At 59.6% G+C, this 56,694-nt stretch carries 53 protein-coding genes (2 of these 53 cut by a window edge); 40 read left to right on the plus strand and 13 right to left on the minus strand.

Annotation, left to right across the window (positions count from 1 at the left end):
* The 18 genes from sdhC to sstT all read left to right on the plus strand — a co-directional run.
* On the plus strand, positions 1-41 hold the 3' portion of the coding sequence (gene sdhC, locus V6943_RS17565) for a succinate dehydrogenase, cytochrome b556 subunit (RefSeq protein WP_131651550.1). It extends 334 nt beyond the left edge of the window; only the last 41 of its 375 coding nucleotides appear in the window; the start codon falls outside the window, past its left edge; it ends in the stop codon at positions 39-41.
* Positions 35-403: a succinate dehydrogenase, hydrophobic membrane anchor protein gene (sdhD, locus tag V6943_RS17570; RefSeq protein ID WP_181104146.1), complete on the plus strand. Its 369-nt coding sequence runs from the start codon at positions 35-37 to the stop codon at positions 401-403. The genes sdhC and sdhD overlap by 7 nt, the downstream gene beginning before the upstream one ends.
* A gap of 3 nt (positions 404-406) precedes the next feature.
* Positions 407-2,179, plus strand: coding sequence for a succinate dehydrogenase flavoprotein subunit (gene sdhA, locus V6943_RS17575; RefSeq protein ID WP_131651548.1), 1,773 nt, complete (start codon positions 407-409; stop codon positions 2,177-2,179).
* Between the two features lie 10 nt (positions 2,180-2,189).
* Positions 2,190-2,894, plus strand: a complete 705-nt coding sequence (locus V6943_RS17580) for a succinate dehydrogenase iron-sulfur subunit (RefSeq protein WP_131651547.1) — start codon at positions 2,190-2,192, stop codon at positions 2,892-2,894.
* A 291-nt stretch (positions 2,895-3,185) separates the two neighbouring features.
* The gene (locus V6943_RS17585) at positions 3,186-6,017 is read left to right on the plus strand and encodes a 2-oxoglutarate dehydrogenase E1 component (RefSeq protein ID WP_340554882.1); all 2,832 of its coding nucleotides are present in this window, start codon (positions 3,186-3,188) and stop codon (positions 6,015-6,017) included.
* Between the two features lie 69 nt (positions 6,018-6,086).
* Complete coding sequence (odhB, locus tag V6943_RS17590; RefSeq protein WP_340554883.1) at positions 6,087-7,313, plus strand: 2-oxoglutarate dehydrogenase complex dihydrolipoyllysine-residue succinyltransferase; 1,227 nt, start codon at positions 6,087-6,089, stop codon at positions 7,311-7,313.
* Positions 7,314-7,408: 95 nt separating this feature from the next.
* Positions 7,409-8,845 (plus strand): dihydrolipoyl dehydrogenase, encoded by a 1,437-nt coding sequence (lpdA, locus tag V6943_RS17595; RefSeq protein WP_340554884.1) that lies wholly within the window; start codon positions 7,409-7,411, stop codon positions 8,843-8,845.
* A 176-nt stretch (positions 8,846-9,021) separates the two neighbouring features.
* A complete protein-coding gene (sucC, locus tag V6943_RS17600) occupies positions 9,022-10,188 on the plus strand; it encodes an ADP-forming succinate--CoA ligase subunit beta (protein WP_131651543.1) in 1,167 nt (388 codons plus the stop codon).
* Positions 10,188-11,075: a succinate--CoA ligase subunit alpha gene (gene sucD, locus V6943_RS17605; RefSeq protein WP_131651542.1), complete on the plus strand. Its 888-nt coding sequence runs from the start codon at positions 10,188-10,190 to the stop codon at positions 11,073-11,075. The genes sucC and sucD overlap by 1 nt, the downstream gene beginning before the upstream one ends.
* 473 nt (positions 11,076-11,548) lie before the next feature.
* The gene (brnQ, locus tag V6943_RS17610; RefSeq protein WP_340554885.1) at positions 11,549-12,862 is read left to right on the plus strand and encodes a branched-chain amino acid transport system II carrier protein; all 1,314 of its coding nucleotides are present in this window, start codon (positions 11,549-11,551) and stop codon (positions 12,860-12,862) included.
* A gap of 83 nt (positions 12,863-12,945) precedes the next feature.
* The gene (locus V6943_RS17615) at positions 12,946-13,671 is read left to right on the plus strand and encodes a DUF599 domain-containing protein (RefSeq protein ID WP_340554886.1); all 726 of its coding nucleotides are present in this window, start codon (positions 12,946-12,948) and stop codon (positions 13,669-13,671) included.
* Between the two features lie 55 nt (positions 13,672-13,726).
* Complete coding sequence (locus tag V6943_RS17620) at positions 13,727-14,185, plus strand: PaaI family thioesterase (RefSeq protein WP_256048700.1); 459 nt, start codon at positions 13,727-13,729, stop codon at positions 14,183-14,185.
* On the plus strand, positions 14,182-14,628 hold the full coding sequence (locus tag V6943_RS17625; protein WP_131651538.1) for a PaaI family thioesterase: 447 nt from the start codon (positions 14,182-14,184) through the stop codon (positions 14,626-14,628). The genes V6943_RS17620 and V6943_RS17625 overlap by 4 nt, the downstream gene beginning before the upstream one ends.
* Before the next feature lie 42 nt (positions 14,629-14,670).
* Positions 14,671-15,921: an MFS transporter gene (locus V6943_RS17630; RefSeq protein WP_340554887.1), complete on the plus strand. Its 1,251-nt coding sequence runs from the start codon at positions 14,671-14,673 to the stop codon at positions 15,919-15,921.
* 153 nt (positions 15,922-16,074) lie between these two features.
* Positions 16,075-17,982 carry a molecular chaperone HtpG gene (gene htpG, locus V6943_RS17635; protein ID WP_340554888.1) on the plus strand — a complete coding sequence of 636 codons (1,908 nt, stop codon included), beginning with the start codon at positions 16,075-16,077 and terminating at the stop codon, positions 17,980-17,982.
* A 232-nt stretch (positions 17,983-18,214) separates the two neighbouring features.
* Positions 18,215-19,207 (plus strand): amidohydrolase family protein, encoded by a 993-nt coding sequence (locus V6943_RS17640; protein ID WP_340555021.1) that lies wholly within the window; start codon positions 18,215-18,217, stop codon positions 19,205-19,207.
* Positions 19,208-19,387: 180 nt separating this feature from the next.
* The gene (locus tag V6943_RS17645) at positions 19,388-21,013 is read left to right on the plus strand and encodes a methyl-accepting chemotaxis protein (RefSeq protein WP_340554889.1); all 1,626 of its coding nucleotides are present in this window, start codon (positions 19,388-19,390) and stop codon (positions 21,011-21,013) included.
* Positions 21,014-21,205: 192 nt separating this feature from the next.
* Positions 21,206-22,450 carry a serine/threonine transporter SstT gene (gene sstT / locus V6943_RS17650; protein WP_340554890.1) on the plus strand — a complete coding sequence of 415 codons (1,245 nt, stop codon included), beginning with the start codon at positions 21,206-21,208 and terminating at the stop codon, positions 22,448-22,450.
* 104 nt (positions 22,451-22,554) lie between these two features.
* Here the strand turns inward: sstT and fabB are convergent, their stop codons facing one another.
* Positions 22,555-23,772 (minus strand): beta-ketoacyl-ACP synthase I, encoded by a 1,218-nt coding sequence (gene fabB / locus V6943_RS17655; RefSeq protein ID WP_340554891.1) that lies wholly within the window; start codon positions 23,770-23,772, stop codon positions 22,555-22,557.
* Between the two features lie 11 nt (positions 23,773-23,783).
* The gene (fabA, locus tag V6943_RS17660) at positions 23,784-24,299 is read right to left on the minus strand and encodes a 3-hydroxyacyl-[acyl-carrier-protein] dehydratase FabA (RefSeq protein ID WP_045161538.1); all 516 of its coding nucleotides are present in this window, start codon (positions 24,297-24,299) and stop codon (positions 23,784-23,786) included.
* A gap of 413 nt (positions 24,300-24,712) precedes the next feature.
* On the opposite strand from fabA, the gene V6943_RS17665 reads away from it, so the two are divergent.
* The 8 genes from V6943_RS17665 (at position 24,713) to V6943_RS17700 (ending at position 31,051) form a co-directional block, all read left to right on the plus strand.
* Positions 24,713-25,735 carry an NAD(P)H-dependent glycerol-3-phosphate dehydrogenase gene (locus tag V6943_RS17665; protein WP_181104121.1) on the plus strand — a complete coding sequence of 341 codons (1,023 nt, stop codon included), beginning with the start codon at positions 24,713-24,715 and terminating at the stop codon, positions 25,733-25,735.
* 20 nt (positions 25,736-25,755) lie between these two features.
* Positions 25,756-26,094, plus strand: coding sequence for a DUF4389 domain-containing protein (locus V6943_RS17670; protein WP_340554892.1), 339 nt, complete (start codon positions 25,756-25,758; stop codon positions 26,092-26,094).
* Positions 26,091-26,549 carry a phosphohistidine phosphatase SixA gene (gene sixA / locus V6943_RS17675; protein WP_340554893.1) on the plus strand — a complete coding sequence of 153 codons (459 nt, stop codon included), beginning with the start codon at positions 26,091-26,093 and terminating at the stop codon, positions 26,547-26,549. The genes V6943_RS17670 and sixA overlap by 4 nt, the downstream gene beginning before the upstream one ends.
* Positions 26,550-26,614: 65 nt before the next feature.
* A complete protein-coding gene (locus V6943_RS17680) occupies positions 26,615-27,070 on the plus strand; it encodes a hotdog fold thioesterase (RefSeq protein ID WP_340554894.1) in 456 nt (151 codons plus the stop codon).
* Between the two features lie 104 nt (positions 27,071-27,174).
* On the plus strand, positions 27,175-27,981 hold the full coding sequence (locus tag V6943_RS17685; protein WP_131651528.1) for an alpha/beta fold hydrolase: 807 nt from the start codon (positions 27,175-27,177) through the stop codon (positions 27,979-27,981).
* Positions 27,978-28,835, plus strand: a complete 858-nt coding sequence (locus V6943_RS17690) for an alpha/beta hydrolase (protein ID WP_131651527.1) — start codon at positions 27,978-27,980, stop codon at positions 28,833-28,835. The genes V6943_RS17685 and V6943_RS17690 overlap by 4 nt, the downstream gene beginning before the upstream one ends.
* A 245-nt stretch (positions 28,836-29,080) precedes the next feature.
* A complete protein-coding gene (locus V6943_RS17695; protein ID WP_340554895.1) occupies positions 29,081-29,884 on the plus strand; it encodes a DUF4892 domain-containing protein in 804 nt (267 codons plus the stop codon).
* A 75-nt stretch (positions 29,885-29,959) separates the two neighbouring features.
* Positions 29,960-31,051, plus strand: a complete 1,092-nt coding sequence (locus V6943_RS17700) for an AI-2E family transporter (RefSeq protein WP_340554896.1) — start codon at positions 29,960-29,962, stop codon at positions 31,049-31,051.
* Positions 31,052-31,069: 18 nt separating this feature from the next.
* Here V6943_RS17700 and V6943_RS17705 read toward each other — a convergent pair whose 3' ends face one another.
* Positions 31,070-32,056 (minus strand): patatin-like phospholipase family protein, encoded by a 987-nt coding sequence (locus V6943_RS17705; RefSeq protein WP_340554897.1) that lies wholly within the window; start codon positions 32,054-32,056, stop codon positions 31,070-31,072.
* Between the two features lie 165 nt (positions 32,057-32,221).
* Here V6943_RS17705 and selD point away from each other — a divergent pair, with 165 nt between their 5' ends.
* From selD to V6943_RS17740, 7 genes are all read left to right on the plus strand, one after another.
* Positions 32,222-33,256 carry a selenide, water dikinase SelD gene (gene selD, locus V6943_RS17710; RefSeq protein WP_181104115.1) on the plus strand — a complete coding sequence of 345 codons (1,035 nt, stop codon included), beginning with the start codon at positions 32,222-32,224 and terminating at the stop codon, positions 33,254-33,256.
* A complete protein-coding gene (gene mnmH, locus V6943_RS17715; protein ID WP_340554898.1) occupies positions 33,256-34,350 on the plus strand; it encodes a tRNA 2-selenouridine(34) synthase MnmH in 1,095 nt (364 codons plus the stop codon). Before selD ends, mnmH begins: the two co-directional genes overlap by 1 nt.
* Before the next feature lie 21 nt (positions 34,351-34,371).
* On the plus strand, positions 34,372-34,650 hold the full coding sequence (locus V6943_RS17720; RefSeq protein WP_131651521.1) for a hypothetical protein: 279 nt from the start codon (positions 34,372-34,374) through the stop codon (positions 34,648-34,650).
* A gap of 234 nt (positions 34,651-34,884) precedes the next feature.
* On the plus strand, positions 34,885-35,802 hold the full coding sequence (locus tag V6943_RS17725; RefSeq protein WP_340554899.1) for an AAA family ATPase: 918 nt from the start codon (positions 34,885-34,887) through the stop codon (positions 35,800-35,802).
* Between the two features lie 33 nt (positions 35,803-35,835).
* On the plus strand, positions 35,836-36,798 hold the full coding sequence (locus V6943_RS17730) for a DUF58 domain-containing protein (protein ID WP_340554900.1): 963 nt from the start codon (positions 35,836-35,838) through the stop codon (positions 36,796-36,798).
* Complete coding sequence (locus V6943_RS17735; RefSeq protein WP_340554901.1) at positions 36,795-38,813, plus strand: transglutaminase TgpA family protein; 2,019 nt, start codon at positions 36,795-36,797, stop codon at positions 38,811-38,813. Before V6943_RS17730 ends, V6943_RS17735 begins: the two co-directional genes overlap by 4 nt.
* Positions 38,814-38,912: 99 nt before the next feature.
* Complete coding sequence (locus V6943_RS17740; protein ID WP_197445128.1) at positions 38,913-39,710, plus strand: acyl-CoA thioesterase; 798 nt, start codon at positions 38,913-38,915, stop codon at positions 39,708-39,710.
* Between the two features lie 115 nt (positions 39,711-39,825).
* On the opposite strand, the gene V6943_RS17745 is transcribed toward V6943_RS17740, so the two are convergent.
* Positions 39,826-41,298 (minus strand): methyl-accepting chemotaxis protein, encoded by a 1,473-nt coding sequence (locus tag V6943_RS17745; protein WP_197445127.1) that lies wholly within the window; start codon positions 41,296-41,298, stop codon positions 39,826-39,828.
* A gap of 82 nt (positions 41,299-41,380) precedes the next feature.
* Positions 41,381-42,202 carry a TatD family hydrolase gene (locus V6943_RS17750; protein ID WP_340554902.1) on the minus strand — a complete coding sequence of 274 codons (822 nt, stop codon included), beginning with the start codon at positions 42,200-42,202 and terminating at the stop codon, positions 41,381-41,383.
* 178 nt (positions 42,203-42,380) lie between these two features.
* On the opposite strand from V6943_RS17750, the gene V6943_RS17755 reads away from it, so the two are divergent.
* Positions 42,381-43,784: an MltF family protein gene (locus V6943_RS17755; RefSeq protein ID WP_340554903.1), complete on the plus strand. Its 1,404-nt coding sequence runs from the start codon at positions 42,381-42,383 to the stop codon at positions 43,782-43,784.
* Positions 43,785-43,815: 31 nt separating this feature from the next.
* Here V6943_RS17755 and V6943_RS17760 read toward each other — a convergent pair whose 3' ends face one another.
* From V6943_RS17760 to V6943_RS17780, 5 genes are all read right to left on the minus strand, one after another.
* Positions 43,816-44,829, minus strand: coding sequence for a lipase secretion chaperone (locus V6943_RS17760; RefSeq protein ID WP_340554904.1), 1,014 nt, complete (start codon positions 44,827-44,829; stop codon positions 43,816-43,818).
* A 47-nt stretch (positions 44,830-44,876) separates the two neighbouring features.
* Positions 44,877-45,815 carry a triacylglycerol lipase gene (locus V6943_RS17765; protein ID WP_181104094.1) on the minus strand — a complete coding sequence of 313 codons (939 nt, stop codon included), beginning with the start codon at positions 45,813-45,815 and terminating at the stop codon, positions 44,877-44,879.
* A 302-nt stretch (positions 45,816-46,117) separates the two neighbouring features.
* Positions 46,118-46,615: a transcription elongation factor GreB gene (gene greB, locus V6943_RS17770; protein ID WP_181104092.1), complete on the minus strand. Its 498-nt coding sequence runs from the start codon at positions 46,613-46,615 to the stop codon at positions 46,118-46,120.
* 58 nt (positions 46,616-46,673) lie between these two features.
* Positions 46,674-49,175 (minus strand): ABC transporter permease, encoded by a 2,502-nt coding sequence (locus V6943_RS17775; RefSeq protein WP_340554905.1) that lies wholly within the window; start codon positions 49,173-49,175, stop codon positions 46,674-46,676.
* Positions 49,172-49,858, minus strand: a complete 687-nt coding sequence (locus tag V6943_RS17780; protein ID WP_131651509.1) for an ABC transporter ATP-binding protein — start codon at positions 49,856-49,858, stop codon at positions 49,172-49,174. Before V6943_RS17780 ends, V6943_RS17775 begins: the two co-directional genes overlap by 4 nt.
* Positions 49,859-49,868: 10 nt before the next feature.
* Between V6943_RS17780 and V6943_RS17785 the strand changes: the two genes are divergently transcribed.
* The 3 genes from V6943_RS17785 (at position 49,869) to V6943_RS17795 (ending at position 51,830) form a co-directional block, all read left to right on the plus strand.
* On the plus strand, positions 49,869-50,474 hold the full coding sequence (locus tag V6943_RS17785) for an arylesterase (protein ID WP_340554906.1): 606 nt from the start codon (positions 49,869-49,871) through the stop codon (positions 50,472-50,474).
* Positions 50,475-50,518: 44 nt separating this feature from the next.
* A complete protein-coding gene (locus V6943_RS17790; RefSeq protein ID WP_131651507.1) occupies positions 50,519-50,800 on the plus strand; it encodes a hypothetical protein in 282 nt (93 codons plus the stop codon).
* A gap of 67 nt (positions 50,801-50,867) precedes the next feature.
* Positions 50,868-51,830, plus strand: coding sequence for a L,D-transpeptidase family protein (locus V6943_RS17795; protein WP_181104084.1), 963 nt, complete (start codon positions 50,868-50,870; stop codon positions 51,828-51,830).
* Between the two features lie 85 nt (positions 51,831-51,915).
* Here V6943_RS17795 and V6943_RS17800 read toward each other — a convergent pair whose 3' ends face one another.
* Positions 51,916-52,170 carry an Lpp/OprI family alanine-zipper lipoprotein gene (locus V6943_RS17800; protein ID WP_131648997.1) on the minus strand — a complete coding sequence of 85 codons (255 nt, stop codon included), beginning with the start codon at positions 52,168-52,170 and terminating at the stop codon, positions 51,916-51,918.
* A 411-nt stretch (positions 52,171-52,581) separates the two neighbouring features.
* Here V6943_RS17800 and V6943_RS17805 point away from each other — a divergent pair, with 411 nt between their 5' ends.
* Positions 52,582-52,872 carry a GNAT family N-acetyltransferase gene (locus V6943_RS17805; RefSeq protein WP_131648930.1) on the plus strand — a complete coding sequence of 97 codons (291 nt, stop codon included), beginning with the start codon at positions 52,582-52,584 and terminating at the stop codon, positions 52,870-52,872.
* A 46-nt stretch (positions 52,873-52,918) separates the two neighbouring features.
* Here the strand turns inward: V6943_RS17805 and V6943_RS17810 are convergent, their stop codons facing one another.
* On the minus strand, positions 52,919-53,995 hold the full coding sequence (locus V6943_RS17810; protein ID WP_340554907.1) for a 3-deoxy-7-phosphoheptulonate synthase: 1,077 nt from the start codon (positions 53,993-53,995) through the stop codon (positions 52,919-52,921).
* A 274-nt stretch (positions 53,996-54,269) separates the two neighbouring features.
* On the opposite strand from V6943_RS17810, the gene V6943_RS17815 reads away from it, so the two are divergent.
* Together V6943_RS17815 and cysB are read left to right on the plus strand one after the other, a co-directional pair.
* The gene (locus V6943_RS17815; protein WP_340554908.1) at positions 54,270-55,223 is read left to right on the plus strand and encodes a putative 2-dehydropantoate 2-reductase; all 954 of its coding nucleotides are present in this window, start codon (positions 54,270-54,272) and stop codon (positions 55,221-55,223) included.
* Between the two features lie 281 nt (positions 55,224-55,504).
* Positions 55,505-56,479 (plus strand): HTH-type transcriptional regulator CysB, encoded by a 975-nt coding sequence (gene cysB, locus V6943_RS17820; RefSeq protein WP_131648927.1) that lies wholly within the window; start codon positions 55,505-55,507, stop codon positions 56,477-56,479.
* A gap of 45 nt (positions 56,480-56,524) precedes the next feature.
* Here cysB and V6943_RS17825 read toward each other — a convergent pair whose 3' ends face one another.
* On the minus strand, positions 56,525-56,694 hold the end of the coding sequence (locus V6943_RS17825) for a phosphoadenylyl-sulfate reductase (RefSeq protein ID WP_197445122.1). It continues 565 nt past the right edge of the window; 170 of the gene's 735 nt are visible here — the last part of the coding sequence; its start codon lies off the right edge, out of view; it ends in the stop codon at positions 56,525-56,527.

Raw genomic sequence — 56,694 nt, forward strand, 5'->3', positions numbered from 1 at the left:
CGGCGGTGCTGATCGTTCTGGCGGGAGTCTGGATATGGTAACTAACGTCACGAACTTCTCGCGTTCGGGTCTGTACGATTGGATGGCTCAGCGCGTCTCTGCGGTGGTTCTCGCGGCTTACTTCATTTTTCTGATCGGATACCTGCTTGTGAATCCGGGGCTGGAATACGCTCAGTGGCAGGGACTCTTTTCGTCCAGCTGGATGCGTATCTTCAGTCTGCTGGCACTGGTCGCCCTGAGTGTGCATGCATGGGTTGGTATGTGGACCATTTCCACTGACTACCTGACCAACATGGCAATCGGTAAGTGGGCTACCGGTGTGCGTTTCCTCTTCCAGGCAGTGTGTGGCATCGCCATGTTCACATTCTTCGTCTGGGGTGTGCAGATTCTTTGGGGTATCTGATCCATGGCTAGCATTCGTACTCTTTCTTATGACGCCATCATTATTGGTGGCGGTGGCGCGGGCATGCGCGCCGCGCTGCAGCTGGCCCAAGGTGGCCACAAAACTGCGGTGGTGACCAAGGTTTTCCCGACCCGTTCCCATACCGTTTCCGCTCAGGGTGGCATCACCTGCGCTATCGCTTCGGCCGATCCGAACGATGATTGGCGTTGGCATATGTACGATACCGTCAAGGGTTCCGATTACATCGGCGACCAGGACGCTATCGAATACATGTGTTCCGTTGGACCTGAAGCGGTGTTTGAGCTGGAGCACATGGGGCTGCCGTTCTCTCGTACCGAGCAGGGCCGTATTTACCAGCGTCCGTTTGGTGGTCAGTCCAAGGACTACGGCAAGGGCGGTCAGGCTGCCCGCACCTGTGCTGCGGCCGACCGTACCGGTCACGCGCTGCTGCACACGCTTTATCAGGCCAACCTGAAAGCCGGCACCTCTTTCCTTAATGAGTGGTACGGCGTCGACCTGGTGAAGAACCAGGATGGTGCCATCGTCGGCATCATCGCAATCTGCATCGAAAATGGCGAAACGGTTTATATCCGCTCCAAGGCCGTGGTTCTGGCTACCGGCGGTGCCGGTCGTATCTATGCATCCACCACCAACGCCCTGATCAATACCGGTGACGGTATCGGTATGGCGCTGCGTGCCGGTGTGCCGGTTCAAGACATCGAGATGTGGCAGTTCCACCCGACGGGTATCGCCGGTGCTGGCGTGCTGGTGACCGAAGGTTGCCGTGGTGAGGGTGGTTACCTGATCAACAAGCACGGCGAGCGCTTCATGGAGCGTTATGCTCCGAACGCGAAAGATCTTGCCGGTCGTGACGTCGTCGCTCGCTCGATGGTTAAGGAAATCCTGGCTGGCAACGGCTGTGGTCCGGACGGCGATCACGTGATGCTCAAGCTCGATCACCTCGGCGAAGAAGTGCTGCACAGCCGTCTGCCGGGTATCTGTGAGCTGTCCAAGACCTTTGCTCACGTCGATCCGGTCACTGCTCCGGTTCCTGTTGTTCCGACCTGCCATTACATGATGGGCGGCATCGCCACCAATATCCACGGTCAGGCAATGACCCAGGATGCCAACGGCAATGACAAGATTATCGATGGCTTGTTTGCCGTAGGCGAAGTTGCGTGCGTATCCGTGCATGGCGCCAACCGCCTGGGCGGCAACTCGCTGCTGGATCTGGTCGTATTCGGCCGTGCGGCTGGTCTGCATTTGGAAAAAGCGCTGAAGGACGGTATCGAGCATCGCGGTGCTACGGAAACCGATTTGGACGTGGCGCTGAATCGCCTGGCCAGTCTGAACGAGCGGACTGCTGGTGAAGATGTCGCTTCGCTGCGTAAAGAGCTGCAAAGCTGCATGCAGAACTACTTCGGTGTGTTCCGTACTGGCGAATATATGCAGAAGGGCATCGCCCAGTTGGCTGATCTGCGTCAGCGTATCGCTACCGTCAAGATTTCTGACAAGAGCCAGGCGTTCAATACCGCGCGTATCGAGGCGCTGGAACTTCAGAATCTGCTGGAAGTTGCCGAAGCGACTGCCATTGCTGCTGAAAACCGCAAAGAATCCCGCGGTGCGCATGCTCGTGAAGATTACGAAGAGCGTGACGATGAAAACTGGCTGTGCCATACCCTGTACTTCCCAGGTGAGAAGCGTGTAGCCAAGCGTGCCGTGAACTTCTCTCCGAAGACAGTTCCGACTTTCGAACCCAAGGTCCGGACTTACTGAGGTCGCCGATATGTTGCAAGTGAGCGTTTATCGCTACAACCCGGATAAAGACGAAAAGCCATACATGCAGGACTTCCAGATCAATACCGATGGTAAAGATCTGATGGTTCTCGACGTCTTGGCGCTCGTCAAGGAACAGGACGAAGGTTTCTCCTATCGTCGTTCCTGCCGCGAAGGAGTCTGTGGCTCCGATGGCATGAACATGAACGGCAAAAATGGCCTGGCCTGCATCACTCCGCTGTCGGCCGTGGTCAAGGGCAACAAGCTGGTGGTTCGCCCGCTGCCTGGTTTGCCAGTTATTCGTGACTTGGCCGTCGATATGGGCATCTTCTATAAGCAGTACGAGAAGGTTCGTCCTTATCTGATGAACGATACGCCTGCTCCGGCTATCGAACGTCTGCAGAGTCCGGAAGATCGGGAAAAGCTTGACGGTCTGTACGAGTGCATTCTGTGCGCTTGCTGCTCGACCAGCTGCCCGTCCTTCTGGTGGAATCCGGACAAGTTCCTTGGTCCGGCTGCGCTGCTTCAGGCCTACCGCTTCCTGGCCGATAGCCGCGACACCGAGACTGAGAACCGTCTGACTGCGCTGGACGATCCGTTCAGTGTGTTCCGCTGCCGCGGCATCATGAACTGCGTAAGTGTTTGCCCGAAAGGGTTGAACCCGACCAAGGCGATTGGTCATGTGCGGAACATGCTGTTGCAGAGTGCAACCTGACGTGCCAAGGGTGGCCATGGTTACTTGAGTGACCGTAGGCCCCTAATGCTTTACCGCGACACCTACGGCGCCGAAGTTCCAACGACGGCGCCGTAGTCTTAGTAGGAATCTCAGCTCACAAAGCCGGGATTTCGCTCTGAAAATTTGATGACCAGCAGGAGCATCCGGGGTGGTTCTCGGAAACTATCTGCGCGGTCCGTAGTGGCTTTACCTGGGTCGCTGCTTCAGAACTTGGGAAGTCATGCTGCGGTCTCCACGCTGGTGGTGTCTCCTTATCGAAGGTGACCAGACATGCAAGAAAGCGTAATGCAGCGCATGTGGGACAGTGCCCACCTATCCGGTGGTAACGCTGCCTATGTGGAAGAGCTTTATGAGCTCTACCTGCACGATCCCAACGCTGTGCCCGAAGAGTGGCGCACTTACTTCCAGAAGTTGCCCATCAGTGGCGGCGCTACGGCCGATGTTTCGCATTCGACGATTCGCGATCACTTCGTCCTGCTGGCCAAGAACCAGCGTCGCGCACAGCCTGTTTCGGCAGGCGGCGTCAGTAGCGAGCATGAGAAGAAGCAGGTCGAAGTCCTGCGTCTGATACAGGCATACCGGATGCGTGGCCATCAGGCTGCACAGCTTGATCCGCTCGGCTTGCAGCAGCGCCCGGCTCCGGCTGATCTTGCCATCAACAGCTACGCTTTGACCGATGCCGACCTGGATACGGTTTTCCGCACCGGTGACCTTGCCATGGGCAGGGATCAGGCGACATTGCGGGAAATTCAGCAGGCGTTGCAAGAGACGTATTGTCGCACCATCGGTGCCGAATTTACCCATATTGTCGATTCCGATCAGCGCAACTGGTTCATCCAGCGCCTGGAAAGCGTCCGTGGGCGTCCCGTCTTCTCGTCGGAAATCAAAAGCCATCTGCTTGAGCGTCTGACTGCTGCCGAGGGCCTTGAAAAGTACCTAGGCACCAAGTATCCGGGCACCAAACGCTTCGGCCTGGAAGGCGGCGAGAGTCTGATTCCACTGCTCGACGAGATCATTCAGCGTTCCGGTTCGTACGGCACCAAGGAAATCGTCATCGGCATGGCCCACCGCGGCCGTCTTAACGTGCTGGTCAATACCTTCGGCAAGAACCCGCGCGACCTGTTCGATGAGTTCGAAGGCAAGAAAGTCGAAGGTCTCAGCTCGGGCGACGTTAAGTACCACCAGGGCTTTTCCTCGAACGTGATGACGCCAGGTGGCGAAATCCATCTGGCGATGGCCTTCAACCCGTCTCACCTGGAAATCGTTTCCCCGGTAGTCGAAGGTTCCGTTCGCGCGCGTCAGGACCGTCGTTCTGATTCGGTAGGCGACAAGGTGCTCCCGGTAACCATCCATGGTGATGCGGCGGTCGCCGGCCAGGGCGTGGTCATGGAAACCTTCCAGATGTCGCAGACCCGAGCCTATCGGACCGGCGGCACCATCCGCATCGTGATCAACAACCAAGTCGGCTTCACGACGAACAAGCAGGAAGACGCGCGCTCCACCGAGTACGCGACCGACGTTGCGAAGATGATTCAGGCGCCGATCTTCCATGTGAATGCGGATGATCCGGAGGCTGTTCTGTTCGTTACGCAGTTGGCTGTCGATTACCGCATGCAGTTCAAGCGGGACATCGTCATCGACTTGATCTGCTACCGTCGTCGTGGTCACAACGAGGCCGACGAGCCGAGCGGTACTCAGCCGCTGATGTATCAGAAGATCGCCAAGCAGCGCACCACCCGTGAGCTGTATGCCGATTCGCTGATGCAGTCGAAGGTGCTGGAAGATGCGCAGGTGCAGGCAAAGGTCGATGAATATCGCACCGCGCTAGACAATGGCTTGCACGTGGTCAAGAGCTTGGTCAAAGAGCCCAACAAGGAGCTCTTCGTCGATTGGCGCCCATATTTGGGCCATGCCTGGACCGCGCGCCACGATACCCGTTTCGACCTGAAAGCCCTGCAGGAACTGTCCAGCAAAATGCTGGCTACTCCCGAAGGTTTTGTTGTTCAGCGCCAGGTTTCGAAGATTCTCGAAGACCGTCAGAAGATGGGTGCTGGCGCGCTGGCGATTAATTGGGGCTACGCCGAGACACTGGCTTATGCGACCTTGTTGTTCGAAGGCCATCCGGTGCGCATCAGCGGTCAGGACGTCGGTCGCGGTACCTTCTCGCACCGCCATGCGGCGCTGCACAACCAGAAGGATGGCAGCACCTACATTCCGTTGCAGCATCTCTATGATGGACAGCCGCGCTTCGACCTGTACGACTCCTTCCTGTCCGAAGAAGCGGTGCTTGCGTTCGAATACGGTTACGCCACCACCATGCCCAACGCGCTGGTGGTTTGGGAAGCTCAGTTCGGCGACTTCGCCAACGGTGCGCAGGTCGTCATCGACCAATTCATCACCAGCGGCGAGCACAAATGGGGCCGTCTTTGCGGCCTGACCATGTTGTTGCCGCACGGCTATGAAGGGCAGGGGCCTGAGCATTCGTCAGCACGTCTGGAACGCTATCTGCAGCTGTGCGCCGAGCACAACATCCAGGTTTGCGTACCGACTACGCCGGCACAGGTCTACCACATGCTGCGTCGTCAGGCGATCCGCCCGCTGCGCAAGCCGCTGGTGGCTCTGACGCCGAAGTCGCTGCTGCGCCACAAGCTAGCGACCTCGACGCTGGAGGAACTGACCCAGGGCTCGTTCCTGACCGTTATTCCGGAAATCGATCAGATCGAGCCAAGCAAGGTCGAACGTCTGATCATGTGCAGCGGCAAGGTCTACTACGATCTGCTGGACAAGCGTCGTAACGAAGGTCGCGAAGATATCGCGATCGTTCGTCTCGAGCAGCTGTACCCGTTCCCGGAAGAGGATCTGGCCGAAGTGCTCGCGCCGTACCAGAACCTCAAGAGCATCGTCTGGTGTCAGGAAGAACCGATGAACCAGGGCGCGTGGTACTGCAGCCAGCACCACATGCGTCGTGTTGCCGTCGCGCACAAGAAGGAGCTCTTCCTGCAGTACGCGGGTCGTGAAGCTTCTGCTGCACCTGCGGTCGGCTATGCATCCATGCACGCCGAGCAGCAGGAGAAACTGCTGCAGGACGCCTTCACCGTTTAATCATTCTTGCAAGAGGCCGCGAAAACCGCGGCCTCGATGTAGAAACCGAATCAAATAGGACCCCAGCTAATGGCTATCGAGATCAAAGCCCCTCAATTTCCTGAATCGGTTGCTGACGGCACCGTTGCTACCTGGCACAAGCAGCCGGGCGATGCAGTCAAGCGCGACGAACTGATCGTCGACATCGAGACCGACAAGGTCGTGATGGAAGTACTGGCCGAAGCGGATGGCGTACTGAGCGAAATCGTCAAGAATGAGGGCGACACCGTACTGAGCGGCGAGCTGCTCGGCAAGCTGGATGCTGGCGCTACCGCCGCCGCGTCTTCGTCTGCTGCAGCCCCGGCTCAGGCCGCTGCCCCTGCTGCTGCGCCGGCACCTGCCGCGGGCGGTGAAGATGCCATCCTCGCTCCGGCCGCGCGCAAGCTCGCCGAAGAAAATGGCATCGATCCCAACAGCGTCAAGGGCACTGGCAAAGACGGTCGCGTCACCAAGGAAGATCTGGTTGCTGCCATCGAAGCCAAGAAGTCCGCACCCGCCGCTGCCGCCAAGCCCGGTGCAGCTGCTACCGCGCCCGTCGTTACTGCTGCCGGTGATCGCACCGAGAAGCGCGTCCCGATGACTCGCCTGCGCGCCAAGGTTGCCGAGCGTCTGGTCGAAGCACAGTCGAACATGGCGATGCTGACCACCTTCAACGAAGTCGACATGACCGAAATCATGGCCCTGCGTTCGAAGTACAAGGATCTGTTCGAGAAGACCCACAACGGCGTGCGCCTGGGCTTCATGTCCTTCTTCGTCAAGGCGTCTGTCGAGGCGCTGAAGCGCTTCCCGGCAGTCAACGCTTCGATCGACGGCACCGACATCGTTTACCACGGCTATCAGGACATTGGCGTGGCCGTCTCCAGTGACCGTGGTCTAGTCGTGCCGGTCCTGCGTAATGCCGAACTGATGAACCTGGCTGAAGTCGAAAGCGGCATCGCCACCTTTGGTAAGAAGGCACGCGACGGCAAACTGTCGATCGACGAAATGACTGGCGGCACCTTTACCATCACCAACGGCGGTACCTTCGGTTCGATGATGTCGACGCCTATCGTCAATCCGCCGCAGGCCGCCATCCTGGGTATGCACAACATCCTGCAGCGCCCGATGGCCATCAATGGTCAGGTAGTCATCCGTCCGATGATGTATTTGGCGCTGTCCTACGATCATCGCCTGATCGACGGTAAGGAAGCGGTCAGCTTCCTGGTGACCATCAAGAACCTGCTGGAAGATCCGGCCCGTTTGCTGCTGGACATCTAATAGCAGCCGCAGGCTGCAGGTCGCGAGCTGCTAGTGATAGCAGTCCGTTCGATCTGTAGCTTGCAGCTTGCAGCTTTGCTTAAAGAGGATTCGTAATGAGCCAGAAATTCGACGTCGTCGTCATCGGGGCCGGCCCCGGCGGTTATGTAGCAGCGATTCGCGCCGCTCAGTTGGGTCTGAAGACCGCCTGCATCGAAAAATATCAGGGCAAGGAAGGCAAAACCGCACTGGGCGGCACCTGCCTGAACGTGGGTTGCATTCCTTCCAAGGCGCTGCTGGACAGTTCCTACAAGTTCCATGAGGCCCACGAGAGCTTCAAGGTTCACGGTATCAGCACTGGCGACGTCAAGATGGACGTTCCGACCATGGTGGCCCGCAAGGACCAGATCGTTAAGAACCTCACCGGCGGCGTTGCGGGGCTGTTGAAAGCCAATGGTGTCACCGTTTTTGAAGGCCATGGCAAGCTGCTCAGCGGCAAGCAGGTCGAAGTCACCAAGCTCGACGGTAGTACCGAAACGCTGGCGGCCGAGAACGTCATTTTGGCCTCGGGCTCCAAGCCGGTGGACATTCCGCCCGCACCTGTCGACCAGAACACCATTGTCGATTCCACTGGTGCGCTGGACTTCCAGAGCGTTCCGGCCAAGTTGGGCGTCATCGGTGCCGGCGTGATCGGCCTGGAGCTGGGTTCGGTATGGGCTCGTCTGGGCGCTGAAGTCACCGTGCTGGAAGCGATGGACAAGTTCCTGCCGGCCGCTGACGAGCAGATCTCCAAGGAAGCTTTCAAGGTTCTGAGCAAGCAGGGTCTGAAAATCCTGCTGGGTGCGCGTGTCACTGGTTCCGAAGTGAAGGGCGATCAGGTCACTGTCAACTTCACCAATGCCGATGGCGAGCAGCAGCAGACCTTCGACAAGTTGATCGTTGCGGTTGGCCGTCGTCCAGTCACCACCGATCTGCTGGCTGCCGATGCCGGCGTCGACATGGACGAGCGTGGCTTCATCTTCGTCGACGACTATTGCGCTACCAGCGTTCCCGGCGTTTATGCGATCGGTGACGTGGTGCGTGGCGCCATGCTCGCCCACAAGGCCTCGGAAGAGGGCGTGATGGTTGCCGAGCGCATCGCCGGACACAAGTCGCAAATGAGCTACGACCTGGTTCCCTCGGTCATCTATACCCATCCGGAAATCGCATGGGTCGGCAAGACCGAGCAGGCGCTGAAAGGCGAGGGCGTGGAAATAAACGTCGGTACCTTCCCGTTCGCTGCGAGCGGCCGTGCAATGGCTGCCAACGACACCGCTGGCCTGGTCAAGGTGATCGCTGATGCCAAGACCGACCGTGTACTCGGCGTGCATGTGATGGGTCCGGCTGCGGCGGAACTGGTTCAGCAGGGCGCAATTGGTATGGAGTTCGGCACCAGTGCCGAAGATCTGGGCATGATGGTGTTCTCGCATCCGACCATGTCCGAAGCGCTGCACGAAGCAGCATTGGCGGTGAATGGCCACGCCATCCACATTGCCAACCGCAAAAAGCGCTGATAGCGCCGCGGTAAAAAAGACGGATTGCATTGTTCCATCGGCACAGCGCAATCCGTCGATACCTTCACGCAAGGTATGACAGGTCTCTGAAAGGTGTTCTCGATAGTTTTCAGCGACTTGAGGCGACGCGGCATACATGCAACGTCTGATGCACATCAAACCGAACGGTAGCTAAGATGAATCTTCACGAATATCAGGGTAAGCAACTGTTTGCTGAGTACGGATTGCCAGTTTCCAAAGGCTACGCAGTCGATAGCCCGAAGGAAGCGGCGGAAGCCTGTGACCATATCGGTGGCACCGAGTGGGTGGTCAAAGCCCAGGTACATGCTGGTGGCCGCGGCAAAGCAGGTGGTGTCAAGCTGGTACGCAGCAAGGACGAAGCCCGTGCATTCGCCGAGCAGTGGCTGGACAAGCGTCTGGTGACCTACCAGACCGACGCCAACGGCCAGCCGGTCAGCAAGATTCTCGTCGAAGCTTGCACCGACATCGACAAGGAGCTCTATCTGGGCGCCGTGGTCGATCGCGCCACCCGCCGCATCGTGTTCATGGCGTCCACTGAAGGTGGCGTGGACATCGAAAAGGTCGCTCACGATACCCCTGAAAAAATCCTCAAGGCCACGATTGATCCGCTGGTCGGCGCTCAGCCGTTCCAGGGCCGCGAGCTGGCGTTCCAGCTGGGCCTGAAAGGCGATCAGGTCAAGCAGTTCGTGCACATCTTCGTAGGCCTGGGCAAGCTTTTCGTCGATTACGACCTGGCGCTGCTGGAAGTCAACCCGCTGGTCATCAAAAAAGACGGCAACCTGCACTGCCTGGATGCCAAGCTGAACATCGACAGCAACGCCATCTACCGCCAGCCGAAGCTGCGCGGCATGCAGGATCCCTCTCAGGATGACCCGCGCGAAGCTCACGCGGCCAAGTGGGAGCTGAACTACGTAGCGCTGGACGGTAACATTGGCTGCATGGTCAACGGCGCAGGTCTGGCGATGGGCACCATGGACATCGTCAACCTGCACGGCGGCAAGCCAGCCAACTTCCTCGACGTGGGCGGCGGCGCTACCGAAGAGCGTGTTACCGAGGCATTCAAGATCATTCTTTCCGACGAAAACGTTGCCGCTGTTCTGGTCAACATCTTCGGTGGCATCGTCCGCTGCGACATGATCGCCGAAGGCATCATCGGTGCGGTCAAGGAAGTCGGCGTGAAGGTGCCGGTGGTCGTTCGCCTGGAAGGCAACAATGCCGCACTTGGCGCCAAGATGCTGGGTGAAAGTGGTCTGAACATCATCGGCGCGACCAGCCTGACCGATGCGGCCATTCAAGTCGTCAAAGCCGCGGAGGGCAAATAATGAGCGTCCTGATCAATAAAGACACCAAGGTCATCTGCCAGGGCTTTACCGGCTCGCAGGGCACCTTCCACTCCGAGCAGGCCATCGAGTACGGAACCAAGATGGTTGGCGGCGTGACGCCGGGCAAGGGCGGCACTACCCACCTCGGCCTCCCGGTATTCAATACCGTCAAGGAAGCGGTGCAGGCGACTGGTGCCGAGGCGTCCGTCATCTATGTACCGGCGCCATTCTGCAAGGATTCGATTCTGGAGGCTGCGTTTGGCGGCATCAAGCTGATCGTTTGCATCACCGAAGGCATCCCGACCCTCGATATGCTTGAAGTGAAGATCAAGTGCGATGAGCTGGGTGTGCGTCTGATTGGCCCGAACTGCCCCGGCGTAATTACTCCGGGTGAGTGCAAGATCGGTATCCAGCCAGGTCATATTCATTTGCCTGGTAAGGTCGGTATCGTTTCACGTTCCGGCACCCTGACTTACGAAGCGGTCAAGCAGACCACTGACGCCGGTTTCGGTCAGTCCACCTGCGTCGGCATCGGTGGCGACCCGATTCCAGGCTCGACCTTCATCGACATCCTCAAGCTGTTCCAGGAAGACCCGCAGACCGAAGCGATCGTGATGATCGGTGAAATCGGTGGCTCCGCCGAGGAAGAAGCCGCAGCCTACATCAAGGCGAACGTCACCAAGCCGGTCGTTTCCTACATTGCCGGTGTGACGGCTCCCGCCGGTAAGCGCATGGGCCATGCCGGTGCGATCATCTCTGGTGGCAAGGGTACCGCTGACGAGAAGTTCGCTGCGCTGCAGGATGCCGGAGTCAAGACTGTTCGTTCGCTTGCCGATATCGGCAAGGCGCTTGCAGAACTGACCGGTTGGGAAGTCAAGCAAGGCTGATTTCTGACCTGCGACACGAGATGCCAGTCAGCCTGTCTGACTGGCATTTTTGTTTCCAGAGTCCTGCAATTGCAGCTGGTGCAGCTGACTCTCATAGTCAGCTGGCTAACAAAGCGCAGCATGGGGCGTTAGCTGCATCGCTTAACTGAACGGCATTAGCGGTTTTCAGCGGAAACCGTTTTCTGATCGGATCGTAGAGGGCTGAATTACGTGGCATGTGGAGGGCGTGAACTGCCGGGGCGCTTTCCCGATTTCGTAATGCTCAGCTGTTTATGTGCCGTCGCCTCGGGGCGAAGTGGTTGGCTTTGTCAGCGCAACATCGTCGAAAATTGGCAAAGTCTCGCTCTAGAGCGGGAATTCCATTAAGGTGCGTCCTTTTTTCTCGCGTGGCTCGACGGATACTGTCCGCTTGCCGAGACGGATGCGCCTGGGTGCGTCCTTCGAACCAGAACCTCCTGCAGTGGTAATAAACGATGACTCGATTGAAAGGCCTGGATCTGCTGGCCCTTGGATTCATGACATTCGCGCTGTTCCTCGGCGCTGGCAATATCATCTTCCCACCAAGCGCCGGTATGGCTGCCGGGGAATCCATCTGGTCCGCCGCGATGGGTTTCTTGTTGACCGGTGTTGGGTTGCCGCTGCTCACCGTAATTGCGCTGGCGCGTGTTGGCGGCGGTATGGACAGGCTGACCGCGCCACTGGGGCGGGGCGCCGGAACGCTGCTAGCCGTTGCGGTATATCTGGCCATCGGCCCGCTGTTCGCGACGCCGCGCACAGCGGTGGTGTCCTTCGAAATGGGCGTGGCGCCGTTCACCGGAAACTCGGCCATACCGCTGTTCGTTTACACCGCGTTGTTCTTTGCTGCGACGCTGTTTCTCGTACTGAATCCCGGTCAGCTGGTTGATCGGGTCGGTAAGTTTATTACGCCGGTGTTGCTTGCGGCTTTGCTGGTTCTCGGGGGGGCAGCTCTTTTCGCGCCAGCCGGTGAAATCGGCACCACAGCTGAGAGCTACCACAACGGCCCATTACTCAAGGGCTTTCTCGAAGGGTACCTGACGATGGATACGTTGGGTGCGCTGGTGTTCGGCATCGTTATCGCCACCGCCATTCGCGACCGAGGTGTGACGGATCCCGCACTGGTAACGCGCTACTCGGTGATTGCCGGAGCCATTGCAGCGGTTGGGCTTTCGCTTGTTTATCTGGCGCTTTTCTATCTTGGCGCGACTAGCCAGGGCATCGCGGGCGACGCGCAGAACGGTGTGCAGATCCTCACTAGTTACGTGCAGCACACATTCGGTACTACGGGCAGCTTGTTGTTGGCCGTGGTGATAACCCTGGCGTGTCTGACCACTGCGGTCGGACTGACAACTGCCTGCGGCGAATATTTCAGCGGTCTCCTTCCGGTCAGTTACCAGATGGTGGTGGTCGTGTTCACTCTGTTTAGCCTGTTGGTGTCGAACCAGGGGCTGACTCAGCTGATCAGCGTTTCCGTACCGGTGCTGGTCGGACTCTATCCGCTTGCGATCATGCTGGTTGCGCTGAGTCTGCTTGACCGTTGCTGGGTCTCGCCGAGCCGTGTTTTCGTTCCGGTGATGGCCGTGACCCTTGTTTTCGGCGTTGCGGATGGTCTTTCGGCTGCCGGCTTCACGAATCTGGTTCCCGATATGTTCACCATGTTGCCGCTGGCGGAGCAGAGCATGGGTTGGCTGGTGCCGGTGCTGGTCACTCTGGCGATAGCATTTGTGATCGATCGGCTGCTCGGTACCGCTCGGACCGCCCAGCGTTAGCGAGCGCACCTGGAACTGCGAACATGGGAGCCGAGGCGTCGGTATTGGCTGGCTATAATCAGGCGCGAGTGTTTGGAGGCGTTATGTCTATTCCGAGTCATCTGCTGCCGCACCTGATTGCCGTGGTCTGGTTCATCCTCTGTTGGGCCGGGTATACCCGGTACGCCAGTTGGCGAGCCAGGGATACGGCTTGCCTGGCCTCGGTACTGCATCTTTACCGTCAGGACTGGATGCAGCGCATGCTTATGCGTGACAACCGAATCGCCGATGCGAACGTGATCGGCAATCTGGAGCGCAATGCCAGCTTCTTCGCATCCAGTACGCTGATTATCCTGGCAGGCATCCTCACCGCGCTGGGCGCCTCGGACAGAGCGGTTTCGCTGCTGGCTGATTTGCCGTTCGCGCAACCAGTAAGCCGAGGGCTTTCCGAAATCAAACTGCTCTCACTGGGTGTCGTCTTCGTCTACGCCTTTTTTACCTTCAGCTGGTGCATGCGGCAGTACAATTTTGCCGCTGTGCTGGTCGCTTCGGCGCCCATGGCCGGTGAGCGCAACGTCAGCGACCAGGAGCGCAAGTCATTTGCCGAGCGCTCCGCCCGGGTTATTTCGATGGCGGCCAACCAGTTCAACTTCGGGCTGCGTGCGTATTATTTCGGCATGGCCACGCTGGCGTGGTTCATCCATCCCTGGTTCTTCATGGGTGTGACGGCTGGAGTCGTGTTGATCCTCTATCGGCGCGAATTTCATTCCGACGTGCTGAAGGTGATGGTATTTACGCCAACCCTGCCTGCCGAGCTTCCCAGGGAATAGAGCGCCACGACCGACCCGGTTAATATGCTCGGCTTTTTTCCATTCGAGAGTTCGCATGAGCGATAGCCTGATACTGGAGCGCACCCAGCGCTTCCTTTCATTTTTACGTCACTGCCAAGTCCTCGGCATGAGCGTCGAACACGCCGATGCCAAAGGGCTCACACTGCGCCTACCGTACAGCGAAAAGATCGTCAGCGATCCTGAAAGCGGGCGTGTTCACGGCGGGGCGATCACTACGCTCATGGACACGACCTGCGGTATCTCCACGGCGTGTGCGCTACCCGAACTGGAAATCTGTCCGACGCTCGACCTGCGCATCGATTACATGCACCCGGCGGAACCGAATCATGATGTGTTCGGCTTCGCGGAATGCTATCGGGTCACACCGACGGTAATCTTCACGCGCGGGGTGGCCTACCAGCGCAATATCAATGAGCCGATCGCACATGTCGTCGGGGCATTTATGCGCATGGGTACGAACGCCCCGGTTCCGGCGCCGGAGGTGCCTCGATGAGCCGTCTGGATCTTGATGCATTGGTCAGCGAAGCTCACGCCAGCAACAATTACGATGCGCTGCTGCAAATGGTGCCGTATGCCAAGCTCATCGGCATCGAGTGTTTGCGGTTGGGCGATGAGATGGTTTTCCGGCTGCCAAAGAACCTGGACAACATCGGTAATCCCACGCTTCCGGCTATCCACGGTGGTGTGATTGCCGGCTTCATGGAGCATGCAGCGATGCTCCATCTGTTGATGTTCATGGGGGCGCCACATTTGCCCAAAATCATCGACTTCTCGATAGATTATCTTCGGGCCGGTCACTATCGTGACACCTTTGCCGCATGCCAGGTCTGGCGTCAGGGGCGTCGGGTAGCCAACGTCGCCGTGACAGCCTGGCAAACGAATCAGGCCGAGCCAATAGCCACTGCACGTTGTCACTTCAAGGTCAACGAGCCCTGATACGTCTGGCGGTTGCCACTACAGATGTATGAAGGGTGTTGAATGGATGCGTTGCTGATACTGGGCGGGCTGCTGCTGATAGTAGCGGGTATCGTCTGGTTGATCGTTCTGGCCTTTGAAACGGGCTTGCTGTGGGGTGTTGGAAGCCTGCTTCCGCCGATCACTCTGCTCTACGTGATTCGATACTGGAGCGTCGCTCGAAAGGCTATCGGCCTCTCAGGGCTGGGAGTCATACCTCTGGTTGTCGGGTTTACACTGCTCGCCAATCATGAGCCGGAACGAGTCGCGGCGATTGCCAGCCTCAAATGGCTTGAGCCGGATGAACACGCGCAGAGCCATGACCTGGCCATCCAACTGCGTGGCCAGCTTGATGGGCGCCCGTTCAATCCCCGCTCTGGCACGCTCATGGATGGCGTGCTGACGCTGCGGGAGGGCGATGGTCTGTTCGCGTTGCAGGAGATCATCATTCGCCTGGGTGCCGCTCCGACGGGCGTGTTGCAGGTCGATGTGTTGCCCCAGGATGCCAATCCGATGCCCGAAATCGAGATCAACTGGATGCGTCCGGAGCAGGTGCTGCCAGAAGCGCGCACGATCAAGAGCGGCTACACCCTGCATCTCGATCTGCAACCGGTGCCACCGAACAGGTTGGCCGGCGGCTTTCATCTGGTTCTGCCAGCGTACTACCGCACCAGTATCAGCGGCCATGTCGAGCTTTTCACGGATGAGCTTCGTTATCGCTCGGGTCAGGTCGATCTGACTCACGACTCGACCGATACGCTCACTTATCTGGCCAAGGATTACCTGCAGAGGCGTTTCCAGACGCCCGCCGTAACCATCGAATCGCTAGCGCCCGTCAGCTTTCCGGCCTCGGCTCTGGTTATCTCTGTGCAAGCAGAGGTGAAGGGGACGACCGACCGTTTCGAGCTGAATGTTCGTAAGGATGAACGAGGCTGGGCGGTCGAAAACGATGATTATCCACCTCTGCCTGTAGAAGTCGAAACACAACCCAAGGTGGCGGCAATCCGATCGGAAGTGCTTACAGACAGCACACCATTGCCTCGCACCGATCGCCGACAGCGGTTTTCCCTCGAGCGGTTACTGCGTAATCCAGCGCGCTATGAACATCTTCAGATGCGGGCACATACGGAACGCGGCGGGGTGGCCGAAGGGCGCTTCGTCGGTGTCGATCGAGACGGAAATTTGGCAATTCGGCGGATTCTGGAAGGGCCTGGAGAGGCTATCTACAATCTTGCGCCGGACGATATCGTCCTGCTCGAACTGCTTGAGCCGTAGCATCGGATGGCCGACATCTGTCTGGCGGTTTCCGGCTTCGACTGAAGTAGCACCTGCCGCTCGATGCACTTGATTTTCCGCGCCCTGCCCCCATCTGCTTGTCATTGCCGCAATTGCGGTCCTTGCCATTGACGATGTGGAGTTTGCAAGACGATGAGTGTGGAAACTCAAAACAAAGAAACCCTGGGCTTCCAGACCGAGGTGAAGCAACTGCTTCACCTGATGATCCATTCGCTGTACTCGAACAAGGAAATCTTCCTCCGCGAGCTGATTTCCAACGCGTCCGATGCCGCCGACAAATTGCGTTTCGAAGCGCTGGCCAAGCCGGAGCTGCTCGAAGGTGGTGCCGACCTGAAGATCCGCGTCACGTTCGACAAGGATGCCAAGATCGTTACCCTCGAGGATAACGGCATCGGCATGAATCGCGATGACGTCATCACCCATCTGGGCACCATTGCGAAGTCCGGTACCGCAGATTTCATGAAGCACCTCACGGGCGATCAGAAAAAGGATTCGCACCTGATCGGTCAGTTCGGGGTGGGTTTCTATTCTGCATTCATCGTTGCCGATCAGGTCGAGGTATTCAGCCGCCGCGCTGGCACGCCTGCCGAGGAAGGCGTGTACTGGTCGTCGAAGGGAGAGGGTGATTTCGAGGTCGCCACCATCGAGAAAGCCGAGCGCGGAACCCGTATCGTTCTGCACCTCAAGTCGGGCGAAAAAGAGTTCGCCGATGGCTGGCGTCTGCGCAACATCATCAAGAAATACTCCGACCACATTGCGCTGCCCATCGAATTGCCCAAAGAACTCCATGGCGAGGAGGAGGACAAGCCGACCGAGCACGAGTGGGAAACCGTCAACCGCGCCAGCGCGCTCTGGACTCGTCCACGCACCGAGGTGAAGGACGAGGAATACCAGGAGTTCTACAAGCACGTCGGCCACGATTTCGAGAATCCGCTGGCCTGGAGCCACAACAAGGTCGAGGGGAAGCTGGAATACACCTCGTTGCTCTACGTACCGGGCCGCGCGCCGTTCGATCTGTATCAGCGCGAGGCACCCAAGGGGCTCAAGCTTTACGTACAGCGCGTGTTCATCATGGATCAGGCTGATGAGTTCCTGCCGCTGTACCTGCGTTTCATTAAAGGTGTGGTCGACTCCAACGATCTATCGCTGAACGTTTCGCGGGAAATCCTGCAGAAGGACCCGGTCATCGACTCGATGAAATCGGCGCTGACCAAGCGCGTCCTGGACATGCTCGATAAGTTGGCCAAGGACAAGCCGGAGGACTACAAGAACTTCTGGAAACAGTTCGGTCAAGTGCTCAAAGAAGGTCCAGCGGAAGACTTCGCCAACAAGGAGAAGATTGCAGGACTCCTGCGCTTCGCTTCGACCCAGGATGCTTCCGGTGAGCAAAGCGTGTCGCTGGCCGACTACCTGGGTCGCGTGAAGGAAGGGCAGGACAAGGTCTACTTCCTGACCGGTGAATCCTACGCTCAGGTTAAGAGCAGCCCGCATCTGGAAGTCTTTCGCAAGAAGGGCATCGAAGTGCTGCTGCTCACCGATCGTATCGACGAGTGGCTGATGAGCTACCTCACCGAATTCGATGGCAAGCAGTTCGTAGATGTTGCTCGAGGCGATCTCGATCTGGGCAAGCTGGACTCGGAGGAGGACAAGAAGGCTCAGGAAGAAGTCGCCAAAGCGAAGGAGGGGCTGGTCGAACGTCTCAAGGGCGCGCTAGGTGATGCCGTTGCTGAGGTACGTGTATCGCACCGTCTGACCGACTCGCCAGCGATTCTCGCGATTGGCGAGCAGGATCTGGGGCTGCAGATGCGCCAGATTCTCGAGGCCAGCGGGCAGAAGGTGCCGGAGTCCAAGCCGATCTTCGAGATTAACCCGCAGCATCCATTGATCGAGAAGCTGGACGCAGAGCCGGACGAGGATCGCTTCGCCGACCTGTCGCACATTCTCTTCGATCAAGCCGCGCTGGCCGCTGGTGACAGCCTCAAGGACCCAGCCAGCTATGTGCAACGGTTGAATAAGCTGCTGGTTGAGCTTTCAGCCTAAGTTACATATAGGCGTCTGGAAGGCCCGTCATTGACGGGCCTTTTGCGTTCAGGCCTGTAGCTGCTTTTTCGGACACTCTCCGCGCCATAAGTGGGCTGGCCGATCCCCAGCGCATGACCGACACCCGAGCCAAACCGCATTCGGCTACTGAACCGCCACGCGGTAAGGCGGTCTATCCGCTTGGCTGTCAGGAGGTCATTGGTTGTTCAACTTACGAAACTGTTTTGTCGCGATGTGTCTGGTCGCCTCGATCGCACCGGTTCAAGCGCGGGACTATCGCTACAGCGACTCGCATCTGCATTTCGTTGATTTCTTCCAAGAAAGCGACGGCATGGCAAAGTTGCTCGAGGCCATGGACACCGGTGATATCGACCATGTGATGATCAGCGGCATCCCCGTTGCCAAAAAGTGGCACGAAAACGAACCCAAGCGGCCTCGTTACTATGCTGGCGACGATGCGCCGGTTTATTGGTACAGCGCGACCGATGTGGTGGTTGCCGCGGCCCTGAAAGAGCTGAGCGACGAGCAGCGACGCCGTTTCCATCCGTTTCTCTCGGGTTTCAATCCCAACGACAAGAACGCCGATGCGCATATCCGGCGGATGCTCGAACTTGATCCGGGCCTCTGGCAGGGGCTGGGAGAAATATTCACGCGGCACGACGACGTCACTGCCTTGACCGAAGGCGATACACCTCGCGCCAACAACGAAGCGCTAACGCGTGTCTATCATCTGGCTGCCGAATACGATTTGCCCGTGATGCTGCATTCGAACATCACCTCCAAGCGTGAGCGTAACCCGCTGTATCTGGGTGAGCTGGAAGAGGCGCTGCGTAATCACCCCCATACCCGCTTCATTTGGGCGCACGCGGGGACGAGCATGGAGCTGCACCGTCATCAGGAAAAGCTCGATTTTCTTTTGGAGACGGTCACGCGGTTGCTGAATGACTATCCAAACCTTTACATCGATCTCTCCTGGACGATGCTCAATCCCTATCTCGTGGATGAGTCTGGTCAGCCAGATAGGGACTGGCTGGACTTGGTCGAGCGCCACCCCACGCGTTTTATGCTGGGTTCCGACGTGGTCGGGCGGTTCGACAATCTGGGTGAGGGGATGCATGCATTCGACCCGTTTCTCGATGCGTTACCCGAGTCGATTGCTCACAAGGTTGCACGTGACAACTTCCTTGATGTGCTGCCTCGCAAGCGGCAGGCTGAGGTTCGCTGAGCTGTGGAGTAAGAGCCGAGGCGAATTTGATGAATAGAACGCTGCGGTAGCAACCGCCGGTCGCGTTCTTTCCATGAAACGTGTTTTTCTGACGTCAATTTTTCAAGCTTATCGGTCGGGCTCCGATACCGAGGTAACCGCTGCGATGCTGCAGCGCTTCCTTTGGAGTAGTGAGCCCCCATGTCCATTCGACGTTTGAATATCTCCATCCGCTCGGCCATTGGCTTCGGCCTGATTGGTTTCATGGTTTTGGCGCTTGGCCTGTTTGCATTGAAGCAGATGGCTGATATGCGCAAGGAATCCAGCCAAGTGGATCAGGTCTGGCTGCCGAGCCTCATCAGTTTGGGTGGTCTTGATATCGGCATGCAACGCACGCGTGCACTCACCATTCGGATGGTCACGCTAGACAGCAGCGAAGCGCTTAGCGCGACACGGCAGACACTCGACAAGCTCTCCGGTGATGTTCGTTCGATGCAGGCCGACTATGAGCGGCTGTTAACCACAGAGGAAGAGAAATCCGCTTATGAACGGTTCAAGGCGGCTCGAAGCCTTTATATGGTTGAGCAGGTAAAGGTGGTCGATTACGCAAGCAAGCGCGAGCGGGAACAAGCCCTGCAGGTCATGAACGGCTCTATCAATGCCCACGCCGATGCAATGACCAAGGCGTTAACCGACCTTCAGCAGATCAATGAGAAAGAGGCGGGGCGCGCTGCAGACCGCGCGCTTGCTGCGTACGAAACGGCCTTCAACTGGGTGATCATCACCATTGTCATGGCTGCGCTGGTCACCGTGGCGCTGGCTGTTCTGTTTACCCGAAGTATCGTTCGGCCTTTGAGGCAAGCTGTCGAGGTGGCTGAAGCCGTCGCCTCTGGTGATCTCACTCGAGATTTCCTTATCGAAGGCAGCGATGAGCCGGCGCGCCTGCTGGCTGCACTCAAGGCGATGCAGGCAAGCTTGCGTAACACCATTCAGGGTATTTCAGATTCGTCCAATCAGCTCGCTTCAGCGGCGGAAGAGCTCAACACCGTGACCGAAGACTCAACTCGCGGTCTGCATCAGCAGAATCACGAGATCGAGCAGGCCGCTACTGCTGTGAATGAAATGACTGCGGCAGTGGACGAGGTCGCCCGCAATGCGGTGGCCACTTCAGAAGCCTCGCGTGAGTCGGACAAGACTGCGCAGCATGGCCGTGGACAGGTGATCAAAACAGTTGAATCCATCGGTATGCTGGCGGCTGATGTCACCACCACGGCCAGCCAGGTCGAGCAACTGGCAGGCCAGGTTCGAGACATCAGCAAGGTGCTGGATGTGATCCGTTCGATCGCCGAGCAGACCAACTTGCTGGCGCTCAACGCCGCCATCGAAGCGGCACGTGCTGGCGAGGCTGGGCGCGGGTTTGCCGTCGTTGCGGATGAAGTAAGGGCGCTGGCGCATCGTACTCAGCAGTCCACTCAAGAGATTGAGCAGATGATCGGTGACGTGCATCAGGGCACCGATAAGGCCGTTCAAGCCATGCAGGCCAGTAACGAACGAGCACGCAGCACGCTCGACGTCGCTCGCACTGCAGGTGAGGCGCTTGAGGACATCACCAAGGCCATCAGCCAGATCAGCGAGCGCAATCTGGTCATAGCCAGCGCTTCGGAGCAGCAGGCCCAGGTGGCACGTGAGGTCGACCATAATCTGGTCAATATCCGTGACCTGTCATTGCAGTCCTCGGCGGGCGCCAATCAGACCAGCGCAGCGAGCCAGGAGCTGTCGCATTTGGCGATCCGATTGAACGAGATGGTTGCGCGTTTCCGGATTTGACGGAGTCGCGACGCCCCGCCCGCCGGGGCGTCGCTGTACCGCAACCAATTCCGTGGCAGCCCTCGGTTCGTCTCAATGCTGGGCATATGGGCGTAGGATGCGTACTATTCGGCGTTTTTATTCGAACCTTCGCCTGCTCCAGTGCCAGGAAAGCCTTGGGTTCGCTCCAGCCTCTTACGCCGAGACTCTGTGATGTCCAACCTATCAACCCGTCTTTTCAGAGCTTATAACTGCGTCAGTCTGGTGACGCAGATCGTTGTCGGGCTTATCGCCGGTTGTCTGCTGGCCTGGTTGTTTCCGCAAGCGGCAAAGTCGGTCAGCTTGCTGGGTGATCTGTTCGTGTCTGGGTTGAAGGCTGTCGCCCCGATCCTGGTGTTTGTGCTGGTGACAGCGTCGCTGGCCAACCATAAACGCGGACAGCCGACGCATATTCGGCCGATTCTGATTCTCTATGCCTTGGGTACCTTGAGCGCCGCTGTGGTAGCGGTGACAGCCAGCGCACTGTTTCCAACGACTCTGATATTGACCAGCCAGGCGAACGATGTGGTGCCGCCCTCGGGCGTTGGCGCGGTGCTGCAAACGCTGATGTTCAACGTAGTAGACAACCCGGTACGGGCACTTATCGAAGGGAACTTCATCGGCATTCTGGCCTGGGCCATAGGCCTTGGATTTGCCTTCCGCCATGCTCGTGACAGCACGCGTGACCTGATAACCGATATGTCGGAAGGTGTGACGCTGATCGTCAAGGTGGTGATCCGCTTTGCGCCGCTGGGCATCTTCGGTCTGGTAGCCGGAACACTTGCCGAGTCCGGGTTCTCGACGCTGACTGGTTACCTGAAACTGCTACTGGTTCTGGTTGGCAGCATGCTGTTCATGGCGCTGGTGGTGAATCCGTTGATCGTGTTCTGGCAGATTCGCAAGAATCCCTATCCGCTGGTCTTCACCTGTCTGCGTGAAAGTGGCATCACTGCGTTCTTCACGCGCAGTTCGGCGGCGAACATCCCAGTCAACATGCAGCTGTGCGAACGTCTCGGGTTGCATAAGGACACCTACTCGGTGTCGATTCCGCTGGGCGCGACCATCAACATGGGTGGGGCAGCCATCACCATCACGGTGCTGACCCTCGCCGCAGTCAATACGCTGGGTGTCGTTGTAGATATTCCTACCGCCATTCTGCTCAGTCTGCTCGCCTCTATCTGCGCTTGCGGTGCTTCCGGCGTGGCTGGCGGCTCGCTGTTGTTGATTCCGCTAGCTTGCAGTCTGTTCGGAATATCCAACGATATGGCCATGCAGGTGGTTGCGGTCGGATTCATCATCGGTGTGGTGCAGGATTCGGCTGAAACCGCGCTGAATTCATCCACTGACGTGCTGTTTACAGCGGCGTCCTGTATGGCTCATGGCGATACAGTCGCAGTGACGGACGAAGGCTTGAGCTGAACTGTCCTGCGATTTACTTCAGCTTGAAGCTTTGAAGTGCAAACGAAAACGCCCCGATCAGCTTGCTGATCGGGGCGTTTTCATTACTGCGGCTGTTCGGTCGATCAGCCTTTCCAGCGCTTGAGCACCAGGGTGGCGTTGGTGCCACCGAAGCCGAAGCTGTTGCTCATCACGGTGTCGAACTGAGCGTTCTCGCGGGTTTCGCGAACGATCGGCAGGTCGGCGACTTCTGGGTCCAGCTCGTCGATGTTCGCCGAGCCGGCGATGAAGTTACCCTGCATCATCAACATGCAGTAGATCGCTTCGTGAACGCCGGCGGCGCCCAGCGAGTGGCCGGACAGGCTCTTGGTCGAGCTGATGGCCGGGATCTTGTCACCGAACATGTTGCGCACGGCCTTGGCCTCGGCCACGTCGCCCACCGGGGTGGAAGTGCCGTGGGTGTTGAGATAGTCGACCGGGCCGTCGACCGTGGTCATCGCCTGCTGCATGCAGCGCAGCGCGCCTTCGCCACTGGGGGCGACCATGTCATAGCCGTCGGACGTGGCGCCGTAGCCGACGATTTCCGCGTAGATCTTGGCGCCGCGCTTGAGTGCATGCTCAAGCTCCTCGACTACCACCATGCCGCCGCCGCCAGCGATGACGAAACCGTCACGCTTGGAATCATAGGCGCGCGAGGCCTTTTCCGGCGTGTCGTTGTACTGGCTGGAGAGGGCGCCCATGGCGTCGAACAGGCAGCTCTGGCTGTAGTGTTCTTCTTCACCACCACCGGCGAAGACTACATCCTGCTTGCCCATCTGGATCTGTTCCATAGCATGGCCGATGCAATGCGCGCTGGTGGCGCAGGCCGAGGCGATGGAATAGTTGATGCCCTTGATGCGGAACGGCGTAGCCAGGCAGGCGGAAACCGTGCTGCTCATGGTGCGTGGCACCCGATATGGGCCGATGCGCTTGACGCCCTTGTCGCGCAGGATGTCGATGGCTTCCATCTGGTTGATGGTCGAAGCGCCACCGGAGCCGGCGATCAGACCGATGCGCGGATTGGAAATGTCATCGGCGCTGAGGCCGGAGTCTTCCAATGCCTGTTGCATGGCCAGATAGGCATAAGCCGCCGCATCGCCCATGAAGCGCAGGACCTTGCGGTCGATCAGCTCTTCAAGGTTCAGATCGACTGAACCCGAGACCTGGCTGCGCAGACCCATGTCCGCATAGGCCTGATTGAAACGAATGCCAGGGCGGCTGGCGCGCAGGTTGGCGGAAACGGTGTCTTTGTCATTGCCGAGGCAGGAAACGATACCCAGGCCGGTGATCACGACGCGACGCATGCGGAAGTCCTTCAAAAGCTATCGGTAGAGGTAAACAGGCCGACGCGCAAACCTTCGGCACTGTAGATCTCGCGACCATCCACGCTGACGGTGCCGTCGGCGATGCCGAGGATCAGCGAGCGACTGATGGTGCGCTTGATATGAATGTTATAGGTGACCTTCTTGGCGGTCGGAAGGACCTGGCCGAAGAACTTTACTTCGCCAGAACCCAGCGCACGACCACGGCCGGGGTTGCCCTGCCATCCAAGGTAAAAGCCGACCAGCTGCCACATGGCGTCGAGGCCCAGGCAGCCAGGCATGACCGGATCGCCTTCGAAATGACAGGCAAAGAACCAGAGATCAGGGTTGATATCCAGCTCGGCGACCAACTCGCCCTTGCCGTACTTGCCGCCCACTTCGCTGATATGAACGATGCGATCGACCATCAGCATGTTCGGCGCGGGCAGTTGCGCATTACCGGGCCCGAAAAGCTCGCCGCGGCTGCAACGGAGCAGATCTTCCCGAGTAAAGGCCTGTTGTTTGGTCATGCGTATTCCTCAATGGTCCCTTTATGGAGGGCTTGCTGCTTTTTATCTGACTCGAGATTGAAGAGTCCGATCATAAAGACTAGTCATAGACTGTCACCCTGCGCTGAAAGTCACAGCCCAAGGATACCGCTCGTTTCGACCAACTCGTAGGAAGACCATGGTAGAAACGGGCCGATACTTTAACACTCCTGATCTATGACAACGACCATGTGACGTTCTGTCCGTTATGGACCGATGAACAAAGTGTCATGACGATAGCGAGAGCTAGCCGAACAAAGCGGCTTCTGTCGGCTCAATATTCGCTGGAAACTGTAACCTAATGATTCGAATGACGATGGGCTTTGCACTGGCTGCGCGCTGACGGCTACGTATAATGCCGGCACTGCCACCGGGTGGCTCAAAACGGATACCCCATGACTGAACAGCAACCCATTGCGGTGCTTGGCGGCGGTAGCTTCGGTACCGCCATTGCGAATCTACTGGCCGAGAATGGTCACGGCGTGCGCCTGTGGATGCGCGATGCCGAACAGGCCGAGTGCATTCGCACGCAGCGCCAGAACCCTCGATACCTAAAAGGCGTGACGATCCTTTCTCAGGTCTGTCCGGTTACTGATCTGGGGCAGACGCTGGCGGATTGCTCGCTGGTCTTCGTGGCGCTCCCGTCCAGCGCGTTACGCCAGGCGCTAACGCCGTTCGCCGCTCAGCTGTCGGGCAAGATGCTGGTCAGCACGACCAAGGGCATCGAGACGAATGGCTTCATGCTGATGAGCCAGATCTTGGAAGAAATCGCTCCACAGGCCCGAATCGGTGTGATCTCGGGTCCGAATCTCGCTCGCGAAGTGGCCGAGCATGCGCTGACCGCGACCGTGGTGGCCAGCCACGACGAGGAACTCTGCCGATGCGTGCAGCAGGCTTTGCACGGGCGGACATTCCGCGTCTATGCCAGTGCCGATCGATTCGGTGTCGAGCTCGGGGGCGCGCTGAAAAATGTTTACGCGATCATGGCCGGTATGGCCGCCGCGCTCGGCATGGGTGAGAACACACGTAGCATGCTGATCACGCGTGCGCTCGCCGAGATGACGCGCTTTGCCGTCAGGCTGGGAGCCAATCCCATGACGTTTCTGGGGTTGGCGGGTGTCGGGGATCTGATCGTTACTTGCACCTCGTCGAAAAGCCGCAATTTTCAGGTGGGTCATGCGCTTGGTGAGGGCTTGAGCCTAGACGAGGCGGTGTCACGACTGGGTGAGGTTGCCGAGGGGGTCAACACCATCAAGGTATTGAAGACCAAGGCCGAGGAGCTGCAGGTGTACATGCCGCTGGTCACGGGGCTGCATGCCATTCTGTTCGAGGGGCGTACGCTGGAACAGGTAATCGAGCTGCTGATGCGCGGCGAGCCGAAGACCGACGTGGATTTCATCTCCACTGATGGCTTCTGACAACGACACCGGAGGTATGGATGAACACACCACAACGCAGCGCGGAGCGTGAGTCGCTGATCTTGCGCGCAATCTGGATGCTGCTTTTCTTTTTTGTCTGGCAAGTGGCCGAGCTGGTGCTGCTGGTTATCGTGGTGGCGCAGCTGGTCCTGCGGGCGGTAAACGGTAAGGTCAACGTGAGCCTGCAAGAGTTGGGTGACAGTCTCAGCCAATACGTGGCGCAAATAGGTCGCTTCGGCACGTTCAACACCGATCGCAAGCCGTGGCCGATGTCGGATTGGCCCAAGCCGCGTCCCGCTGACATTGAAACGGCATCGCCTGTCGCGCCCGAGACCCCGAAGCAGGAGCCGCAGCCATGAAGCTGTGGCTCCTGCGCCACGGCGAGGCCGAGCCCAGAGCCCGTACCGATGCGGGGCGCAATCTGACTGGGGCCGGCCAACTTGAAGTGGAGCATGCTGCCAGTCATTTGCAGGGACAACCTCTTCAGGCCATCCTCGTCAGTCCGTACCAGCGAGCCCAGCAAACTGCCGAGATTGTCCGTCAGACGCTTGGTTTTACTGGAGCGGTCGAAACGGTACCCTGGCTGACGCCGGAGTCCGACCCGAAGGATGCCATGCTCTATCTCGACCGTCGTATCGAGCAGCATTTATTGCTCGTGACTCACCAGCCCTTCGTTGGTGTATTGGGCGGTTGGCTGGTCAGTGGCCATCGCGATGCGCCGCTGTCCATGGCCACGGCCAGTCTGGCCGAGTTGGAAGGTGATCATCTTGCGACGGGCTCGATGCGCCTTGCCGGGCTACGGCATCCCGAATGAACCAAGGCGTTTGCACGCTACGTCACCCCTGAATATCTCGAATAAAAAACCACGGAGAGCGTCACTTGAGCATTTGGCATCGTCCCCCCGACCTCGATCAATTCAATGCAAACCGCCAGAACACCATCGTCGAACTGCTCGACATTCGTTTCGAAGCGGTCGACGACCAGTCCCTTACCGCGAGCATGGTGGTCGATTCACGAACCCATCAGCCCTTTGGTTTGCTGCATGGCGGCGCCTCGGTAGTACTCGCCGAAACCGTGGGCTCCATGGCCAGCTTCCAGTGCATCGATCCGAGCCGATTCTATTGCGTTGGCCTCGAAGTCAACGCCAACCACATCCGCGCGCTGCGCAGCGGTCGCGTCACGGCGATCTGCCGTCCTGTTCACTTGGGGCGTTCCAGCCACGTCTGGGATATCCGTCTGAGTGGCGATGACGGCAAGCTCAGCTGCATTTCCCGGCTGACCGTAGCTGTCGTGCCGGTGGGTGAGAAGAGCCCTCGGCCCTCAGAAGCGTCATAAATGCCTTGTTTGGCAGGACCGCCTTGAGTTCTGCCGCTCAGGCCGTTTGCCGTAAGGGGAAGGCGACCAGAAAATAGCTGTCTTTCACTTATTGCATCGAGCCCATGACGCAACGCATCTTCTTCGCGCACGCCAACGGTTTTCCTTCGGGCACCTATCGCAAGCTGTTCGGCGCCTTGGCGCCGGAGTACACCGTTACTCATCTTGACCAGCACGGTCATGATCCGCGCTTTCCGGTGGATGACAATTGGCAGAACCTGGTGCAGGAACTCATCGAACAGCTCACGGCGCTGAACGAGCCGGTCTGGGGCGTGGGTCATTCGCTGGGCGGCATGCTGCATTATCACGCCGCCTTGCAACGTCCCGAGCTTTACCGCGGGGTTGTCATGCTCGATTCGCCGATGACGACCTGGTTCGATCAGACCCTGATCTGGGTGGCGAAGCGTTTCGGCTTCATTGATCGGCTCACTCCAGCGGGTCGTACCATCGGCCGCCGCGAGGCGTTCAGGTGCGTGAATGAAGCGCGGGAATATTTCGCCAGCAAGACGTTGTTTCGTGCATTCGATCCAGAGTGCCTGGACGCCTACGTCGAGCATGGACTGGAGCCAACCGCTGATGGGCTGCGTTTGCGCTTCGACCCCGAAACAGAAATCCGTATCTACCGCAGCGTGCCGCATGTTACGCCTGGCTGGCCGCATGCTCTGAAGATTCCGCTTGCCGTGGTGCGCGGTAGCCAAAGCCGGGTGGTGCTGCCGCATCATGCGTATCTGCTTCGGCTGGTTGCGCATGGCGAGTCGCATACCTTGCCCGGTGGGCACATGTTTCCGCTCGAATATCCGAGCGATACGGCGGCTTTGCTCAAACAATTGTTCAGTCGCTGGAGCAATCTGAACAGAAGAGGTGCCGCATGACTGTCGTGTTTGAAGAGATTCGCCTGAGCCTACCGCATATCGAAGTCGCGGCGCATCTCTACGGTCCAGAGGATGGTCGGCCAGTCATTGCGTTGCACGGCTGGCTGGACAATGCCGCTACCTTTTCCCGTCTGGCGCCGTTGCTGAACGGCGTCCGTATCGTCGCGCTGGACTTGCCGGGACATGGTCATTCCGATCATCGTCCGGTCGGTGCCGCCTACAACATCTGGGATTACGCTCACGACGTGCTGCAGACTGCCGAGCAATTCGGCTGGCAGCAGTTCTCCCTGTTGGGTCATTCGATGGGGGCGATTGTGTCGGTGCTATTGGCCGGCGCCATGCCCGATCGAATCGAGCGTCTGGCATTGATCGATGGGGTGATCCCCTTTACTGGTGAGGCCGACACCGCGCCGCAGAAGCTCGGCGAATCGTTGCAGGCGCTGCTCTCCGTCGATGAGAAACGCAAACCGGTCTATGCCACTTTCGAACAGGCTGTCGCGGCGCGCATGAAAGGTGTCGGAGCGGTCAGCCTGGAGGCGGCCGAGCGCCTTGCCCTGCGGGGGTTGATGCCGGTTCCGGGTGGCTATACCTGGCGTACTGATGCCCGGCTCATGCTGCCGTCCCCAATGCGCTTGACGCGTGCGCACGCGCTGGCATTCGCTCAGCGGGTGGCCTGTCCGGCCAGCCTGATCCTGGCGGAGCAGGGGCTGATGACCCGGCCCGAAACGCTTGAGTTATGCGATTCCTTGCCGTTCACGTTGCATCGATTGCCCGGCGGGCACCATCTGCACTTGGATGATCAGGCAGGTGCCGAAGCGGTTTCGGCTGTTTTCAATCCCTTCTTCGCGTCTTGACTCAGGCGGTAGCGCAGTTACGCAAGAATCTGTCGCAAAGCCTTGCTTGACTTGCTTTTGCCAACTGGTGAGGCTGGGCAATCGCCTCAGCAGGGACCACCCATGATTGCCATCCATACACACCAAGCCCAAGGCCACACGGTATCCGTTGTGCTCGATGAACTCGGCCTGTCTTCTTGCACGCAGCTGCTCAGAAGCGCACCCGAATGTCTAGAAGCTTGCGGTGTGATTCGTTGAGGGCCGGTATGCGAGCTGCATGGGTTTTCACATTGGGAGCTTTTGCCGGTGTGGTGAGCGCTGCTGACCTTCCTGGTAGCCGGGATTTCGATTCGCTGCCACGCTATCCGCAGGCGCAGATCGTGGCGTTCATGGAACAGCCGGTGCTGGAGCGGACCTACCCGTTGGATTCGATTCGGCGAATCAGCGGTCGCCTGCGGATGAGCGATCAGGTTACGGCGAGCGGCCAACTGACGGCCGTGACTTACCTGTTACCGGCGGTCCATACCGGTATCGAAGCATTCGAGCGGGCGCGCAATAGCCTGTTGGAAAGCGGTGCCGAATTGCTCTTCTGGTGCGAAGGGCGCGAGTGTGGATCGAGCAGTCTATGGGCCAATGAGATATTCGAGCGCTCGACGCTCTATGGCCCCGATGCCCGACAGGCTTATCTGTTGGCGCGCCTGCCTGGCGATTCCGATCGCTTCATGGCGCTTTATGGCATCACCCGTGGTAATGGTCGCCCTTATCTGCAAGTGGAACAGTTCAGTCCCTACGAGACGCTTGGCGTCATTTTGCCGAATCCAGCAACGTTGTTGCGCCAATTGAAGAGTACCGGCGAGCTCTGGCTGCCGCGGTTGCCTCAAGAACCCACTGCGGAGTGGGGCGCCCTGCTGGCCAATGTGCTGCGGCTCGACAGCACTATCCGAGTGGCACTGGAGGGCGAGGGGGCGGCGGAGTGGCATGAAGCCTTGACGCAGGAGCGAATCCGGGCGCGACGCCTGGAGGCCGAAGTGTCCGAAGAGAGTGGCTTGCGAATCAAACTGTTGCGCTGAAGGGCGTTTCAGACTGCAATGGCGCACTGCCCGATGCGCTTTGCTCGCGCCACGTTTTTTTCGATAGGTAACCTGATGCTCAACAACGATCGTCTGCTGGTGCAGATTCTGCTCCTGGTACTGCTCGGTGCCTGTGTGTGGGTGCTGGCTCCGTTTGCTTCTGCGTTGTTCTGGGCAGCGGTGCTGGCGTTCGCGAGCTGGCCGATCATGCGCGTACTGACACGCTGGTTGAAGGGCAACTCTACGCTCGCCGCAACGCTGCTGACGTTTGGCTGGATGGTGTCGGTAGCGGTGCCGCTGGTGTGGCTGGGCTTCAACATCGCCGACCACATTCGAGAGGTCAACGTGCTGGTGCACAACCTTCAGATGCAAGGCTTGCCGCCGCCCCCCGAGTGGCTCGGTGAGTTGCCACTGATAGGCGATCGTTTGTTAGCGCTATGGAACACCCTGGACGAACAGGGCACGGCCTTCTTCGCCACCATTCGGCCCTACATCGGCCAGGTCGGCAACTGGATGCTGGTGCGCAGTGCACGCATTGGCGGTGGGATGCTGGAACTGGCGCTCAGCTTGGTGCTGGTGTTTTTCTTCTATCGGGACGGACCGAAACTCGCGGCTTTCATTCACAGCCTGCTGCATCGATTGATTGGCGACCGTGCCGATCATTATCTGGAGTTGGTGGCCGGTACGGTACAGCGTGTCGTCAACGGTGTGATCGGTACGGCCGCTGCCCAGGCGATTCTCGCTTATGTGGGGTTCAGCATTGCCGGCATACCAGGCGCGTTGATTCTCGGCCTGCTGACCTTCGCGTTCAGCTTTCTGATGGTTCCGCCACTGGTGTGGGGGCCGGCGGTGGCCTGGCTGGCCTGGCAGGGCCAGTACGGTATGGCAGTGTTTCTCGGTGTCTGGGGCATGTTCATCATCAGCGGCGTGGACAACGTGCTGAAGCCCTATTTGATCAGCCGGGGCGGTAATCTGCCGTTGGTAGTCGTGCTGCTTGGCGTGTTTGGTGGCGTACTGGCGTTCGGTTTCATGGGCCTGTTCCTAGGCCCGACGCTGCTGGCGGTTGCCTACAGCCTGTTGGGTGACTGGTTGATCAAGGAAGTGCCGGAAGCCGCTAGCCCGGAAAAGCTGCCGGGCAGTGGATTCGATCAGACGCACTCTCGCTGAAAGGGCGATCAGCGGTGACTAAAGCTGTTCTTCCTCGTACTTGTCGAGCGTGTCTCGGGCGACGATCTGACCCAGCTTGATCAGCTCCGGCGCCTTGTAGAACTCATAGAAACGGCACGCGCGCTTGGGAATGTTGACTAGCACGTTCGGCGGATAACCAGCGATCTTGTACTGCGTCAACGAGGATTGCATGACTTCGAAGCTCTGGTTGATAAGCTCCAGCAAGGACGCCGGGCTACCCACATCCACGACCATCGATCCTTCTGCCGATTTCGGCGCGCTCTGCCCGGTGGGCGCTGCCGGCGGCTGGGTGCCATCGCCTTCTTCCGCAGCCTGAAGCTCTGCAAGTTGCTCTTCCAGTCCCTTGCTGCGCCAGAACGGAATGTGCGAGCTGATCGAGTTGACCATCGCATCGAAGCGACCCGGACGGATTACCTCCGGCAGCGGGTATTGCCGATGGTTGTTGGCGTTGAGGTTGACCGCGATGATGATGTCGCAGTGAGCGGAAACCACCGGCACGATCGGCAACGGATTGAGGATGCCACCGTCCACCAGCATCCGGTTGCCCTGCATGACCGGCGTGAACAGGCTTGGGATGGCTGCCGAGGCGCGCATCGCCTGCTCCAGGTTGCCTTCCTGAAACCATATTTCCTGCTGGTTGGTCAGGTCGGCCGCGACGGCTGTGAAGGGGATCGGCAGATCCTCGATGTTGATCGAGCCCAGCATGTCACGAATACGTCCGAAGATCTTTTCACCTCGTATCGCTCCGAGACTGAAACTTGGATCGACCAGGCGCAGCATGTCCAGGTAATCCAAGCTTTCGACCCAATCGCGATACTCGTCCAGTTTGCCCGCTGCGTAGATTCCACCAACCACCGCACCCATCGAGCAGCCTGCGACGCATTTGATTTCATAGCCCCGCGCCGTCAGTTCATCGATGACCCCGATATGCGCATAACCGCGCGCGCCACCCGACCCCAGTACCAGTGCGACCTTGTTGCCCATGCGATTCTCCCTATGGCAGGGGCAATAGCTTCAAGCTTCATGCCGCAAGCTTCAAGTTAAAGCCAAGCGTGCAACGAAAACATCACCCTCGCGGCGCAGCGAAGGCGGCTCCGGCCTTTGCTACAATCGGCGCCCGTTTTGCCAGCGTCATGAGGGCCTTTCCAGATGAGCGAACCCATCCGCCTTACTCAGTACAGCCATGGTGCCGGCTGCGGCTGCAAGATTTCCCCGAAGGTGCTGGATGTGATCCTTGCCGGCAGTGGCGCGCAGAATCTCGATCCGCGCCTGTGGGTCGGCAACGCCTCGCGTGACGATGCCGCCGTGTACGGCATCGACGAAGAGCGCGGCGTGGTGTCGACCACTGATTTTTTCATGCCCATCGTCGACGATCCGTTCGATTTCGGCCGCATTGCCGCTACCAACGCGATCAGTGACATCTATGCCATGGGCGGTGATCCACTGATGGCCATCGCGATTCTTGGCTGGCCGGTCAACCTGCTCCCGCCGGAAGTGGCCCGCGAAGTGATCGCTGGAGGGCGAGCCGTCTGTGATGCAGCAGGAATTCCGCTGGCCGGCGGCCATTCGATCGACGCGCCCGAGCCGATCTTCGGCCTGGCGGTTACCGGTCTGGTGAACAAAGCCCAGATGAAGCGCAACGATACGGCGTCGGTCGGGTGCAAGCTTTATCTGACCAAGCCGCTGGGCATCGGCATTTTCACCACCGCGGAAAAGAAGGCCAAGCTGCGGGACGAAGACGTCGGCCGGGCGCGTGATCTGATGTGCACGCTCAACCGGCCAGGCAGCCGCTTCGGCAAGCTCGCGGGCGTTCGCGCCATGACTGACGTCACCGGTTTCGGCCTGCTCGGGCATCTGGTGGAAATGGCCGATGGCAGCGGCGTGACTGCGCGCATCGATTACGCCCGTGTGCCGCGTCTGGAAGGCGTCGAGTATTACCTGGAGCAGGGCTGCGTTCCCGGTGGCACCGGGCGCAACTTCGAAAGTTATGGCGACCGCATCGCCACGCTCGATGAAGCGCACAAGCAACTGCTCTGCGACCCGCAAACCAGTGGTGGACTGCTGGTGGCGGTGGCGCCCGAAGGCGAGGCGGAATTCCTCTCGGTCGCAGCCGAGCTCGGTCTGGCATTGGAACCGATCGGCGAGTTGGTCGATGCCGGCGCCTTTGCGGTCGAGGTCTGTTGATGCGCAGCGATACCAACAACTTTCGCGAACTGTTTCTCAACGATGTTCCGATGATGGATGCCCGTGCGCCCGTGGAGTTTGCCAAAGGCGCTTTCCCGGGCGTAGTCAATCTGCCACTGATGAACGACGTCGAGCGGCAGAAAGTCGGCACCTGCTACAAGCAACACGGCCAGCAGGCGGCGCTCGAACTCGGTCACCGCCTGGTCAGTGGGAAACTCAAGGCCGAGCGCATCCAGGCGTGGGCCGACTTCGCACGTAACAATCCGCAGGGCTACATCTACTGTTTCCGTGGCGGGCTGCGTTCGCAATTGGTCCAGCAATGGCTCAAGACCGAGGCGGGAATCGACTATCCGCGCGTGACCGGCGGCTACAAGGCGATGCGCCATTTTCTGCTCGATACGCTTGAGCATGCGGCGGCGCACGACGATTTCGTGCTGGTGGGTGGCATGACCGGTACCGGCAAGACCGAAGTACTGGCGCGCCTGGACCACAGCGTCGACCTGGAAAGCATCGCCAATCACCGAGGCTCGAGTTTTGGCAAGCGCGCCACGCCGCAACCGGCGCAGATCGATTTCGAGAACGCACTGGCGATTCGCTTGCTGAAGCTGCAGCACGCCGGTGCCAGGCAGTTTGTGCTCGAAGACGAGGCGCGGCTGGTGGGACGCTGCTCGATCCCGCTGCCGCTGTTCCAGGGCATGCAGCGTTATCCTCTGGTGTGGCTGGAAGACAGCATCGAGGGGCGGGTCGAACGGATCCTCAAGGACTATGTGATCGATCTCTGTGCCGAATTCATCCATGAGCAGGGCGAGGAGGGCTTCACAGCATTCGCCGAGCGTTTGCGGCAAAGTCTGGTCAATATCAGTAAGCGGCTCGGTGGCGAGAGCTACAAGCAACTGGCTGCAATCATGGAACAGGCGCTTGCCGAGCAGGCCACTAGCGGCTCGGTCGATCTGCATCGCGGCTGGATCGAGGCATTGCTGAGGCAATATTACGATCCTATGTATGCCTACCAGCGCGAGAGCAAAGCGTCCCGAATCGAGTTCGCGGGAGAGCAGGACGCCGTGGTCGAATTCCTGCGTGAGCGCCGCAGGTAAGCACAATTGAGAGATGCAGCGATGAAAAATCTGATCTGTTTGTCCATTCTGGCGCTGGCCCTTACAGGCTGCGCCGCGAAAACCGCGTATCGCGATAACTGCGCATCGCAACTGAACGCAGCCTGGGAAGAGCAGAGCCTCGCGGAAGCGGAAGGCTTCGCCGGCACCGTGAGCTATTCCAAGGCGATGGCTCTGCTGACCGGCGCCAAGACCCAACAGCAATTCGAGGCGTTTCAGGGCTGCGTCGAAAAGGCCAAGAAGGCTCGCTTCTACCTGCGTGAATCGCGGGCGGGGCGCTGACAGCACTTCCGGTGGCAGCTTTTATGGCTGCCACCCATTCTCTTCTGAGCCGACGTGCCGGTCGGCTCGAATCTCGATCTGACGCCAACATGCGCGCGTTGCTGGCTGGCGTCGTCCTATCGCCGCTGGGTCTGATCAGGTGCCGGATCACAACTTCGTCAACAAAGATTGCAGCTGGCTTTGCCTGAGCGTGCCGGGTCAGTAGCATCGCTGGACGAACAGAAGGAGAACGGCATGCGCACTAGATTGGACGTCTGTCTGCGGGCGGTGAATGAGATACTGCTTGGCAAGCAATCACAGGTGCGGTTGGCCATGGCCTGTTTGCTGGCAAGAGGGCATCTGTTGATCGAGGACCTGCCGGGCATGGGCAAGACGACCCTCAGCCACGCCCTCGCCAAGGTAATGGGACTGGAGTTCCAGCGGATCCAGTTCACCTCGGACTTGTTGCCGGGCGATATCCTCGGCACCTCGGTATTCGACAAGGACACTGGCCAATTCGCGTTCCATCCGGGGCCGATCTTCTCCGAGCTCATTCTGGCCGACGAAATCAACCGGGCCACGCCCAAAAGCCAGAGCGCATTGCTCGAAGCCATGGAAGAAGGACAGGTAACCATCGAAGGCGCCACGCGGCCTTTGCCCGATCCTTTCTTCGTCGTCGCTACGCAGAACCCGGTCAGTTCTGGCGGTACGTTCTCTTTGCCCGAATCGCAGCTGGATCGCTTCCTCATGCGGCTGTCGCTGGGCTATCCGGCTAAAGCCGCAGAAAAGGCGCTGCTACTGGGCGATTCGCGCCGCGACCTGCTCGTTCGGCTAGAGCCACTGCTCGACCGCGCCGCGCTGGTGGAAATTCAGACTGCGGTGGCGCAGGTTCGAATCAGCGATGCATTGGTCGATTACGTTCTGCGGCTGGTCGAGGCCACCCGCACGCAACCACAGTTCGCCTGGGGCTTGTCGCCGCGTGGCAGTCTCGCGATGCTGGCCGCGGCACGCGCCTGGGCCTTTCTCGATGGCCGCGACTACGCCATACCGGAAGATGTGCAGGCCGTGCTGCCGTCCGTGGTCGGCCATCGCCTGCGCGAGCGTGCCGATGCCACCGGTCATGGCGGCGGCGCGCTGGTGCAGTGGCTGCTGCGCGAAGTGCCAGCGCTCTGATGGGCAATCGCAGCAATTGCGCAAAGGATCAGCATGCGACTACTACCGCGGCTACGTGATCGCTGGTTGTTGAAGCGCATTCCGCCGGGCCCGAGCATGCGCCTCGACCAGCGGCGAATATTCATCATGCCGACGCCGGTGGGCATGACCCTTTTGCTGGCCTTGCTGCTGATGCTGGTTGCGGCGATCAATTACCAGAACAGCCTCGCCTATGCGCTGACGTTCCTGCTCGGCTCGGTCTACATGGTCGCGATCCTGCATACCTGGCGCAATCTGGCAGGGCTCACGCTGCATGCTGGCGGCTCGCAGGCCGTTTTTCTCGGTGAACAGGCGCGCCTGCAGGTCAGGCTGGAAAGCCGCGGACGTCTCTATCAGGCGGTCGCGCTGGGATGGCCGAAAAGCGGTATGCAAGTGGTCGACGTGCCGGCGGGTGGAACTTGCGAGGTCGACTTGAACCTGACGACCGAACGCCGTGGCTGGCTGCGGCCCGGGCGCCTGCGTGTCGAGAGCCGCTTCCCACTGGGCATTCTGGTGGCCTGGAGCTGGATCGACCTGCAGCTGGCCGCGCTGGTATATCCCCGCCCTGCGGTTGGCGAGCTGCCAGAAACAGGCGGGGCGGCCGAAGAAGAGCGTGAGGGAAGCCGCGCATCGGGGCCTGGCATTGACGATTACCAGGGGCTCAGGCCCTGGCAGCCGGGCGACTCACGGCGACGTCTCAACTGGAAGGCCTATTCCCGTGGGCAGGGCTTGCTGGTCAAGGATTTCACCGCTTTGCTCGGGGAGGAACCGCTGCTCGATCTGGATGCGCTCGACGGCGATCTCGAGGCGCGGCTGTCGCTGCTCTGCCATTGGGTCGTCGAGTTGTCGGCACGTCAGCAACCCTTCGCTTTGCGCATATCCGCGACAACCATCGGTCCAGACGCGGGAGTCGATCACCGAAATCGTTGCCTGCGCGAGTTGGCGCTGTTCGGCCTGGAACGGGAGTGCCGCCAATGAGCACGCTCCAGACCATTCCACGAAACGGGTTGATCTGGCTGCTGGTTGCGCAGGTGCTGGTGATCCTGCCGCATCTCGGCCATTTGCCGCTGTGGATCATCGGCCTCTGGCTGGCCTGTGCCAGTTGGCGGGTGCAGATCTTCCGCATGCGCGCTCATTATCCGCGAGGCTGGGTAAAAGCGCTGATGATGATCGGCGTGGGCGGCGGGGTGTACCTTTCACGCGGTAGTCTGATCGGGCTCGACTCCGGCGTCGTGCTGCTGATTGCCGCATTCATACTCAAACTGGTGGAGATGCGCAGCCGGCGCGATGCCTGGGTGCTGATCTTCCTCGGCTTCTTTGCCGTGACAACGAGTTACCTGTTCAACGACAGCCTGCCGGCCGGGCTCTACAGTCTGCTGCCGGTCACCGCGCTGCTGGCGGCGATGATCGGCCTGCAGCAGAGCAGTTCCGATACTCACCCTTGGCCGACGCTGCGTCTGGCCGGATCGTTGCTGCTGCAAGCCATACCGCTGATGCTTGTGCTGTTCGTGCTGTTTCCACGCATGGGACCGCTCTGGTCATTGCCGCAGCCCAAGGATCGCGGTGTGACCGGGCTTTCCGACAGCATGTCGCCTGGCGATATTGCCGAGCTGAGCCGGTCCTCCGAGCTGGCATTCCGGGCCAGCTTCGACGGTCCGATTCCAGAGCGGGACCAGCTGTACTGGCGGGCCGTCACCTTCGAGCGCTTCGATGGCCGGCGCTGGTCCCAGTCGCTCGCATCGCAGTTTTCGCCTGCGCCTGAGTGGACGCCCGACGGCACTGCGGTGAGTTACTCCGTCGTCATGCAGCCTAGTGGCCGATCATGGCTCTACGCGCTGGACGTGGCCCAGGTCGATGCCGAAAACGTTCAACTGATGGCCGATTTCCATCTGCAGCGTCCGCGCCCGGTTCATCAGGCTTTGCTTTACCAGGCGACCTCGTGGCCCGAGTCGTTGCGCGAACCCGCCGCCGAGCCCGCCACGCTGGAGCGCGCCTTACAGCTTCCCGCGCAAGGCAATCCGCGCAGTCATGCCTGGGCTGCGGCGTTGCGCCGTGAGCATTCGGACCCCGAAGCCGTCGTGCAGGCGCTCCTTCAGCATTTCAATCGACAGCCTTATCGTTACACGCTGCAGCCTTCATCGGTCGGCGCCGATATCGTCGACGGCTTTCTGTTCGATACGCTGAACGGCTTTTGCATTCACTATGCCGGGGCGATGACCTTCGTCTTGCGCGCCGCTGGAATACCGGCCCGGGTGGTGGCAGGTTATCAGGGCGGCGAGATCAACCCATCAGGCAATTATCTGTCGGTTCGTCAGCTCGACGCCCATGCCTGGGTCGAATACTGGATTGCGGATCGCGGCTGGATTACGGTCGATCCAACATTCCAGGTGGCGCCGGAACGCATCGAGCTGGGGCTGGAGCAAGCGCTCTCTGAGGAAGACGCGCTTCTCGATGATTCCCCGCTGGCGCTGCGGCGATATCGTGATATTGGCTGGCTGAACCAGCTGCGATTCGGCTGGGACAACCTCAACTATGGTTGGCAACGTTGGGTGCTCGGCTATCAGGGCGAACGCCAGCTGGACGCTCTGAAAGGTCTGTTCGGCAAACTCGACGAACGCAGGCTCGGGCTGCTGACGGTCATCACAACCGCTGTGTTGATGATGATCCTGGCCTTGATGCTGCTGAAACCCTGGCGGCGTGAGCGCGACCCGCAGCTGCGTCTGTTTCGCCGCTTCGAACGGTTGCTGGCTCGTCATGGTACCGAGCGACAGGCGGGCGAGGGCGCGCGGGATTTCGCCGAGCGTGCAGCACATCAGCTTCCGGTAGCCGCCGGTTCGATTCTCGATTTTTCGCGGCTCTATGAGATGGCTCGTTATGCCGGCCGTCCGGCTGACAGAAGCGCGATGCAAGCGGCTCTTGCAAAGGTGAGACGTCAGCTGCCGTGGCGCTCCGGTATCGGCAGAAACAGAAGAACAGCCTCGCCCGAACGATAGTGATGCGCGATGGTGCGTTATCACCGAATGCCAATCGCATGCCGTTACTCGCGTGTCGGCGATAAGATGACCGACTGATAAGAACAAGCCGAGGTGGGCATGACCCTTTCCGAGTTGATACAAGCCGTGCGTGAAAACCCGAACAACCTTATCGTACCCGCCACATGGGGGCAGGGTCGTGCCGGCTTTGGCGGGCTGGTTGCAGCGCTGGTCTACGAGGCCATGCAGGCGCAGGTGCCGGAAGGTCGGCCGGTACGCTCGCTGGCTATTACCTTCGTCGGCCCGTTGATGGTTGATACCCCGGTGAGTTTCGAGGCTGAAGTGCTGCGCGAGGGCAAGGCTGTCAGCCAGGTGCTTGGGCGAGCTGTGCAGGACGGCCAGGTGGTGACCATCATCCAGGGGAGTTTCGGCGCGGCGCGGACATCGGCCATTCGGGTGGCTGCGGAACCAGCACCAGCGATGCCGGCGGTTGATGAGTGTCAGGAGCTGCCCTACGTTCCAGGCGTGGCGCCGGAATTTACACGTTATCTGGCGATGCGTTGGGGTATCGGTGGGCTGCCGTTCAGTGGCAATCCTTCACGCGAAATGGGCGGTTGGGTGCGGCTGCGCGGTGAAGTCGAACGCGAGCCTGTAACTGTCGCGCATCTGCTGGCATTGGTGGACGCCTGGCCGCCAGCGCCACTGTCGCATTTGAAGCGCTTCGCACCTGGCAGTTCGCTGACATGGACCATTGAGTTCATCCAGCCGGTACCGCAGTTTGACACCCACGAATGGTGTCGCTATCGCGCGGTGATCGAGCATGCCCAGGATGGCTACGGTCATTGTGCTGCGGCACTCTGGACAGCCGAGGGTGAACTGGTGGCGCTGAGTCGTCAGACGGTAACGGTGTTTGGCTGACCGATTTTCAGGGGCGGCCTCAAAAAATGGGCCGTCGAGGAGGTTGCTGAGAGCTGTCAGCTGTCGGCCCATCACCGGCGCAAGGTTAAGCTGATCTTGCGCCGGCGAGGATTTGTCACAGCTTGAATTGCTGAATCGCCTTGCTCAGCTCTCCAGAGAGTGCCGCCAGCTCGGAACTGGTGGTAGCCGACGCGGCGGTCTGTGTGACGGTCTGTTCGGTGACGTCACGAATGCCGGTCACCGAACGATTGAGCTCTTCGGCCACATCGCTCTGCTGCTCGGCGGCATCCGCGATCTGCGTGTTGCTCTCACGCATCTGCGCCACAGCCGCGGTGATCGCTTCCAGCGCCAGTCCTGCCTCACGAGCTTCGTTCACGCAATCATCAGCCTTCAACGAGCTTTCCTGCATGAATTCCACCGCATCGCGGGTCATCGCCTGCAGTCCGGCAATCATCTGGGTGATTTCGTCCGTCGACACTTGTACGCGTTTGGCCAGATTGCGCACTTCATCGGCGACCACCGCGAAGCCGCGACCCATCTCGCCGGCACGAGCCGCTTCGATGGCGGCATTCAGCGCGAGAAGGTTGGTCTGCTCGGCGATGCTGTGAATGACGCTGACGACGCCGTTGATCTTCTGGCTGTCGGCGGCAAGCTGGCTGATCGTCTCAGCCGTCTGCTGGACGCCTTTGGACAGGCTGGAAATGGAGCGTTCGACGCGGGTCACGACACTGTGCCCGTCTCCTGCAAGGCGGTCGGCATGCTGCGATTGATCACGTGTCTCCCGCGCGTGATCGGCGATGTGGTGGACGGTCGCGGTCATTTCGTTGATCGCGGTAGCCGCCTGATCGGTTTCGCTCTTCTGGCCGAGCATGCCTTGGCGAACATCGCTCATGCTCGAAGCCAGGCGACTGGCTCCTTCATCCAGGCGTGTCGCAGCCTGGGTCACGGTACCGACGATGCGCTGGTAGCCGGCCTGCATGGCATTGAACGCGGCGGCCATCTGTCCCACTTCATCGCGGCTTTCCAGCGGTACTCGTACGGCAAGATCACCGCTGCGCTCCACATGCAGCATGACGTCTTTCAAGGTGTTGAGATGGCTGAGGAGGAAGCGAATCATCACCTGCGAAGCCGCTAGCAACGCCAACATCAGCACAGCGACCGCCAGCGCGTAGCTGAAGAAGTGCTCCTTCAGCAGTTCCAAGACGCTGGGTGTGCGAGCCAGAACCGCAAGGTGTTCGCCGCCTGGCCTGGCAATCAGCTGCGCGCCAATGACCGGGGTGGTCGCGAAAAAACGGTCGTGATCGACGTCCACCCAGCCCTGGCGCGGCGCGACGCTTTGGCCTTCGATGACTACCGGCTGACCTGCCGTAAACACCTGTAGATCAGGGTGCCGCGCAACCGCGCCTTCCTGCGGCCAGCTCTGCAGCACGCTGGCCATTTCTTGGGCGCTGGTCTGCGCATCTTGGCTGCGTGCCCGCTGCTCGAGCTGTAACGCGAACAACACCAGCAACAGGGTGGTGACGAAGGTCACCATATTCAGGGCCCAGAATTTGTACTTCAGGGAAAGATCGCGAATCCAAAGAACCATGAGCGCGCTTCTTATGTAGTGGCAGGAGGTGTTTGCTAAACGTTGAGAACCAGTTCTTATAACGGCAGGACAACGTCTGGCTTTAGGGCTGTACAGGCTCAGCCAGATACGAAATACCAAAAAACGTCTGGGCGCACGCGGTACTGGAGGCAGCCAGTTTCTCTTCGCTTACGCGGCAATGGCGGGCGACCTCACGCAAAACCTCCGGCAGAAAGGCGGGTTCGTTCTGACCACCCTTGGGTTTGGGCCGCAGCGTACGGGGCAGCAGGTAGGGCGCATCGCTTTCGAGCATCAGTCGTGCTGCAGGAATCTCGCGAACCAGTGGATGCAAGTGGGTGCCGCGACGCTCGTCGCAGATCCAGCCGGTGATGCCGATGTGCAGGTCGAGATCCAGGTAGGCATAAAGGGCACGTTTCTCCCCGGTGAAGCAATGCACGACCGCAGCGCTGAGCTGATCGCGAAAAGGTCGCAGGATTTCTACCAGGCGCTGATCGGCGTCGCGCTCATGAAGAAACACCGGCAGCCCGGTCTCCACCGCCAGCTGCAGATGCTCTTCCAAAACCCGCTCCTGTTGAGCGCGAGGGGAGAAGTCGCGGTTGAAATCCAGGCCGCACTCACCGACTGCCCGAACCTCCGGCTCGCCGAGTAAACCTTTGAGTTGGGTGGCGGTTTCAGCGGTCCACTGGTTTGCATCATGAGGATGAATGCCCGCCGTGCAAAACAAGCGTTGCCGGCTTTCATCCAGTTCGCGGCAGAGCGCCAAAGCCGCTTCGCTTTCATCGATGCTGGTGCCCGTCAAAATCAGCTGTGCGACGCCGGCCGCGTAGGCGCGATCCAGGATCGCGCGTGGGTCGCGGGATAGGCTCGGGTGGGTCAGGTTGACGCCGATGTCGACAAGTTGCATGAAACTGTCTCGCTTATAAGATGAAAATATAACGTTATCTATCAATAGATTAGATTCGTTATCTAATGCTAGTTGAAAGCTATCGCTGGCGGCTCAGCAACGCCTGTGAGAACCTTCGCCACCTCTCGGCAGGGGTGGCCCATCCCTGCTTTTGTTCCGTTCGAGCGCATAAGCCTAAATGATCCGCCTATTGTCCCTGCTGTGTCTGCTGATGCTTGCATCCTGGCCAGCCGCTGCGCGCGTGGTTGGCCCGCAGGCATGGCAGCCGACGGAGACGGTACGCGATCTGGCCGAGATTCGCCGCAGCGGGACGTTGCGTGTGCTGGTCAATCAGAGCCGCAACAGCTCGGGCGAGGTCAAGGGCGAAGCCATCGGTGTCGAATATGTGCGTCTGCGTGCATTCGAGCAGTTTCTCAATCGCGGTTCGAAGGGCTCGATCACCCTGGAAATCATTCCGAAAGCCAAAGACCAATTGCTTGGCGCGCTGCAAAGAGGCGAGGGTGATCTGGTTGCACCTGGAGAGCTCCTCGATCTTGGAGCGATGCGCAGGGTAAGTCGCAGTCGGGCTGTTGTCGACGAGGTTCCGATGGTGCTGGTGGGCCGACAGGGCGGCCATCGCTATAAGAGCTTCGAACAGTTGTCGGGGCGCAGTCTGGCGTTGCCGGCTGGCAGCGCTGCCGGCGCTGCGCTGGAAGCCATTAACCAAAGCTTGATGCAGGCTGGGCGTGCGCCGATTGCAGTCGAGTGGGTCGACCCAACGCTTGCTGTGGAGGATGTGCTGGAGATGGTGCAGGCCGGCGTCTACCCCGCGACCGTGGTCGAGCAGACCATCGCCGAACGCTGGGCAAAAGTGCTGCCGAAGCTGCGCATCGAATCGCAGCTGACGCTGGGTAAGCGCGCCGATATGCATTGGTTCATGCGCAAGGAAGCGAGCACGTTGCGCGCAAACGTTGACCGCTTTCTCAAGGGCTACAGTGCACCGGATAACCAGGACGCTGCTTTCGTTCGGGTCTATCGGCGTCTCTACCGGGTGCAGTATCCACTTGATCGCGTCGGGCGACAGCGTCTGGAGAAGGTACGTCCGACTCTACAGCGGCATGCTCATCAGCAGGATATGGATTGGCTCAACCTGGCCGCCCTGGCATTCAAGGAATCGACCCTCAACCCGGCGGCTCGGGGCGCATCCGGTGCTACTGGGCTCATGCAGGTCACCCCGGCCACCGCGCGAAGCATGGGCGTTAGCAATATCGGTAAGCTGGACAACAACGTGCTGGCCAGCGCGAAGTACCTGGCCAAGATCCGTCGCGAATTCTTCGCCAGCCCCAGGCTGAACGAACGCGAACGCATGGCGTTCGTCCTGGCTGCCTACAACATGGGGCCTCAGCGGGTGCAAAGCATGCGGGCCGAGGCCCGCCGACGTGGGCTGAACCCTGACCAATGGTTTTTTCAGGTCGAACGGATCGCCATGGAAACCATGGGTATGGGCGTGGTCAGCTACGTCAACGCGGTGAACAAGTACTACCTGGCCTATACGCGCGAGCGCTATCTGCTCGAAGGTGGGCCGCAAAGCGCCGCCAATTGAGCGCTTTGCCATCCTGTTTTTCCAGAAGCTGCTAGTCGCGTTCGACTACTGAATGTTCAGCAACCAGCAGGCGCTTGCGCTCGTTTTCATCGAAACGCTCTGCGGCCAAGCGCTCGATAGCGGCGCGTTTTTCTGTCTCGCCAAGGCCACGGCTATTTTCCACAAGGGCTTTTTCTTCGAGATAGGCTGCCACTCGTTGCTGCCATTGCTGTCTTTTTTGATCGAGCTTTTCCAGGCGCTCGGTTGCAGCGCTGCCCACCACTTGCTGGCGCAGCCGGCGCAGCTCTCCTGCAGTGGCGCCGCTGGCTTGTAACGCTTGTGTCTGCTCGCGTAGCTCAGCCTGCAGCTGCGGAACGAGCGTAACCAGTAGGTCGGCCGGCAAGCTGTCTCGCAGGCGGTCGATGGCGGCTCCCTTCGCTGCGGCATCGAGCGTTGAATCATGTCGAATCGCCAGCCTTCCCAGCGTGAAACTATCGCTGGCTTCATCCGAGCCGAAGAATGCCTGATGGACGTGGCCGTCGAATATCCCGGCACGCAGCAGCCGAACCGCGCTCAGGCGTTCACGCATGGCATTCAGATCGGCCAGTAGCACATGGTCCTTTTCAAGTATTAGCAGTTGCCGTTTGTAGTCGAGGTACTGGCCCAGCAGGCGCAGTGCCTGGCCTTCGGCGGGCTGCGAAAGCTGCTCTTCGACATGTCGACGCAGGCGGGTAACGCTGGCGTCGATCGACTCCTCGCCAATCGAGGCCAGGAAATAGTCGAAGACACGACGGATATCGCCGTCGATTATCAGCTCGCCATGGGAATCCGTTCGAAGTCGACCGTCGACTTCCGTGCCGGCGAAGGAGGCCGGAAGGCGGTGGGTTGCCTGGGTTTGCACCGTCGGTTGGGCTGGCGAGAGGCTTCTTGTCTGGGTCGGTGCGGATAATTTAGCGACCGGTAGCTCAGGCGTTACGGAGGCGGGCGCCGGCTCAGCCGTACTACGCCAATCGATCAGGACGCCAATGGCCACGGCGAGAACGAACAAGATCGCAAGTTTTTTCATCGATATGCCTTGTGTCAGAGCCGGGGCCGATTGGCCCCGGCCGCAGCTCAGAGACCCGCGTTCTTGAGGCGGTTGGCATGCTGACGGTATACGGTCAGCGGATCGGTTTCGAACAAGCTGGTCAGCCCGAGAACCTGGTTGACCTCATCCAGATGGTTCATCCGATAGTTATCGCGGATCACCATGCCGAGGTGAGAGCTGCAGCGCCCGACCAAGCCGTCGTTGGGCCCATCGAACGCGAGTGAACCGGCGCCCATCATGGCGTCGCTGATGTCCAACGGATTGGTCAGCGGGCTGGTACCGCTCCAGGAGTAGTAGCGCACGCCGTTGACCTTGTACGCTCCTTCGCCGCATTTGCTGGTCGGGATGCCCTGTGGGTATTTCGCGTTGAAGCGCGCTGCGCCCTCGCTGTTGAGCGATTCGAGTGACCCGAGCGAGTTCTGTGGCGCGGTGCTCGGGCTGCCGGAGAGGAAGTGAATCAAGGCGCCCATGGTATTGACCAGGCCGGCTACGATGGCCTCGCCGCCAGAGCCCTCCGGAATCTTGCGGATCAGATCGGCCACATCCGAACCCTTGTGAGGTGCGCCAACGGACGTGACCGACGCAACCAGGTCGGGACGTACGGCGGCGACGTAACGCACTGTCGGGCCGCCGTGACTATGGCCAATCAGGTTCACCTTTGATTTGCCGCTGATCGCGACAATCTCCTCGACCTGATCCAGCAGTTCTTCGCCACGGAGTTCCGAGGTGTTGAGCTGGCTGACTTCAGTCACATAGACCTGCGCGCCGTCACGCCGAAGCGCATGCGGAATGCCATACCAATAATCGATCCCCAGAATGCTGTCGAAGCCGAGCATGCCGTGGGAAAGGACGATCGGGTAACGCGTCTGGGTGTAGCCGCTCGAGCCGAACAGGCCTGCATGCACTTGGCTGCTGGCCATGGCGGCACCGAGACATAGAGCGATCAACGTCTTCTTGTTATTCATGGATGCACTCAATCAGTAGGTGAATCGGGCATTGAGCATTCCCTCGCCATTCACCGCGCTCTGCGCGTACTGCCGCCGAACAAGCGCAGCAATCGTGCCAATTCCGCAATGATCGAGAGCGTCCGCTCTGGCGTGGCGCACCCAGCGTCGCTGATATCGTTTAGCTATCGCAATGCGCCGATTCGCCTGTTACCGGACGGAACGCTGATGTGGGTAAGAAAGTGATGGTCTCGACAGTTAAAGACCATATCGAAGAAGTTCGAGAAGGATGTCGACTAGTTAGTCATGTAAAAACTGCTCGGTCATGGATAGGCGATGCCGATTATGTACCAAAGTTTCGGGCCGGTTGGCGTTTGCACCTGCACCTCGGCATCCAGTGCTTTGCCAACCAATGCTCTGGCCAACGGAGAATCAATGCTGATCAAGCCTTGGCGCAGGTCCAGTTCGTCCGGTCCGACGATGCGGTAGCGGGCCTGTTCACCCTCTTCATCTTCTATGGTCACCCAGGCGCCAAAGTACACTTTGTCCGGATCGCTCGGCTTCTGGCTGACGGTCTTGAGTTTTTCCAATCGCTTGGTGAGAAAGCGCACGCGGCTGTCTATCTCCCTTAGCATTTTCTTGCCGTAGGTGTATTCAGCATTTTCGGAGCGGTCGCCCTGTGCCGCTGCTTCGCTAACCGCCTGGGTGACTTGCGGACGCCTGACATGCCAGAGCTCGTGCAGCTCGGCACGCAGCCGTGCCTCCCCCTCGGGCGTGATCAGTGGTGTGCCGGCGGGGCGGGGAGGACGATAGCGGCTCATGGGTTATCCGGGGGAAGGCAAGAAAGGCACATTCTAAAAGCACTTGCGCTTCGCTGGCTTAGCTTTCGCGAAGCACACTAAGTGGGCTGGCGTTCAATGCCCGGCGCGTACCAAGCACGCCGGCTGAACCGACCAGCAGCGCGCCAATCAGTGGCAGCAGCAGGAGCCAGGGATGGGGCTGCCAGCGTAAATCGAAGGCGAAGTGATAGAGCAGGGCGCTGACCAGTTCGCAACCCAGAGCGGCAAGCAGACCACTGGCCGCGCCGAGTACACCGAATTCGGCACGTCTGGCTTTGAGCAACAATCGGCGCTCTGCGCCCAGCGCGCGCAAAAGTGCGCCCTGGCGGATGCGTTCGTCCAGCGTCGCCTGCAGCCCCGCGAACAGTACAGCCAGGCCCGCCGCCAGAACGAACATCAGCACATATTCCACCGCGAGTGAAACCTGCGCCAGGATGCTGCGCAGCTGACTGAGCAGGGCTTCGACCTGCAGTATGGTGGCCGATGGGAAGTCTCGTGCCAGCTGCACCAGCTCGCGATCCTTGCCTTCGGGCAGGTGAAAGCTGGTCATGTAGGTGGCCGGCACATCCTGCAAGGTGCCCGGCTCGAAGATCATGTAGAAGTTAGGCTGGAAGCTGTCCCAGTTGACCTCGCGCAAGCTTGTTACGCTGACGTCTCGGGTCAGCCCGCCGACTGTGAAGCTGAGCCGGTCGCCCAGCTCCACCTGCAGACTTTCGGCCAGTTCGGCTTCGACAGAAACGCCCGGTAGCTCGCTGCGTTTACCGTCCCACCAATGGCCTGCCGTCAGATGGTTGTCGGAAGGGAGCTCAGCCGCCCAGGTCAGGCTCAGGTCCCGGCGAATCGCTCGCTCGCCCTGGCTTTCCTTGCTGACCAGCTGACGTACCGGCTCACCGTTGATCGCGACCAGGCGACCGGGTACCACCGGATATAAGGGTGCGCTGTGATCCGACAGGCTCTCGATACGTTCGGCGAACGCATCGCGGTCAGCCGGCAGAATGTTAAGGACGAAGTGGTTGGGTGCGTCGTCTGGTAGCTGGTCTTGCCAGGTATCGAGCAATTCGCCGCGCAGCAGCGCAATCAGCGCCATGGCCAGCAAAATCAGCCCAAAGGCCAGTGATTGGCCGGCGGCCGCAAGCGGGTGGCGGAGCAGTTGTCCAAGACCGAGACGCCAGCGCAGCGAGGCGCCCGAAAGGGTGCGGCGCAATCCGCGCAACGCCAGCAACAGCAGCCCGCCGAGTACGAGGGTGGCAAGCAAGCCGCCACCTAGCAATGCCAGGGTGATCTGCAAGTCCAGGCTCAGGCGCCACATGATCAGCCCTAGAGCTAACACCGCGGCTCCATACACCAGCCAGGAGCTAGGTGGGACCGGCAACATGTCACGGCGCAGCACCCGCAGTGGCGGCACGCGGCCTAACGCAGCCAGCGGCGGCAAGGCGAAACCAGCCAGGGCGACCAAACCTGTGGCGATCCCTGCCAGAGCAGGCCAGAGCGTGGCCGGTGGCACTTCGCTGACCACAAGGTCGCGCAGCAGGATAAACAGACCATGTTGAGCCGCCCAACCCAGCAACGCGCCGGCTACGCTGGCAACCAGGCCTAGATAACCCAGCTGCAATGTGTAGAGCGTCAGCGCCTCGCGCCGGGACAGCCCAAGGCAGCGCAGCAGGGCGCTGGCGTCGAAGCGGCGAGTGGCGAAACGAGCGGCGGACAAGGCTACCGCGACACCGGCAAGCAGCACTGCGGCCAGGCTGGCCAGGTTCAGGTAGCGCTCGGCGCGCCCCAAGGCACCACCGATCTGGCGATTGCCGTCCTTGGCTGTCTCGATGCGTTGATGCGCTTGCAGCTCAGGTTTAATCGCCTCTTCATAGGCTTTGAGCTGAGTCGCTGAGCCGCGCCAGAGTTCGCGATAACGTACGCGGCTACCGGGCTGCACGACGCCGGTCGCATCCAGGTCGTCGAGGTGCATCAAGACGCGAGGGGTCAGGCTGTAGAAATCTCCGACTCGGTCCGGTTCGTAAGTCAGCACCCGAGTCAGCTGCAATAGCTTGTTGCCGACTTCGATGTAGTCGCCGATCTGCAGATCGAGTGCGGCGAACAGGCGCGCTTCGGCCCAGGCCTCGCCCGGCTGCGGGCCGGGGCCGGATTGTTCCGGCTGGTAAGGCGCCGCCGCGCTGCGCAGTTCGCCGCGTAGTGGGTAGTGGCTGTCAGCGGCCTTGACGCTGGTCAGTTGCAGATTGTCATCGGTCGCGACGACGCTTGAAAACTCCACCACACCTGAGTGCTCGAGCTGTAGGCGCAGGCCAGCTTCTACCTGCGCTGGCTCGGCGGGTTCGCTGCCCCGCAAGACCAGATCGGCACCGAGAAACTCGGTGGCGCGCAGCAACATCGCATCGTTCAGGCGTGCACCGAAATAGCCGATGGCGGTGCTTGCCGCGACGGCGATCAGCAATGCGAAAAACAGCACGCGCAGTTCCCCGGCGCGCGCGTCCCGTAACAATTGGCGCAGCGCCAGGGCAGCCAGTCGGCTGGCGGGCACGCGCTTCATCGCGTCTGCTCGTCGCGCAGTTCGCGGCCGCCTTCCAGGCGGAGCAGGTGCTGGCAGCGCTGTGCCAGTCGCTCATCATGGGTCACCAGTACGAGTGTCGTGCCACGCTCCCGATTCAGTTCGAAAAGCAGTTCGGTGATGTTCGCGCCGGTGTGGCTATCGAGATTGCCGGTCGGCTCGTCGGCAAACAGTATTTTGGGTTCCGCGGCGAAGGCTCGGGCGACCGCGACACGTTGCTGCTCGCCACCAGACAGCTGGCGAGGATAGTGGTGCAGGCGAGCGCCGAGGCCGACTCGTTCGAGCAGTTCGGTCGCCTTCGTCTGGGCATCGCGGCGGCCATGCAACTCCAGTGGGAGCATGACGTTTTCCAGCGCATTAAGGCTGTCGAGCAGTTGAAACGACTGGAAAACGAAGCCGACATGTTCAGCACGCACCCTGGCGCGCTGATCTTCGTCCAGTTCGGTTAATGAATGGTCAACCAGTCGCACCTCGCCCGAACTGGGGAGGTCCAAACCGGCGAGCAGGCCGAGCAGGGTCGACTTGCCGGAACCTGAAGTGCCGACGATAGCCAGGCTGTCGCCCTTGTTCAGGCTCAGGGACACATCGTCGAGTATCGCCAGCTCGCCTTCCGCGCTGGGTACCGCTTTGCTAAGGTTCCGGGCGTAGAGAATGCTGGCGCTCATGGAGATTCCGATGCGAAATTGGCTGAAATGTGGAGTTCTGGTGCTGTTGTGCTGGGCTCAGGGAGCCTTGGCGGGAACGGTGTTGGTGGTCGGGGATAGTATCAGCGCCGCTTTCGGGCTGGAAACCAGCCAGGGGTGGGTCCATCTGCTTCAGCAACGTCTTGAAGATAAGGCGTTGGATCATCGGGTGGTGAACGCCTCGATCAGCGGCGACACCAGCGCCGGCGGGCTTTCCAGGCTACCCGCGCTGCTCGATGAGCATGAGCCAGAGGTGGTGATTCTGGAGCTGGGCGGCAACGATGGGCTGCGTGGTCAGTCCCCGGCGCAATTGAAACAGAATCTTGCGGCGATGACCGAGATGTCGCAGCAGGCAGATGCCAAGGTGCTGTTGCTGGGCATGCGGTTGCCGCCGAATCTCGGCCAACGATACACCACGGCGTTCGCCCAGGCGTTCGACTCGCTTGCCGCCGACAAAGAACTGCCTTACGTACCGTTTTTTCTTGAAGGCGTAGGCGGGGTCGAAGGCATGATGCAGCCCGATCGCATCCATCCTACAGCCAGCGCGCAGCAGAGGCTGCTGGATAACGTCTGGCCAGTGCTCGAACCCTTGCTTTGAGGTGCGCGCGCGGCTACTGTCGCGGCCCTCGATTGGAGCCTCAGATGCCGCGCCCAGCCTGGACCCTATTTGCCTATCGCCTCATCGTCCCGGACGAGCAGTTCGACCTTTTCGCCTGTCGCGAGAATCGTCTGCATCTGGCGTTGCGTCAGCTCGAATTGAGTGGCCGGGGTGATCGTACGCTCTGTGGCGGTTTTCTGCCTGCGCGACCGCACTGGCAGGATGTCGAGCGCTCTACTCTCAAGAGTCGCCAGCTCTGTCCGGCATGCCGCGACGCGCTGAGCGCACAGCGCAAAGGCCTCTCGTCTGCCGTTAGCGCCTGGTAGCTCGGCTGCCGCCATCGCTTCGAGTACAATCGCCGGCAACACGATCAATTTTTCCAAGGAACCCCTGATGCTCTCGCGTGCGTCTGTAGTCGCCTCCTGTTTGTCCTTCGCTGCTTTGCTGTTGGCCGGCCGCTCCGCTGCGCTGGAGTTGCCGTTGCCCCCGGAAGGCGAGGATGTGGTTGGGCAGATCCAGGTTATCAAGGCCAAATACGAAGACACCTTCGCGGCGCTGGGCGAGACGCATGATCTGGGCTATCTGGAGCTGGTTGCGGCTAATCCGGGCGTCGATCCATGGCTGCCGGGTGAAGGTACCGACATCATCCTGCCGACGCGCTTCATTCTGCCGCCCGGTCCGCGTGAAGGCATCGTGATCAACCTGGCTGAGTATCGGCTGTACTACTACCCGAAGGGCGAAAACGTCGTACACACCTTTCCCCTTGGAATCGGGCGGGAGGGGTGGGGTTCGCCTGTAGGCAATACCCGCATTTCAGCAATGACCAATAATCCTGCCTGGTATCCGCCGCAGTCGATTCGAGACGAGCACGCAGCCGAGGGCGATCCGCTGCCGAAAGTCGTTCCGCCGGGGCCGGATAACCCGCTTGGCCCGTACAAGATGACGCTGGCAATGCCCGGCTACCTCATCCACGGTTCGAACAAGAAGTTCGGCATCGGCATGCGTGTCAGCCACGGTTGCTTCCGCATGCTAAATCACAACGTGCTAGAGCTGGCCGGGCGGGTCAAGGTCGGCACTGCGGTGCGGATCATCGACGAGCCCTACAAGTTCGGTGTGAGCCAAGGCAAGATCTATCTGGAGGCGCATACGCCGTTGCAAGACGAAGACAAGCACATGACGCTCATGGATAAGCACGCCGTAGTGGTCAATACGCTGCTTCAGCGTGATGAAGCGGCCGGTGTGCTGCAACTGGATTGGGAAATGGTGCGGGAGATCATTGCTGGTGAAGACGGCTTGCCGATTCAGATTGCCGAGCAGGGGCAGGCATTGGCCAGTCAGGACGACCCGATCTTCTGACAGCAGCTGCTAAATCGAGAGGTTAATCCGTCACCCATAAAAAAGCCGACCTGGAGCAGGCCGGCTTTTTTTTATCGCCTGAAGCTTACTTGCGGCTGGCACGTTCCAGCATACGCAGCGCACGCTCATTGGCTTCGTCAGCAGTCTGCTGAGCCTTCTGAGCAGCCTGCAGAGCCTCGTCGGCCTTGCTGTACGCTTCGTCGGCACGGGCCTGAGCGCGGGCAGCGGCGTCTTCGGTCGCGGTCAGACGGGCTTCGCCTTCCTGAGTCATGCTGTTGCTGCACCCAGTAGCCAGAACTGCGGCGAAAGCCAGAGCAGAAAATTTCAGAACGTTGTTCATCGTGTTCCCCTTAAGGATGAAATCCATGGCAACTCCCGTTATGGAAAGTTGGCGCGCACATACTACCGATTAGTTGCGCTAAGTAAACTGAGGCAAGCAGCGGCTACCACAATTTTTCTGCAAGCTCATTCTTTCACGGCATATGCTAGCCAGATTGGCTGAAAAACAATCAGAACCAGCGTTGCACTCGTTACATGGACCAGTCGGGATGCTGAAAAGTTGCACTTCGCAGTGCTACGTAAATCAAAAGCATCAATACCCCAGGCGTAGGGGCATCACTAGCTTTAAGCAATTGAAGCGACGTCTTACATAGCGGTAGCATGCGTCGTCAAACAAACAAGAAAATGGGGAATGTGCGGGCTCCGCATGCACCTCTCAAGTTGAAGGCAGCAAGCCTGCTGAGGAGGCTAGATGACCGACAAGCTAACCATCCACCATGACCGGACGAGCCACCAGTTCGAAACTACCGTGGACGGCTATCGCGCCTACCTGGCTTATGTAGATTTGGGTAAGCAGACCCTGGATATTTACCGGACGTTCGTGCCTGATGCGCTCCGCGGCCGTGGCGTTGCAGCTGTACTGGCGCAGCACGCGCTGGATTACGCCAAGCGCGAAGGCTATACGGTGATTCCATCCTGTTCGTACGTAGAGCGGTATATCGAGCGACAGGGCAACTCTACGGATACTATCGAAAGTGAATAAAAGGAAAACGCCGGCAAGCGGCGTTTTCTCGAACCAGAAATAGCCGTCAGCCGCGGGCGCGCTTGGGCAATACATCCTTCAGCTTTGCATGCATGCCAAGAATGGCTTTCTCGGTGGCTTCCCAATCGATGCACGCGTCGGTGACGGATACCCCGTACTTCAGGTCCGACAGGTCTTTTGGAATAGGCTGATTACCCCAGCCCAAATGGCTTTCCACCATCAACCCGACGATTGAGTTATTCCCCTCGAGGATCTGGTTGGCCACGTTTTCCATGACCAAAGGCTGTAGCGCTGGGTCCTTGTTGGAGTTCGCATGGCTGCAGTCGACCATGATGTTGGGGGTAACGCCAGCCTTGTTCAATTCTTGTTCGCACACCGCCACGCTGACCGAGTCATAGTTTGGCTTGCCATTGCCACCGCGCAGTACCACGTGTCCGTAGGCGTTGCCCTTGGTGGTCACGATGGATACGCCACCGGACTGGTTGATGCCGAGAAAACGGTGCGGGCTGGAAACGGATTGCAGCGCATTGATGGCGACGGTCAGGCTGCCGTCCGTACCATTCTTGAAACCCACTGCAGAGGATAGACCTGAGGCCATCTCGCGGTGTGTCTGGGATTCAGTGGTGCGGGCGCCGATTGCCGACCAGCTGATCAGGTCCTGCAGATATTGCGGTGAGATGGGGTCCAGCGCTTCGGTGGCGGTAGGCAACCCCATCTCGGCGAGGTCCAGTAGCAGCTTGCGACCGATATGCAGGCCGTCCTGAATCTTGAACGAGTCGTCCATGTAGGGATCGTTGATCAGGCCTTTCCAGCCGACGGTGGTGCGTGGCTTCTCGAAGTACACCCGCATGACGAGAAACAGGCTGTCGGACACCGTCTCCGCCAGGACCTTGAGGCGTTCGGCATACTCATGCGCGGCCTTGAGATCGTGGATGGAGCAGGGACCGATTACCAGAAACAGGCGGTGGTCTTTGCCGTCGAGAATGTCGCGGACAACCTGGCGCCCGTGTGAAACGGTCTGCAATGCCGTGGCGGTCAGCGGGAGTTCACGCTTCAGCTGCTCCGGCGTGATGAGGGTCACGTTGGATGCAACGTTTAGGTCGTCGATTGGTAGATCAGCCATCTGTCACTCGTCAGGGTCACGTGAGTCGTCCGCCAGCCATCCCGGTGCGGCGGAGCGGGGCGTTGGGCGCAGCGGGGAGCGGAACCTTATCGCGTATTGCCTCGCCTCGACAATAATCTTGAAGCCGGACGGCACTGCGGTGTGCTCAATGTAGGTTCGCGCCCCGAAAGCGGACCGCTCGCCGCGGCTGGGCGCTGCCTTGGGACGCTGATAAGGTGGCGACTGCAAGCGCGCCATTAATGGCGTCCCACTGAACCGTAGATGGAGTTCCTGCATGACCGCACCCAACCCTCGAATCGGAATCATCGGTACCGGTGCTATTGGCGGCTTTTATGGCGTGATGCTCGCCCGCGCTGGCTATGACGTGCACTTTCTACTGCGCAGCGAATACGAAACGGTCCTGCAGAACGGGCTACGGATAAACAGTACGGTTCATGGCCCGTTGCATCTGGATGCGATGAAGGCCTATCGCAGCGCTGCGGATATGCCGAAGTGTGATTGGCTGCTGGTTGGCGCCAAGAGCACCAGTAATCCAGAGCTGGCCCCGTTGATCGTGGAGGCGGCGGGAGAGGATGCCAAGGTTGTGGTCTTGCAGAACGGTCTGGGGGTTGAGGGGGACCTGCGTCAGGTTCTACCAAACAACATTCATCTGCTTGGTGGCCTCTGTTTCATCTGCGCGCACCGCTCGGCGTTAGGCGTCGTCGAGCATCAGGCGCTTGGCGGGGTCAACCTTGGCTATCACTCGGGTTCGGCTGCAACCGTGGAGCAACAGCAGGCGCTGGTCGAAGAGGGCGTGGCGATGTTCCGCGCGGCGGGAGTCGATTCCAACGCGGCCGACAATCTGGCGCAGGCACGCTGGCAGAAGCTGGTATGGAACGTACCGTATAACGGTCTTTCCGTGCTTCTCGATGCCGGCACGGCACCCCTGATGTCCAATCCGGACAGTCGAGCGCTGGTCAGGTCAATCATGCTTGAAGCCTGTGGAGCCGCAGCGGCTTGTGGTCATCCGCTACCTGACGTGCTCGTGGATCGGATGATGATGGCCACTGATCATATGCCCAACTATCTGCCGAGCATGTATCACGATCATGCGCACGGGCGCCCTCTGGAGCTCGATGCGATCTATGCCGCTCCGCTGGCCGCAGCTGCGAATGCCGGGTTTGCGATGCCCAAGACCGAGGCTCTGTACCAGGCCTTATGCTTTATTGCTGGGCGCGCAGCCCGCTAGCCAACACACTTAGGGTAGCCTCTATCGGCCGTCCGGCAGGCGTTCGGCGCGGTAGTTTTTCTTGGGGCTGCTACGCTCAAACGACGCCGCGATATCCTTTAATGCTCGCGGCCTCGGCGTCTCTGGCTGCGATCACACTCTACGTTGCAAAGGTTGCCGCAACGTGACGTCGTCTGGATGCTACGAGCGATACATACGGAAATGACCTAGAATTCCGATTTTCTGGCGCAGAAGTTATAAAAGGTGGCGTTCAAGCGCCATTGGCATTTTGAGGGATCTCTATGAAGCTTCAGCAACTGCGTTACATCTGGGAAGTGGCGCATCATGACCTCAATGTCTCGGCAACGGCGCAGAGCCTGTTTACCTCTCAACCTGGCATCAGCAAGCAAATTCGATTGCTCGAAGATGAGCTGGGTGTCGAAGTCTTCGCTCGCAGTGGAAAGCATCTGACCAGAGTTACTCCGGCTGGTGAACGAATCATCACCACAGCCGGCGAAATCCTGCGCAAATGCGAAAGCATCAAACAGATCGCCCAGGAATTCTCCAACGAGAAGCGTGGCACATTGAGTATCGCGACCACTCACACGCAAGCTCGTTATGCCTTGCCGCAGGTGATCCGCACCTTCATCAAACAGTACCCCGACGTCTCCTTGCATATGCATCAAGGCACACCCATGCAAATTGCCGAAATGGCCGCTGACGGGACTGTGGATTTTGCCATCGCCACCGAAGGTCTGGAGCAGTTCGGCGATCTGGTGATGATGCCGTGCTATCGCTGGAACCGTTGCGTAGTCGTGCCGCAGGGACATCCCCTGACAGAACTGGACAAGCTCACCCTGGACGCGCTGGCGGAGCATCCAATCGTGACCTACGTGTTTGGTTTTACCGGGCGCTCCAAGTTGGACGAGGCATTCAGCCACCGGGGCTTATCGCCCAAGGTAGTGTTCACGGCGGCGGATGCAGACGTTATCAAGACCTATGTTCGGCTGGGATTGGGCGTAGGCATCGTGGCGCGGATGGCGGTCGATGCCAAGCTTGATCCGGATCTGGTGGTGCTGGATGCCAGCGAGCTGTTCGAAGCCAGCGTCACTAAGATTGGCTTCCGCCGCGGTACCTTTCTGCGTGGCTTCATGGCAGATTTCATCGAAACCTTCGCACCGCATCTCGATCGAGAAATGCTCGAGAAAGCCGTGCAATGCCGAAATAAGGTCGAGCTGGACGAATTGTTCCAGAACGTCGAGTTGCCGACCTATTAAGAGCAGCGGCACGCCTCAAGCCAAGGCTGCCGCTTTTGATTGTCTTTACTGCTTCGCGATCAGATTGCCGGCGTGCAGGCCGCATTCTTTCTGCGTGGATTCCTCCCACCACCAGCGGCCTTCGCGCTCGTGCTGGTTCGGCAGTACCGAGCGTGTGCAAGGCTCGCAGCCGATGCTGATGAAGCCACGCTCGTGCAGGCTGTTGTAAGGCACTT

This window comes from Pseudomonas sp. CBC3 (assembly GCF_037967085.1).
In the GTDB taxonomy this organism is placed as follows: Bacteria; Pseudomonadota; Gammaproteobacteria; order Pseudomonadales; family Pseudomonadaceae; genus Stutzerimonas.

What these genes read in the sequence shown, in the direction of transcription:
- sdhD (WP_181104146.1), top strand. Translation starts at nt 35, where the DNA reads ATGGTAACTAACGTCACGAACTTCTCGCGTTCGGGTCTGTACGATTGG.
- sdhA (WP_131651548.1), top strand. Translation starts at nt 407, where the DNA reads ATGGCTAGCATTCGTACTCTTTCTTATGACGCCATCATTATTGGTGGC.
- V6943_RS17580 (WP_131651547.1), top strand. Translation starts at nt 2,190, where the DNA reads ATGTTGCAAGTGAGCGTTTATCGCTACAACCCGGATAAAGACGAAAAG.
- V6943_RS17585 (WP_340554882.1), top strand. Translation starts at nt 3,186, where the DNA reads ATGCAAGAAAGCGTAATGCAGCGCATGTGGGACAGTGCCCACCTATCC.
- odhB (WP_340554883.1), top strand. Translation starts at nt 6,087, where the DNA reads ATGGCTATCGAGATCAAAGCCCCTCAATTTCCTGAATCGGTTGCTGAC.
- lpdA (WP_340554884.1), top strand. Translation starts at nt 7,409, where the DNA reads ATGAGCCAGAAATTCGACGTCGTCGTCATCGGGGCCGGCCCCGGCGGT.
- sucC (WP_131651543.1), top strand. Translation starts at nt 9,022, where the DNA reads ATGAATCTTCACGAATATCAGGGTAAGCAACTGTTTGCTGAGTACGGA.
- sucD (WP_131651542.1), top strand. Translation starts at nt 10,188, where the DNA reads ATGAGCGTCCTGATCAATAAAGACACCAAGGTCATCTGCCAGGGCTTT.
- brnQ (WP_340554885.1), top strand. Translation starts at nt 11,549, where the DNA reads ATGACTCGATTGAAAGGCCTGGATCTGCTGGCCCTTGGATTCATGACA.
- V6943_RS17615 (WP_340554886.1), top strand. Translation starts at nt 12,946, where the DNA reads ATGTCTATTCCGAGTCATCTGCTGCCGCACCTGATTGCCGTGGTCTGG.
- V6943_RS17620 (WP_256048700.1), top strand. Translation starts at nt 13,727, where the DNA reads ATGAGCGATAGCCTGATACTGGAGCGCACCCAGCGCTTCCTTTCATTT.
- V6943_RS17625 (WP_131651538.1), top strand. Translation starts at nt 14,182, where the DNA reads ATGAGCCGTCTGGATCTTGATGCATTGGTCAGCGAAGCTCACGCCAGC.
- V6943_RS17630 (WP_340554887.1), top strand. Translation starts at nt 14,671, where the DNA reads ATGGATGCGTTGCTGATACTGGGCGGGCTGCTGCTGATAGTAGCGGGT.
- htpG (WP_340554888.1), top strand. Translation starts at nt 16,075, where the DNA reads ATGAGTGTGGAAACTCAAAACAAAGAAACCCTGGGCTTCCAGACCGAG.
- V6943_RS17640 (WP_340555021.1), top strand. Translation starts at nt 18,215, where the DNA reads ATGTGTCTGGTCGCCTCGATCGCACCGGTTCAAGCGCGGGACTATCGC.
- V6943_RS17645 (WP_340554889.1), top strand. Translation starts at nt 19,388, where the DNA reads ATGTCCATTCGACGTTTGAATATCTCCATCCGCTCGGCCATTGGCTTC.
- sstT (WP_340554890.1), top strand. Translation starts at nt 21,206, where the DNA reads ATGTCCAACCTATCAACCCGTCTTTTCAGAGCTTATAACTGCGTCAGT.
- fabB (WP_340554891.1), bottom strand. Translation starts at nt 23,772, where the DNA reads ATGCGTCGCGTCGTGATCACCGGCCTGGGTATCGTTTCCTGCCTCGGC.
- fabA (WP_045161538.1), bottom strand. Translation starts at nt 24,299, where the DNA reads ATGACCAAACAACAGGCCTTTACTCGGGAAGATCTGCTCCGTTGCAGC.
- V6943_RS17665 (WP_181104121.1), top strand. Translation starts at nt 24,713, where the DNA reads ATGACTGAACAGCAACCCATTGCGGTGCTTGGCGGCGGTAGCTTCGGT.
- V6943_RS17670 (WP_340554892.1), top strand. Translation starts at nt 25,756, where the DNA reads ATGAACACACCACAACGCAGCGCGGAGCGTGAGTCGCTGATCTTGCGC.
- sixA (WP_340554893.1), top strand. Translation starts at nt 26,091, where the DNA reads ATGAAGCTGTGGCTCCTGCGCCACGGCGAGGCCGAGCCCAGAGCCCGT.
- V6943_RS17685 (WP_131651528.1), top strand. Translation starts at nt 27,175, where the DNA reads ATGACGCAACGCATCTTCTTCGCGCACGCCAACGGTTTTCCTTCGGGC.
- V6943_RS17690 (WP_131651527.1), top strand. Translation starts at nt 27,978, where the DNA reads ATGACTGTCGTGTTTGAAGAGATTCGCCTGAGCCTACCGCATATCGAA.
- V6943_RS17695 (WP_340554895.1), top strand. Translation starts at nt 29,081, where the DNA reads ATGCGAGCTGCATGGGTTTTCACATTGGGAGCTTTTGCCGGTGTGGTG.
- V6943_RS17700 (WP_340554896.1), top strand. Translation starts at nt 29,960, where the DNA reads ATGCTCAACAACGATCGTCTGCTGGTGCAGATTCTGCTCCTGGTACTG.
- V6943_RS17705 (WP_340554897.1), bottom strand. Translation starts at nt 32,056, where the DNA reads ATGGGCAACAAGGTCGCACTGGTACTGGGGTCGGGTGGCGCGCGCGGT.
- selD (WP_181104115.1), top strand. Translation starts at nt 32,222, where the DNA reads ATGAGCGAACCCATCCGCCTTACTCAGTACAGCCATGGTGCCGGCTGC.
- mnmH (WP_340554898.1), top strand. Translation starts at nt 33,256, where the DNA reads ATGCGCAGCGATACCAACAACTTTCGCGAACTGTTTCTCAACGATGTT.
- V6943_RS17720 (WP_131651521.1), top strand. Translation starts at nt 34,372, where the DNA reads ATGAAAAATCTGATCTGTTTGTCCATTCTGGCGCTGGCCCTTACAGGC.
- V6943_RS17725 (WP_340554899.1), top strand. Translation starts at nt 34,885, where the DNA reads ATGCGCACTAGATTGGACGTCTGTCTGCGGGCGGTGAATGAGATACTG.
- V6943_RS17730 (WP_340554900.1), top strand. Translation starts at nt 35,836, where the DNA reads ATGCGACTACTACCGCGGCTACGTGATCGCTGGTTGTTGAAGCGCATT.
- V6943_RS17735 (WP_340554901.1), top strand. Translation starts at nt 36,795, where the DNA reads ATGAGCACGCTCCAGACCATTCCACGAAACGGGTTGATCTGGCTGCTG.
- V6943_RS17740 (WP_197445128.1), top strand. Translation starts at nt 38,913, where the DNA reads ATGACCCTTTCCGAGTTGATACAAGCCGTGCGTGAAAACCCGAACAAC.
- V6943_RS17745 (WP_197445127.1), bottom strand. Translation starts at nt 41,298, where the DNA reads ATGGTTCTTTGGATTCGCGATCTTTCCCTGAAGTACAAATTCTGGGCC.
- V6943_RS17750 (WP_340554902.1), bottom strand. Translation starts at nt 42,202, where the DNA reads ATGCAACTTGTCGACATCGGCGTCAACCTGACCCACCCGAGCCTATCC.
- V6943_RS17755 (WP_340554903.1), top strand. Translation starts at nt 42,381, where the DNA reads ATGATCCGCCTATTGTCCCTGCTGTGTCTGCTGATGCTTGCATCCTGG.
- V6943_RS17760 (WP_340554904.1), bottom strand. Translation starts at nt 44,829, where the DNA reads ATGAAAAAACTTGCGATCTTGTTCGTTCTCGCCGTGGCCATTGGCGTC.
- V6943_RS17765 (WP_181104094.1), bottom strand. Translation starts at nt 45,815, where the DNA reads ATGAATAACAAGAAGACGTTGATCGCTCTATGTCTCGGTGCCGCCATG.
- greB (WP_181104092.1), bottom strand. Translation starts at nt 46,615, where the DNA reads ATGAGCCGCTATCGTCCTCCCCGCCCCGCCGGCACACCACTGATCACG.
- V6943_RS17775 (WP_340554905.1), bottom strand. Translation starts at nt 49,175, where the DNA reads ATGAAGCGCGTGCCCGCCAGCCGACTGGCTGCCCTGGCGCTGCGCCAA.
- V6943_RS17780 (WP_131651509.1), bottom strand. Translation starts at nt 49,858, where the DNA reads ATGAGCGCCAGCATTCTCTACGCCCGGAACCTTAGCAAAGCGGTACCC.
- V6943_RS17785 (WP_340554906.1), top strand. Translation starts at nt 49,869, where the DNA reads ATGCGAAATTGGCTGAAATGTGGAGTTCTGGTGCTGTTGTGCTGGGCT.
- V6943_RS17790 (WP_131651507.1), top strand. Translation starts at nt 50,519, where the DNA reads ATGCCGCGCCCAGCCTGGACCCTATTTGCCTATCGCCTCATCGTCCCG.
- V6943_RS17795 (WP_181104084.1), top strand. Translation starts at nt 50,868, where the DNA reads ATGCTCTCGCGTGCGTCTGTAGTCGCCTCCTGTTTGTCCTTCGCTGCT.
- V6943_RS17800 (WP_131648997.1), bottom strand. Translation starts at nt 52,170, where the DNA reads ATGAACAACGTTCTGAAATTTTCTGCTCTGGCTTTCGCCGCAGTTCTG.
- V6943_RS17805 (WP_131648930.1), top strand. Translation starts at nt 52,582, where the DNA reads ATGACCGACAAGCTAACCATCCACCATGACCGGACGAGCCACCAGTTC.
- V6943_RS17810 (WP_340554907.1), bottom strand. Translation starts at nt 53,995, where the DNA reads ATGGCTGATCTACCAATCGACGACCTAAACGTTGCATCCAACGTGACC.
- V6943_RS17815 (WP_340554908.1), top strand. Translation starts at nt 54,270, where the DNA reads ATGACCGCACCCAACCCTCGAATCGGAATCATCGGTACCGGTGCTATT.
- cysB (WP_131648927.1), top strand. Translation starts at nt 55,505, where the DNA reads ATGAAGCTTCAGCAACTGCGTTACATCTGGGAAGTGGCGCATCATGAC.